The following is a 56,357-nucleotide window of genomic DNA, read 5'->3' on the forward strand; positions in this document are numbered from 1 at the left end:
TCGTGAGTGAGAAACAGTGTTCTAACCCTGTTTCTCACTCACGACAAGCCACGGCAGACTGCCTCAGCGGGCGTCGTCGACCATCCGGGTCAGGCGGTCGGCCAGCCAAGCTCCGTCGGCCGGCGTCACCATCACCCACGGCTCGCCGGCCACGTCCTCCGGCGTCACCGCGTACCGCCCGGCCGCCGTGTCGAACCAGGCCAGGACCGGGGTGCGGCCCGCCGGACCGGTCGCCGCCAGCTGGCCCGCCGCGTAGCGTTCCGCCGTCACCAGTGTCGCCAGCGGACGGACCGCGCGGCCGGTGATCCCGGCCGCGCCGAGTGCCCGCTCGAACGCGTCGTACCCGTTGCGCGCGTACGCGTCCATCGCCGCCGAGTACGTCGCGCGGGGGAGGCGGAGCTGGTCGCCCGGGCCCGCCTCGACGTCGCCGAGCATCCGGGCCACCGCGGGGACCAGATCGGCCGGGCGCAGCGGCTCCAGCACCAGGTCGCGCTCGTCCAGCACCGCGAGCACCCCGGCCGCGTCCCGCACCGCGGCGAGCAGTCGCCACGGTGCTTCGCCCAGCACCAGCGCGTCGACGCTCAGCGACGGCGCACCCAGCAGCACGACCAGGTCCGCCAGCGCCGGGTCGACGTCGTCGCCGTCGGTGAGACCGGCTTCCGCCAGACCGGCGAAGACGCGCACGCCCAGGTCGTCGCGCTCGGCGTGGGTCGCGCCGTGCGCCGGCACGTCGAACGGGTACGGCGGCGGCCCGCCCGGCCCCAGGTCCGCCCAGAGGAGATCGAATTCCAGATGCGACAGGATCACTCCGGCCGCCGTCGCGGTGCGCCGCGCCATGGTCCCCCTTCCCGTACCGTGCGGCCGCCATCAGGCACGATGGTGCCGATGGCCGAGCCGCCCCCGATGGACGTCCCCGCGAGCGGGTACCTCGTCGTCCGCGCTTCCGGTGCCGCGGCCGCGCGGGCCGCGATCCTCGGCGGCAGCAGCGATCCCGAGGGCATCCAGCTGCTGCTGCGCTGTCCCGTCCCACGCGCGGTGGCCGAGTCCGGCGCGAAGCTCACGTACGCCGACGCGACGCTGCACCTGCTGCCGTCCGGCGTCGTGCTGCTGACCGTCGCCGCGGCGAAGCTGTCGATCTCGTTCGCCGAGCTGCGGCCGCTGATGTTCCGGCCGGTCGAGGTCGACCCGCCGCTGCGGTCGCTGTTCGCCGGCGCGGTGGCCCACGTCCTGGCGGCCGGCCCCCGGCTCGACCCGCACGGGCTGGCCCACCACCTGCTCGGCCTGGCCGAACTGGTCCTGCGCAGCGCGTTGCGCGTCGAGCTCGACCGCGTCGACGCGTTGGCGGCGCGAAGGCGTGAAGCCCTCGAGTACATGCGTGCGCACCTCGGCGAGCAGTCGCTCAGCGCGGACAAGATCGCCGAAGCGCTGTACATCTCGCGCCGGCGGCTGTACCAGCTCTTCGACGACGGCCAGGGTGTTTCGGAACGGCTGAAGGGCCTGCGGGTCGAGCGCGCGAAGGCGTTGCTGGCGGACCCGGCGAAGGCGGCGCGGGGGATCGCGGAGATCGCGCGTGACTGCGGGTTCACCAGCGCCCCGCACTTCTCGCGGACGTTCCGCCGCGCGACGGGCCGGACCCCGCGCGAGTTCCGGGAGCAGGCGCTGCGGGGGTGAGGTCGACGCCGGCGACGAGCGTCCCGGCCAGGCCGGCGACCTCCAGCCAGCCGCGGCCGCCGGGGGAGTGCAGGGTGAACACGGCCGCGCGCGGGCGATCCGGATCGAGGACGACGGCCTGCAGCTGCGCGCCGGACAGGCCGATCCGCTCGACGATCACCACCGGGTAGCCGCGGCCGGTCCGCGCGTGGCTGACCTCGCGGATCCCGGGGGTGGTGTCGGCGACGAAGTGGCCGAGGTCGGCGGCGTCGTCGAGGGTGCCGTCGATCGGGACGACCCCGGCGATGAGCACCGCGGGGTCGGCGTCGCGGTGTTCGACGAGGGCGAGCAGGCCGGCGCGCTGGTCGTGCGCGATCTCCGCGCACTGGACGGCGGCGGCCTCGAGGCCGAGATCGCGGGCGGCGTCGGGGCCGCGCAGACGGGCCATCAGCGCGTGCAGCTCGGCGGTGGTGCGCTCGACCGAGTCCAGGTTCACCGGGGTGATCCCCGGAACGGCGGGCAGTTTCACCGGCCACCCAGTGCCGCGGCGAACGCGCCGACCGCGCCGGGCGGCGGCGTGACCGGGACGACGGGGGTCTTCGCGACGTTCACGCCCAGCTCGCGCCCGATGGCCGAGAACGTCTCCAGATGTGTGGTGACGGCGGGGAAATCGGGGGTGCTCGGCAGGGGAGCACCGTCGCCGAGGGCTCGGAGCCGATCGGCGACGCGGGCGGCTTCGGTGGCGTGGGCACGTTCCAGCTCGCGGGCTTCGGCGAGGACGCGGTCGAGGTCGTCTTGTCGCGTTGCGAGGCGGGCGCGGGCCGCGGTGAGGTCCGGCTGGGCGGCGGGGGAGAACTGCGCGTCGGTTTCGGCTTGGTCGACGTCGTCCTGGGCGGCGGTGAGGGCTCGGCGCGCGGCGGTGGCCCGGCGGTCGAGGTCTTCGGCACGGCGGTGATTCGCGACGAGGGTGCCGGCCCAGTCATCGAGGATCGCGGCGGCCGAGCGGAGGGCTTCGGGGACGGCGGCGAGGCCGGTGGCGGCTCGTGCGGCGCGATCGGCGAGTGCTTGCGCGGATCGGCCGGCCCACTCGGGGATTTCGCCGGGGGAAGGGGTTTCGCCGAGCTGTGCGGCCGCGGAGGTGTAGTGGCGGGCTGCTTCGGAGACGGCATCGGGACGGCCGGGGACCGGGTCGAAGCCGAGGCCGCGGAACTCAGCCATCGGCTCGGCCCGGTTCAGGGGCGGCGGTCGCGACGCGGTCGGCCGGTTCGCGGGTTGCGGCTGCGGTGGGACGGCGGACTTTCGCCGCGCAGGCCGGGGTATCGGCACCCGGGCGGCCGGGCTCGCGGGAGCCGGCTGCCGGCCGGCTCGGCACGGCGGCCGCGGCCCGGCTAGCCATCGGCTCGGCCCAGCTCCTCGGCCGCCGCCGCATCCGTTGTCCGGTAGGCCTTCGCAGCCGCTCGCACACTGCCTGCCGCCGTCGCGAAGTCCGTTTCCACCGCTCGTATCCTGCCCGACCACTCGCCCGCCAGCACGGCGAGCGCGCCCGATACCGCAGCCGGGCCGAGGTCGCCCGAACCCGCCGTCTCTACCTGGCTCGCCGCCGCCCCGTACTCCTCTGCCGTGTCCTCGAGCCGGAGCGCCAAGGCGTCCAGCGCCGCCGGGTCCGCGTGGAAGCCGCCCGTCATTCGCCGAACACCGGGGGGTACGCCGGGGGCAGGTCGTCGAGGAGGTCGTAGCCGTCCGCGTACTTGTCGCGGTGCTCGGTGTCCTCCTCACGCCGCGCGCCACCCTGGCCCGGCGGGTACATGCCGTACCCCGATCCCGCGCCGCGGCCGCCCGCCGACCCCGGACCGAAGCCTGAGGCCGCTGTCCCGAAGCGCCCCACGCCGGCCCGTCCGCCTTCGCCGAGTGCTCCCGAGCCGGCCGGGCCCGAGCCGACGAAGCCTGCGAAACCCGGCCCGCCGGAAGTCCCCGTACCGATCACCCCGTCGAGGCCGGCAGCAGGCAGCACCCCGGCGCCGGTGAACACAGGCGGCAACGCGGACGCGGTCGACGTCGAGTCGTCCGGCGCCCGATCCGGCGTCCAGTCCGGCTCGGGGGACGGAGGCGGCGCCTCGACAACAGGCGCGTGAGGCACCCGCGGAACCACCGCATCCGAACCCGTCGCGCTCACCTGCGGCGCCGCGTCGAACGCCGGCGGCAGGCGGTGCCGGACGTCGTGGCTCGCGCTCTCGTACTGCTCCATCACGCGGACCGCCTCGGCCTTGGCGTCGTCCGCCTGCTTCTTCGTCGGCAGCTTGTCGTCGAGCAGCTCGTCCAGCATGTAGGCGCCCTGGGGCCCGTCGAGCCGCTTGACCGCGTACCCCTCCTTGAACCACCGCTCGGCCCAGTAGTGCACCGGCTCCGGCATCTTCCGCCGGGCTTCGCCGATCGCCGACGTGTAGCTGTCGAGGCCGTCGCCGATGTGCCGGGCGTTCTCGCCCGCCGTGCTCGCCCAGCCGGTCAGGCGCTGGATCGAGTCCGCCGCCTGTGCCGCCGACGGCCCGCGCCACGACAGCAGCAGCTTCTGCACCAGCGTGTGGACGTCGCCGGTGGCCGTGTCGACGCCCCGGGCGAGCTCGGCCCACCGGTGCGCCTGCTCGCCGAGCCTCGGCGGGTCGGCCGACTGCACCATGTCCCACAGCTCGCGGTGGTCGTAGCTGTCCCAGTTGATCTTGCCGAAGCTGTCCTCGCGGTTGTTCACGGCTTTCTCGCGACGCACCCGCCGCGCCTTCGCCTTCTCTCGCGCGGTCGGCTCGTGGTGCGTGGAGTGGAACTCAGGCATCGCGCTCACCCGCCCGCAGCGCCGCGGCGGCCTCCTCGTCGTTGCTCCGATGCGCCGCCGCGACGGCGTCCAGCGCCTGCCGCAGCGAAGCCAGCTCACCGAGGTACGACTCGAGCGCGGCCTGCACGCCGCCGGCCTCGGCGCCGCCGCGCAGCCCGAACGAGCGGCGCATCCAGTGGGAGACCGGGCCCTTGCCGTCGGCCAGTGGCGTGCCCAGCTCACGGGCGCTTTCGAGGTAGCCGGACAGCTCCTGGTGACGCGCGTCGAGGGCGTTCTTGGCGGCGTCGATCTCGGCGTAGTCCAGCTCGAGGACGTCGGTGCCGTCGGCGACCAGCGCGGCCGCGCCGGTGCCCTGCGGCTTCGCGACGCCCGAGGCGCGCTCCCTCGGTCCGTCCTCGTCCCGCTGCTGCTCGGCACGCAGCTGCCGCCGCGCGTCGGCCTCGTCGCGCACAGTCGCCATGGAGGTCCTTCCCTTGCCACCCAGGCGTCCATCTTGGCCAATGCGCGCCGTGATGAGAAGGGAGCCCCACCCGGGTGCACGGGTGGACACGAAGACTGCACGGCCGGATAGGGCAGGATGTCCGGATGATCCCGCGTCGTGCGTTCGGAGCCGCTCTCACCGCCCTCATCGGGCTCGTCGTGCTCGCCGGGCCGGCCTCGGCCCACACCGAGCTGGAGTCCAGCTCACCCGCCGAAGGCGCCACGCTCACGGCCGCGCCGACGGAGGTCCGGCTGACCTTCGGCGAGCCCGTGACGCTGCCGCCGGACGCCGTGAAGGTCACCGGCCGCGACGGCACCGCCTGGACGGTCGGTACGCCGGCCGTGGCCGGCGCCGTCGTGACCGCGCCGGTGACCCCGGCCGGACCGGCCCAGGCCTACACCCTGACCTGGAAGGTCATCGCGGACGACGGCGACAACCTGACCGGCACCGTGCACTTCAGCCTCGCGGCCGCGGCCTCGAGCCCGGCGCCCACCTCCGCCGCCCCGGCGCCGACGTCGTCCGCGCAGGCCCAGGCACCCAGCGCCCCGACCGCCGTGGACACCAGCGGTATCCCCGGTTGGATCTGGGTCGTGGTCGGGGTCGTCGGGCTGCTCGCGGTGATCGTCGTCGGCCTGCGCCAGCTGAAGGGCCGCGGGAAGGACTGAGCTACTCCTCCCGCGGGACCGTCACGACCCAGCGCTCGGGGCGGCGGCGCAGGTAGCCCCACCAGTACAGCGCCGACACCACCAGCACGCCGGCGGTGATGCCGAGGTCCAGCGCGCTCTGCTCCACCAGGACGTAGGCCAGCACCGCGACGGCGAGCACCGGCACCACCGGCCAGGCCGGCATGCGCCACACGTGCGGCTTCCGGTGCGCTGCCCGGCGGGCGAACAGCGCGGCGGCCGCGACGCTCAGGTACAGCGCGACGACGGCGACCCCGGTGACGCCGCTGAGCGTGTCCACCGGGACGAAGCAGAGGACGGCTTCGGAGAGCCCGACCACGAGCGTCGCGACCCACGGCGCGCCGAACCTCTCGCTCACCACGCCCATCGCGCGGTTCACCGGCGCCGGCCACGCCTGATCGCGCGCCGAGGCGTAGAGCACGCGCGAGTTCTGGATGACCATGACGATCACCGCGTTCACGATCGCGGCCGCGATGCACAGGCTGATCGCGGCACCGACGGCCGAGTTGCTCCAGCCGGTGACGAGCGCGGTGAGGTCGACGCCGGCGAGCGCGGCGGCGTCCGGCACCGCGAGGGTGATCGCGACGACCGGCACGAGGATGACCAGTGCGCTGATCCCGAGCGTCCAGAACACGGTCCGGGCAACCGTTTTGCGCGGCTCGCGCATCTCCTCGGCGAGGTAGACGGCAGTGCTGAAGCCCTGCACGACGAACAACGCGACCGCGAGCCCGGCGACGACGGCGATCAGGCCGATCCCGCTCGTGCCGAGTGACGGCTTGACGAGCACGGCCGCGCTCTGTGTCGTGTGGGTGAACCCGAGCAGCGACACGACGAAGATCGCGACGATCTCGATGACCAGGAAGATCCCGGTGATCCAGGCGTTGGAGCGCAGGTTCAGCAGGCCCATCACGGTGGACGCGAGCATCACCAGCGCCCCGGCGACCGAGGGGTTGATGTCCGCGACCGCGGCGACGTAGTCGGCGACGCCGATCGCGATGATCGGCGGGACGACGAGGATGACGATGAACGACAGCATGAACGTCAGCCAGCCGGCGAACCGGTTGGCCACCGTCGTCACCATCGCGTACTCCCCGCCGGCGCTCGGCACCAGCGTGCCGAGTTCGGAGTAGCAGAAGGCGATCCCGACGCAGAGCAGCACCGCGAGCGCGATGGCGAGCGCGGTGCCGGTGCCGAGGTCGGCGAAGAGCGGGGGCACGAGGACGAACAGCGAGGACGCCGGCGTCACGCAGCTGAGCGTCAGCAGGGTGCCGCCGCCGACGCCGATGGACCGGGTCAGCGCGCGGGGTCCGGCGGTCGTGGTGGCGGCGTCGGTGGCGGGCGGGGCGGGAGTGCGGGGCATGGGCGTTCCCTCCGGCCGGGGCAAGGTGCGACGGATGGAACAGCACCGATTCGGGCTTGTCAACGCCAGGAAGACGACCGATTTCGTTGTCTGCTTCGACAGCTCGCTTCGGATTTAGTCACTCATCGTCACGAGGTCGTAGCGTTTGCCCTGCGTAGCCCGCGTCGGGGATGATCCGGGGCGTGAGCAGCCAGGACACCCCCCACCGGCCCGCGCCGCCGGTGCTCGACGACATCTCGCGGCAGATCATCGCGCAGCTCCAGGAAGACGGCCGGCGCGCGTACGCGACGATCGGCAAGGCGGTCGGCCTGTCGGAGGCCGCCGTCCGGCAGCGGGTGCAGCGGCTGTCCGACTCCGGCGTCATCCAGATCGTCGCCGTCTCGGATCCCTTGCAGGTCGGGCTGTTCCGGCAGGCGATGATCGCGATCACCGTCGAGGGGCCGCTGGAGCCGGTCGGGGACGCACTGGCCGAAATGGACGAAATCGCGTACGTGATCCTCTGCGCCGGGCGCTACGACCTGCTCTGCGAGGCCGTCTGCAAGGACGACGAGGCACTGCTCCAGCTGATCTCGACCCGGATCCGCGCGCTGCCGGGCGTCCGGCACGCGGAAGCGATGGTCTACCTCAAGCTGCGGAAACAGACCTACCAGTGGGGCTCTCGCTGACGGTGACGACTAAATCCGAAGGACGCCTGCGGTAAATGACCATGAATTAGTCGACCCGATTCGTCTGGACGACTGAATCGCTTGCGTCAGCAGGTGCGGGCATGCGATAACCGAGCCATGACCGACGCTTCGAGCCTCGCCCAGGCCGCCCGCAGCAACCTCTGGATGCACTTCACCCGCCACTCCGCCTATGACGAGACCGACGTCCCGGTGATCGTGCGCGGCGAGGGTGCCTACATCTGGGACGCCCGCGGGAAGCGCTACCTCGACGGGCTCGCCGGCCTGTTCGCGGTCCAGGTCGGCCACGGGCGCGAGGAGCTCGCCGAAGCCGCCGCGCGGCAGACGAAGCAGCTCGCGTACTTCCCGCTGTGGGGCCACGCGCACCCGACGGCGATCGAGCTGGCCTCGCGGCTGGCCGAGGTGTCACCCGGCGACCTGAACCGCGTGTTCTTCACCGTGAGCGGTGGCGAATCGGTCGAAACGGCGTGGAAGCTCGCCAAGCAGTACTTCAAGCTCGTCGGGAAACCCACCAAGCACAAGGTGATCAGCCGCGCGCTGGCCTACCACGGGACGTCGCAGGGCGCGTTGTCGATCACCGGTATCCCCGGCGCGAAGGCCGACTTCGAGCCGCTGGTGCCGAGCACCCTGCGCGTGCCGAACACGAACTTCTACCGCGCGCCCGAGCACGCCGACGACTACGAGGCCTACGGGCGCTGGGCCGCTGACCAGATCGAGCAGGCCATCGAGTTCGAGGGCGCGGACACGGTCGCCGCGGTGTTCCTCGAGCCCGTGCAGAACACCGGCGGCTGTTTCGTGCCGCCGCCCGGCTACTTCGCGCGCGTGCGGGAGATCTGCGACAAGCACGACGTCCTGCTGGTGTCGGACGAGGTGATCTGCGCGTTCGGCCGCGTCGGGTACGACTTCGCCGCCAAGCGCTACGGCTACCAGCCCGACATCATCACCACGGCGAAGGGCCTGACGTCCGGGTACGCGCCGCTGGGCGCGGTGCTGGCTTCCGAACGCTTGATGGAACCGTTCACCCGGGGCGCGACGACGTTCATGCACGGCTCGACCTACGGCGGGCACCCGGTTTCGTGCGCGGTGGCGCTGGCGAACCTCGACCTGATCGCGCGGGAGGGTCTTTACGACCACGTGCTTTCCCGGGAAGACGCGTTCCGGTCCACTTTGGACAAGCTGACCGATCTGCCGATCGTCGGGGACGTCCGGGGTGCCGGGTTCTTCTACGGGATCGAGCTGGTGAAGGACAAAGTGACGAAAGAGACGTTCAGCGCCGGGGAATCCGAGCGGGTGCTGCGCGGGTTCCTGTCGGACGCGTTGTTCGACGCCGGGTTGTACTGCCGGGCCGACGACCGGGCCGAGCCTGTCGTGCAGCTGTCGCCGCCGCTGATCTGCGACCAGGCGGAGTTCGACGAAATGGAGCAGATCCTGCGTGAGACCCTGACTCAGGCTTGGAAACTGCTGTAGGGCGGGCCTCCGGCCCCCGGTATCCAGGCTAGCGGCGGGGACCGACAGTTCCGGGTGAGCGGGCGGGCCTCGGCCCCTCGTTATCCACACCGGCCGGGGTGACGCGTTGGCCCGAAAGGGCGGGGAATCGCGCGTTCCCCGCCCTCGCGCGGGTTTCTGGGTACCGTGGACCGCGGGGGGCCGGGGGAGCGGCCGGTGACCGGCCCGCCCGCGTCCGCGCCGACCGGCCGCGCACCCGGGAGGAGACCCCGATGACCGCGACCACGGACACCCCGCGCCTGCCGTTCGAGCGGCCGAACGTCCTGGAGATCGCCCCGCTCTTCGAGGTGCTGCGCCGGCAGGGGCCGGTCGTGCCGGTGACCACCCCGACCGGCGACCCGGCGTGGCTGGTCACCGGGTTCGAGGAGGTTCGCGCGGTGTTCACCGACCCGCGCTTCGGCCGTTCGCACCCGGCGCCGGAAACCGCGTCGTCGCTTTCGGAGGCGGCGATCCTCAGCCGGCCGCAGGGTGACCACGAAACCGAGCACGTCGAGCACGCGCGGATGCGGAAGATGCTCGTGCCCGCGTTCTCCGCCAACCGGATCCGGCGCCTCGCCGGCCACGTCCAGGAGCTGGCCGACGGCTGCTTCGACGCCATGGAGCGCGCCCGGCAGGCGAACGAGCCGGTCGACCTGCACGAACACCTGTCGTTCCCGCTCCCGGTGCTGGTGATCTGCGAGCTGCTCGGCGTCCCGTACGAAGACCGCGACACGTTCCGCGTGCTGTCCGAGCGGATGGGCCGGATGGACATCGGCTCCGGCGCCGACGCTGCGCTCGACGAGTTCGCGACGTACATGGGCCGGCTGGCGGAGGCCAAGCGGCGCTCGCCCGGTCAGGACGTCGTCTCGGACATGGTGCGCGCGCAGGCCGAGGACCCCGCGTTCACCGACGGCGACCTCGCCCGGCTGGCCGCCGGCCTGCTGTTCGCCGGCCACGAGACGACGTCCAACCGGATCGACCTCGGCGTGTTGTACCTGCTCACCGACCTCGCGCGGCGCGACGCGCTGGCCGCCGACCCCGAGGGCCGGACGCACGGGGTCGTCGAGGAGATCCTGCGGCTGTCCGCGCCGGGCGGGCTCGGGGTGCTGCGGTACGCGCACGACGACGTCTCGCTGGGCGGGGTGACGGTAGCTCGGGGCGACGCGGTCGTCCTGTCGCTGGCGGCGGCGAACCGGGACTCGTCGGTGTTCCCCGCCGCCGCGGAATTCGACCCCGAGCGCAAGCCCAACTCGCACGTGGCGTTCGCTTACGGCGGCTGGTTCTGCATCGGCGCGAGTCTCGCCCGCACGGAGCTGCGCGTCGTGTTCGGCTCGCTGTTCCGCCGGTTCCCGGGACTGCGGCTCGCGGTGCCGGTCGGGGAGCTGGAGGTCCGGACGAACCGGGTCACCGGGGGAGTGGACCGCGTGCCGGTCCTCTGGTAGACCTGCGGCGGCCACGACAGGAGGAAAACGTGACCCTGTGGGACAAACTCGGGATGGACGACAAGCTCATCAAGGTGCTGGGCGAGATCCCGCCGGGCCCGGACGCGTCCGAGTTCGGTCCGGCCTACGTCACGATCCACCAGCTGGCCGTCGAGCTGGACCAGCGGTTTCCCGAGGTCCGCAGGCAGCTGGACGTTCCCCTCGGCGGCGGCGCGAGCCGGCACGCGGGCCTGGTGGAGCTGCTGGGCAAGGAACTGGTCGAGAAGATCAAGCGCTACGGCGACGTGTACCCGATCGAAGCGGCGCAGCTGTCTTCGGTGCGGTTCCGCGAGCTGCGGCTGCGCGGCCCGGGCGGGCGTGACCTGGTGGGCGCGTCGCGGACCGACCTGCCGCTGATCCGCCTGCGACCCAAGGACTGACGGTGCTGCCACCGCCGCCGGTCCGGGTCCTGGTGGCCGAACGCGACCCGGCGGTACGTTCCCGCCTGGGCGCGTTGCTGGCCGAGACCGACGGCATCGAGGTGATCGGCTCGGCATCCGACGCTCCGGCGGCTCGAGCGGCTCTGCGCCGCCACTTGCCGGACGTGGTGCTGCTGGACCTGCGGCTGGGGCCACTGGGGCCGGTGTTCCGCCGCCCGGCGGTGCTGGCCCTGGTGACGTTCGACTCCGACGCGGGAATCCTGCGCGCCCTGCGCGACGGGGCATCGGGGTACTTGCTGAGGTCCGCCCGGCGCAACGAGCTGATCAAGGTGGTCCGCCTGGCGGCGGACGGCCACGTGGTGCTGTCCCCGGACGCATCCCGCCGCCTGGTCTCGGCGGCGACGCGGTTGTCGGGACCACGCGACGAGCGCCTGGCCGGGGTGGACCGGTTGTCGGCCCGGGAGCGCGAGGTGCTGGTCGGCGTCGGGTCCGCGCTGACGAACGCCGAGATCGCCGGCCGGCTGGGTGTGGGGGAGCCGGAGGTGCGGGGGCTGGTGGCTCAGGTGGTGCGGAAGCTGGGGTGCGCGCACCGGACTGAGGCGGGGTTGCTGGCTTATGAGCGAGGGTTGTGCCGGCCGGGCTGAGCCGTGGCCGGCCATGAGGGGCACCCTCATGGCCGTAAAAGCCATGAGGGTGCCCCTCATGACTGTCGTCAGAAGCCGGTCAGACCGTTGGGTACCCCCACTCCCGTCGGGGCGTCGTAGCCCGCTGCCGCCACGCACAGGTAGTCGTTACCGCACTTCTTGCCGCCGCCCACCGGGTCGTTGGTGCCCGCCGTGATGTCCGTGAATGAACCTGCCTTCGCGTACAACGTCGATGGCTGGGTCACTCCCGCCTGCCCCGACCGGCCGATCAAGCCCGCGACGTACGGTGCCGACGCGCTGGTTCCGTTCGCCGGGAGCCAGCCGCCCGCGTCCGTGTAGTGGATGGCGATGTCCTCGGCCGCCGCGGCGACGTCCGCGACCGTTCGCTTTCCGCAGTTCGGGTCCTTCTGCCACGACGGCTTCGCGATGTACGCCGAGCAGCCGCTGCCGCCGTACTGCCACGCCGATTCCGTCCAGCCGCGGGCCGAGGACGGGTCGCGGGCCAGTGACGTCCCGCCGACCGCGACCGTCGTGGGCAGGACCGCCGGGTAGCTCGCCGCCGTGAAGCCTGCGTCGCCGGAGGATGCCACCACCGTCACCCCTGGGTGCCGGTAGTGGCTCGCGAAGGCCAGCGGTGCGCCGCTTTCCCGGGCACCGTAGCTGTTCGAGACCACCGCCGCGCCCAGGCGGACCGCGGTGTCCTCCGTCTCCGCCAGGTCGGCGAACCCGGGCGTGTTCCCCTCGACGACCAGGAGACGGCACGACGGGCACGCCGCCGACACCATCGAGACGTCCAAAGTGGACTCCATTGCCCAGCCGAAGCTCGCGGCCGGCAGGGGCGCCGCCGCACCTTGCTGGTTCACCTTGCGGAAGCAGCCGTTCGCCGTCGTGCACGGGGGCAGGCCGTACTGCGCCCGGTACGCCGCGAGGTCGGCCTCCAGGTTCGGTGCGTCGTAGGCGATCGAGATGCCGACGACGGTGTCCGGCCCCGCGCCGGACGGCAGCCCGTACGCCGAGGCCAGGTCGTCGGCACCCCAGCCGACCGGGCCGTCGTCCAGCGCGCGGACCGCGCCCGGCGTGTACGTGGTGAGGCAGCGCAGCACGCCGGGCCGGTCGGGACACGCGGCGCGCGTCATCGGAGCGGCGGACGCGGCGGGTGCGAACGCGCCCACGACGACCACCACGGCGCTCAGCACGCCGATGAGTCTTCTGTTCACAGTGGACCTTCCCCTCAGGACGCGTAGACGTGGTAGGCGGCGGTGATCGTCTCGGCGATGGTCGCCCCGGCCGCGTCGGAAGCCGTGACGCGCAAGGAGACGTCGATGCCGCGGAACGTGTCCGTGGTCGTGGGGAAGCCCGCGTGGAAGACGCCGTCGCCGCGAGGGGTCACCGTCGCGTCCTGCCAGGTCGTGCCGTCGGTCGAGTACTGCACCGTCGCGGCCGTCACCGGCGAACCCGCACTCTGCTGCAGGTGCCCGACCGTGAGGTCCAGGCCCTGCGGGCCGCTCGGGGTGGACCCGTCCGGCCGGAGACCGCCGACGGCGTAGCCGAGGGACAGCAGCGGCTCGACCGCGCAGGACCGGTCGGGCCCGTTGTCGCCGCGGGCGCAGTACAGCGCCGCCGGGAGCGTCGCGCCCTCGACGTGCTGCGACTTCCACGTCCACTCGGTGTGGCTCGCCGTGCTCTGGTGGTACATCGGCCCGGTGCGGCCCGCGTCGATCGTCAGCCCGAGGGTGGCCGGTCCGGGGGCCACCTCCTGCTCGAAGCCCGCTTCGAAACCACCCGACGGAGTGCCCTCGGCCAGGGTCGTGCCGTCCTGGGTGAGCCGGTAGTACCCGGTCATGGTGTCGCGCGACTCGCCGTAGAAGCCGAAGCCGCTGTGGCCGGGCTGGTTGTCGCTGAACGGCGTGATCGCGATGCGCACCAGGTCACCGGCGCGGGTCGCGCCCGGCTGCGTGAACATCGCGGCGTCGGTCAGCGGCAGCAGGGCCACCGCGCCCGTCGGGTGCAGCGGGAACCGGTTCCAGTCTTCGGTGACCGACGAGCCGCCCTGGTAGATGTGGAACGACTCGTACTGCCCGCCGGCCCAGCCGGGGAACGGCCCGGGCAGCACGTACTTCGAGAACCCGCCGAACCAGCTCAGACCGGGCGCGGCCGAGACGTACTCGGTCTGCTTCCGGGGCAGCTGGATCGGGTGCGACACGCGACCGCCGCTGTCCTCGAAGGAGAACATCCCGCTGCGCTGGCGCAGGCCGAGCGACGAGTACTCGCTGAAGTAGGTGGCGTCCACCGCGGCGACGTCCTTCGCCGTGATCATGTACCGCTGCTGCGGAATCGTGCCGGTGCTCGCCTTCTGGAGCACGTATTCGTACGGCGTGCCCGGTCCCGGCGGGGACACCAGCCTGCTGTACGGGTACGTCTGCAGCGCGCCGGTCCGGACCGGGACCGCCGTCGGCGACACCGAGATCGGCACGCCGGGCCCGGCGTCGAAGTCGACGAGCAGCGCCGGCCCGGTCGTCGCCGCCCGGCGGAAGAAGAACCCGGTGTCGTCGAGCAGTGCCGGCCGCGGCGTCGTCCAGGTCAGCTTGCTGGAGGCGCGGGAAGCGTCCACGCGGACGGTCTTGTCCGCCTTCACCGCGAACTCCGGCTGCGCGCTGAACCGCACCTCGGTCGCGTTGCCGTCGGCGTCGGCCGTCCAGAACACGCCGAGCGCGCTGTAGTTCCCGTCCGGCGCGCTGAACTTCGCCGTGCCGCCCGAGAAGTAGTTGACGCTCTCGTTGAAGTCGAGGAGGTTCCCGTCGTCGGTGTTGTACAGGAAGGCGACGCCGGTGTCGGCCGGCTTGCCCGCGATGTCGTTGGCGTCGAGTGACACCGTGCGCATCACCGAACGAGGCTGGACGGCCGGGCGCGCCCCGGGCAGCGCGAAACGAGCGCCGCCGGCGAAGAGCCCTTGCCCGCCGAAGTGCCCGCGTGCGTTGTCCTCTTTGAACTGCTTCGCCAGCGCCGGCCCGAACGTCGCCGGGTCGGCGGGCAGCGGTGCGCCGGCCAGCAGCGCACCGATGTCGAACAGGCTGAGATCCAGGCCGCGCCCGAGGTAGGGGAGCGCGGTGCCGGGGACCTCGTAGTCGCGGTCGCCGAGCCGCAGGTGCACCAGCGTCCGGGCCATGCCCTTCTCCGCCGCGGGCCGCACTTCGAACAGGGACCGGCCGTCGGCGGTGGTCCGGACGCTGACGCGTTCGCCGGTGATCAAGGTAGCGGACGTCGTGGGCACCGCCGCGCCGGCCTGCGGGGGAGCGATTCCCCCGAGCCCGGCGAGCACGACCCCCAGGACGGACAAAGTTCTTCGCACTGGCACCTCCGTGTGGTGGTTGATCACCACTACTACGAGCCAGGCGCCGGACCCGTTGTGCCCGGTTTCCCGATCTTCCGGAAGTTACCTCGAACGGGTCAACCACCGAGAGTCAGGAATGGGCCGCGGGCACCGGCCGCGCGACGCCGAAACCGCCGTACGGACCGGCTTTCGCACGCTTGCGGACCTCGTCGAAGTGCCGGTGCACGGCTTCGGCCGCGGCGTCGGCGTCGCGCAGCAGGAGCGCGTCGACGATGACCTGGTGCCGTTTCGCGGTGGCGGTCGGCGACGACGCCGGCCCGCCCAGCTCGCTTTCCGCGATCCGGTAGACGTCCCAGAACAGCCCGGTGAGCTCGCGTGCGAGGTCGAACCCGGCCTCGGCGCAGATGAGGTCGTGGAACTCGCGGTCGGCTTCCGCGGCGTCTGGGCCCTTGCGCTTCATCCGCGCGACGCAGGCCTGCAGCTCCTCGACCAGGTCGGGCCGGTGGTCGGTGGCGACGCGGCGGGTCAGCTCGGTCTCGAGCATCTCCCGCACTTCCAGCAGGTCGCGCAGCCGCCCGACGTCGGTGGCGCCGCGGGCGCGGGTCCGGAAGAGCAGCCAGGTCTGCAGCGACTCCGACCCGGCGGAGCCGACGAACGTGCCGTAGCCGTGGCGGATCTCGACGATGCCCAGGGCCTGCAGGGCCTTGATCGCCTCGCGGATGGAGTTGCGGCTGACGCCGATGTCCTCCATCAGGCTGAGCTCGGTGGGCATGGGTGCGCCCGGCGGGAGCTCCCGCTCGACGATCAGGTCGATGATGCGCTTGGTGATCTCTTCGCTGCGCTGCGGACGGGCCACTGCTGTCCTCCCCGGATGCGTCGTGAGAGGACATCCTACGTCATACGTCCAGAAGGGTTGACCGGCACGCGAACCCATCCTAGGCTCACGCCGGTCATAGGACGTCCCATGTCCTACCGTTCGAGGCCCGCAGGAGACAGCGATGTCCCAGAGCCCGTCGCTCAGCCGCCGCCAGTTGCTGCGCTACACCACCTTCGCCGGGGCGGCTTTGGCGTTCCCGACCATGCTAGCCGCGTGCGGTGGGCCGGCGTCCACCAACAAGACCGGCAGCTCGGCGGGCTCGCTGACCGCCGTCATCGGCTACGGCAACAACCAGACGTGGGACCCGCTGCAGACCGCGTCGGCCTTCTCGATGGCGGCGATCCTGCACTGCTACGAGTCCCTCGTGGAGGGTGACCCGATCACCCGCGCGCCCTTCCCGGGCCTGGCGAAGGCGCTGCCGGCCGACGTCGGCGGCACCAGCCTGAAGTTCGAGCTGCGCGACGGCGCGAAGTGGCACGACGGCCAGCCGGTGACGGCGGACGACGTCGTCTTCACCTACGCCCGCGCGCTCGACGAGAAGGAGAACGTGCTGATCCACAGCTTCTTCTCGCACTGGCTCCAGGAAGTCCGCAAGACCGGCGACCGCTCGGTCGAGTTCGTCCTCAAGTTCCCCTTCCCGTACGCGCTGCAGCGGATCCAGTGCTGCAAGATCGTGCCGAAGCACGTCTACGACGGCAAGTGGGACGACGCGAAGGGCGGCAAGGTCGTCGGCTCCGGCCCCTACAAGGTCGTCGAGCAGGCGGCGCTGAGCCACACCAGCTTCGAGAAGTTCGCCGACTACAACGGCCCGCGCCCGGCGGCCTACGACAAGATGCTGTGGAAGTCCATCGTGGACTCCGCCCCACGCGTCGCCGCGATCTCCGGCGCCAAGCCGGACGCGCAGATCGCCGAGAACATCCCGGCCGCCAATGCCGACCAGCTGCGCAAGGCCGGCCGCACGGTCGAGTTCGCCGACGGCGGCAACAACCTCTTCCTGCTCTTCAACACCGCGCACGCGCCGTTCGACAAGAACCTCGTCCGGCAGGCGCTGCACTACGCCATCGACAAGCAGAAGATGATCGACATCGGGCTGAAGGGCGCCGGCTCGCCCGGCACGTCGTTCATCAACCCGAAGCTCCCGTCCTCGCAGCCCGCGTCGCAGGACTTCGCCTACAACCCCGACAAGGCCAAGCAGCTGCTGCAGCAGGCCGGCGTCAGCGGCCTCAAGGTCACCCTGTCCACGACGAACACCTCGCTGGTCGCCGACTGCGTCAAGGTGATCAAGGAGGGCTGGGACGCGATCGGCGTCCAGACCACTTTGGACTCCCAGGACACCAAGGCGCTGTTCTCCAAGCTGGACGCGGGCACCGACTTCCAGGTCGTCGCCACGACCAACAACCCGCTGCAGTTCGGCAACGACCCCGACCTGATGATCCGCTACTACTACGACGCCAAGTCCATCCTCACCAGCAAGTACGCGCGGTTCACCGGCCCCGACGCCCAGTCCCTGCTCGCGCTGCAGGACCAGGCCGCCGCCGAAACGGACGAAGCCAAGCGGACGACGCTGAACAAGCAGCTGCTGGACCTGATCTCCGAGCAGGCCGTCATCTACCCGGTCGTGTTCACCCAGCTCGGCACGGCGTGGGACCCGAAGGCGATCTCCGGCGTGCGCGCCCAGGGTTACCCGGGCATCTACCTGAACCAGGCGAAGCCGGTCTAAGAGGAGAACACCCGTGGCCGTCGTCGTGCGGATGCTGCTCAGCCGCATCCTCGCCCTGATCCCGCTGCTGCTCGGCGTGATCCTGTTCGTGTTCATCGTGATGCGGTTCGCGCCGGTCGACCCGGCGCTGGCCGCGTTCGACGGCGCGAACGCCACCGCCGAGCAGCTGCAGCAGTTCCGGCTCGAGAACGGGCTGCTGGACCCGCTGCCGCTGCAGTACGTCCACTTCGTCTGGCACCTGGTGCAGGGGGACTTCGGCACCAGCGTGATCACCAAGCAGCCGGTCGGCGACACGATCGCGACCGCGCTGCCGCTGACCGTCCAGCTGACCCTGCTCGGCCTGGTCATCGCCCTGGTGACGGCGCTGGTGCTCGGCGTGACGTCGGCGCTGTTCCGCGACCGCTGGCCGGACAAGGTGATCCGGGTGGTCACCCTGGCCGGGGTCGCCGCGCCGGCGTTCTGGGTGGCGCTGCTGCTGGTCCAGTGGCTGGCCGTCGGCCAGGGCCTGTTCCCGACCAGCGGCTACGTCAGCCCGGCCGACTCCTTCGGCGGCTGGCTGAACTCGCTGACGCTGCCCGCGGTCTCCCTGGCGCTGCCGGTGGCCGCGCAGCTGACCCGGGTGATCCGGACGTCGATGGTCGAGGAACTGGACAAGGACTACGTCCGCACCGCGCGGGGCGGCGGCCTGCCGCCGGTGGTCGTGGTCGGGCGCAACGTGCTGCGCAACGCGCTGGTCACGCCGCTGACCGTGCTCGGCCTGCGGGTCGGCTACCTGCTGGGCGGCGCCGTCGTCATCGAGACGATGTTCGCGCTGCCGGGGATGGGGCAGAACATGATCCAGGCCGTCACCGACGGCGACACCGCCAAGGTGCAGGGCTTCGTCATCACCATCGCGATCGGGTTCGTGCTGGTCAACCTGATCGTCGACGTCCTGTACCTGATCGCGAACCCGCGCCTGCGGAGCCACGCGTGAAGGGCCTGCGCGCGGCCTGGCCCGCGCTCGCGATCCTCGGCGTCCTGCTGCTGGTCGCCGTGCTCGGCACGCTCGTCGCGACGCACAACCCGGACGCGCTGAGCACCGACACCGGCGGGCCTAGCGGTTCCCACTGGTTCGGGACGGACACGTCGGGCCGGGACATCTTCTCCCGGCTCGTCGCCGGCACGCGCTGGTCGCTCGCCATCGGCCTGGGGGCGGTGGCGCTCGCGCTCGTGTCGGGGGCGGTGATCGGGGCGTTCGCCGCCACGTCGCACCGCCGGGTGGACGCCGTGGTCATGCGCGTGCTGGACGTCATCATGGCGTTTCCCGGCATCGCGCTGGCCGCGGTGCTCGTCGCCGTGTTCGGCCACGGCATCGTCGTGCTGATCCTGGCCATCGGGTTCCTCAACACGCCGCCGGTGGCGCGGGTGATCCGGGCGAACGTCCTGGCCCAGTACGGCGAGGACTACGTCGCGGCCGAACGCGTCATCGGGGCGAAGCGGTTCTTCGTGCTGACCCGGCACGTCGCGATCAACTGCGCGGCCCCGGTGCTGGTGTACTGCACGGTCACGGTGGCCGACGCGATCGTGTTCGAGGCGTCGCTGTCGTTCATCGGCGCCGGCATCCAGCCGCCGGACCCGTCGTGGGGCTCGGTGCTCGCCGACGGCAAGGACCTCGTGCTGACCGGCGGCTGGTGGGCGACGCTGTTCCCCGGCCTGCTGATTCTCGTGACGGTGCTCGCGCTGAACATCCTGTCGGAGCGGATCTCGGACGCCTGGGCCGCGCCGTCGGCCCGCGCGGTCAAGGCGGCCGAAGTCGCGAAGGCCGTCGCCAAGCGGGAAGACGCCGACACCGCGCCCGTCCTGCCGATCGCCGGCCTGCGGGAAGCGGGGGAGCGGCTGGCCCGCACGGCCCGGTCGCTCGACCACCGGGACACGGTCCTGGAAGTCGACCGGCTGGCGATCGCGTTCCCGGGCCGCCACGAAGGCGTCGACGTCGTGGACGGGGTGTCCTTCAGCGTCCGCGCCGGGGAAGTCCTCGGCCTGATCGGCGAATCCGGCTGCGGCAAGACACTCACCGCGTTGTCGATCCTCGGCCTCCAGCCGGCCACGGCGCAGGTGTCCGGGCAGATCCGGTTCGCCCAGCGCGACCTGCTCGCCCTGCGCCCCGGCGAACGCCGCCGCCACCTCGGCCACGACATCGCGATGATCTACCAGGACGCGCTCAGCTCGCTCAACCCGGCGATGACGATCCGCGCCCAGCTCAAGCAGTTCACCCGCCGCGGCGGCACCCGCACCCCGGCCGAGCTGCTCGAACTGGTCAACCTCGACCCGGGCCGGACGCTGCGCGCCTACCCGCACGAGCTGTCCGGCGGCCAGCGCCAGCGCGTGCTGATCGCGATGGCGCTTTCGCGGGACCCGAAGCTGATCGTCGCCGACGAGCCGACGACGGCGCTGGACGTCACCGTCCAGGCCCAGATCATGGCGCTGCTGCTGCGGTTGCAGGAGGAGCTCGGCTTCGCGCTCATCCTCGTCTCGCACGACCTCGCGCTGGTGTCCGAGATCGCCGACCGCGTCGTCGTGATGTACGGAGGCCAGGTCGCCGAGCTGGGCAGCACCGCCGAAGTCGTCGGCTCGCCCCGGCACCACTACACGCGCGGCCTGCTGAGCGCGGTGCTGTCGCTGGAGGAGAACGAGGCCCGGCTCACCCAGATCAAGGGCGTCGTGCCGGCCCCGGCCGAGTTCCCGGCGGGCTGCCGCTTCGCCGACCGCTGCCCGGCCGCCCGCGCCAAGTGCCACGACGAGACCCCGGTCCGCTTCGGCGAGCCGGTCGACCACCTCGTCGCCTGCCACTTCCCGGCGGTCGACATCGCCCGCGAGAAGGAGGTGACGGCGTGAACCTCCTGGAGCTCGACGGCGTCCACGTCGTGCACAAGATCCGCGGCCGCGGCCTCTTCGGCCACGACAACGTGTACGCCCTCACCGACGCCCACCTGGTCGTGAACCCGGGCGAGACGATCGGTGTCGTCGGCGAGTCCGGCTGCGGGAAGTCCACCCTGGCCAAGGTGATCGTCGGCCTGCAGCCCTCGACCGCGGGCACGGTCCGCTTCCGCGGGAAGCCCCTGGACGAGGGGTCCGGGCGCGAGGTCGGCATGGTCTTCCAGGACCCGTCGACCGCGCTCAACCGCCGGCTCGCCGTCGCCAGGATCATCCGCGACCCCCTGGACGTGCACCACGCCGGGACGCCGGCCGAGCGCGACGACCGCGTCCGCGAGCTGATGTCCCTGGTCGGCCTGCCCGCCAGCGCCGCCGACGCGGTTCCGGGCCAGCTCTCCGGCGGCCAGCGCCAGCGCGTCGCCATCGCGCGGGCCCTGGCCCTGCGGCCCGCGCTGCTGGTCGCCGACGAGCCGACGTCCGCCCTCGACGTCTCGGTCCGCGCCCAGATCCTCAACCTGCTGCTCGACCTGCGCGAACAGCTGGACCTGGCGATGGTCTTCGTCTCCCACGACATCCAGACCGTCAAGAAGATGAGCGACCGCATCGTCACGATGTACCTCGGCCGGATCGTCGAAGAGGCCCCGGCGGGCGCGTTGCCGGACGACGCCCGGCACCCGTACACGCGGGCTCTCTTCTCGGCGACGCCCAGCCTGCTGAACCCGGTGGAGCCGATCGTGCTCACCGGGCCGGTGCCGTCGGCGACGCACCCGCCGAGCGGCTGCTCGTTCCGCACCCGCTGCCCGAAGGCCACCGACGAGTGCGCGGCCGAACTACCCCCGCCGGCCGCGGCGGGCGGAGGCCACACCTACCGCTGCATCCATCCCGAGATCCCTACCGGAGTGAGCGCCTGATGCCGAAGTTCGCCGGAATCGTCCCGCCGCTGTGCACGCCGTTCAACGACGACTTCAGCGTGGACACCGACTCGCTGCGCCGCCACGTCGAGGTTCAGCTCGACGCCGGGGTGCACGGCGTCTTCGTCCTCGGCTCCTCCAGCGAGGTCGCCTTCCTGCCCGACGCCCAGCGCCGCGTCGTCGTCGAAACCACGGTCGACCAGGTGGCCGGCCGGGTGCCGGTGCTCGCCGGTTGTATCGACATGACGACATTGCGGGTCGCCGAGCACATCAAGACGGCCGAAGCGGCCGGGGCCGACGCCGTCGTCGTCACCGCGCCGTACTACACGCGGACCCACGTCGCCGAGGTCGACCGGCACTTCCGCCTGCTGCACGAACGCACGGCGCTGCCGATCGTCGCCTACGACATCCCGGTCGCGGTGCACACGAAGCTCGACGGCGGGATGGTCCTCGACCTGGCCGCCGACGGCGTCCTCGCCGGGCTCAAGGACTCCAGCGGCGACGAAGCCGCGTTCCGGGCCGTGCTGCTGGGCAAGCGCGACCGCGGCCTCGACACCTTCGCCGTGTTCACCGGGTCCGAGCTGATCGTGGACGCGGCACTGGCGATGGGTGCCGACGGCGCCGTCCCGGGCCTCGGCAACGTCGACCCGGTCGGGTACGTGCTCATCCACGACCACTTCAAGTCCGGGAACCTCGCTGCGGCCCGGCGCGAGCAGGAACGGTTGCTGAAGCTGTTCTCCATCACGTCCGTGGCGCCGCCGAGCCGGATGGGCCGCGGCTCGGCCGGGCTCGGTGCCTTCAAGGCCGCGATGAAGATGCGCGGGTTCATCGACAACGCTGTCATGGCGCCGCCGCAGCTTCCCCTGGACGACGAGGAACTGCTGCGGATCAAGGAGAAGCTCGCCGAAGCCGGCCTGCTCTGATGATCCGCTACGGCGCCGACTACAACCCGGAGCACTGGTCCGAAGAGGTCCGCCGCGAAGACCTGAAGCTGATGGCCGAAGCCGGCGTCACGATGGTGACGGCGGGGATCTACTCCTGGGCGGCCGTCGAACCGCGGCCGGGGGAGTACGACTTCGGCTGGTTCGACGACGTGATGGACGGCCTCGCCGGTGCGGGAGTCCGGGTGTGCCTGGCGACGATGACCGCGTCGCCGCCGGCGTGGTTGTCCCACGCGCACCCGGAGATCCTGCCGGTGCGCGCCGACGGCGTCCGGCTGTCAACCGGTGCGCGGCAGCAGTTTTGCCCGTCCAGCCCGGTCTACCGTGCGCACGCCGAACGGCTGGTCTCGGAATTGGCGACGCGTTACGCGGGGCATCCGGCGCTGGCGATGTGGCACATCGGCAACGAGTACGGCTGCCACATCCGGGCCTGCTACTGCGACGAGTCGGCGTCGGATTTCCGCCGCTGGCTGCGGGAGCGCTACGGCTCCATCGACGCGCTGAACGCGGCCTGGACGACGACGTTCTGGTCCCAGCGCTACTCCGCGTGGGACGAAATCCTGCCGCCGCGCGTCGCGCCGACGTTCCCGAATCCCGCGCAGCAGCTGGACTTCCACCGGTTCTCCTCGGACGCCTCACTCGGCTGCTTCCTGACCGAACAGCGCGTGCTGCGGCGGATCACCCCGGACACGCCGATTACGACCAACTTCGTCGGCCTGGTGCAGAAGGCTCTCGACTGGCACACGTGGACGCCGTACGAAGACGTCGTCAGCCTCGATTCGTACCCGGACCCCTACGACCCGCGCGCCCATGTCGAAGCCGCGTTCGCCTACGACTTGGTCCGGTCGACGAAGGACCAGCCGTGGATGCTCCTCGAACAGGCGCCGAGCGCGGTGAACTGGCGGCCCCGCAACAGCCCCAAGCCGCCGGGTGCGATGCGGCTCGGCAGCTGGCAGGCCATCGCCCAGGGCGCCGACGCCGTGCTGTTCTTCCAGTGGCGCCAGACCAGCGGTGGTGCCGAGAAGTTCCACTCGGCGATGGTCCCGCACGGCGGGCGCGAGACCCGGACGTTCCGGGAGACGGCCGCGCTCGGGCAAGAGCTGGCGCGCGTGCCCGGGCTGGCCGGGACGCGGGTGCGGGCCGACGTCGCCCTGCTGCACGACTGGCCGAGCTGGTGGGGCCTCGAACTCGACTCGCACCCGGCTCAGCTGGACCAGCTCGAGACGCACCTCGCGCACTACGCGCCGTTGTTCGACGCCAACATCACCTGCGACGTCGTCCACCCCTTGCGGGATCTCACGGGCTACAAGCTGGTCGTCGTCCCGAACCTGTATCTGCTGGAGCAGGCTTCCGCGGACAACCTGCGCGCGTACGTCGCGGGCGGCGGGCATCTCGTGGTGTCGTACTTCTCGGGCATCGTGGACGGCTGCGACCGTGCCTACCTGGGCGGGCATCCCGCGCCGCTGCGGGACGTTCTCGGCCTGCGGGTCGACGAGTTCTGGCCCCTGGACGGATCGATCTCCCTCGATTTCGCCGACGGGACAACGGATTCCGGTTCGATCTGGTCCGAATGGGTCGAACTCGAAGGCGCCGAGGTCGTCGCGTCGTTCGCCTCGGGCGAGCTGGCCGGGCGGCCCGCGATCACCCGTCACGCGTTCGGCGACGGCGTCGCTTGGTACGTGGGGACGCGGCCTGACCTGGCTCCGCTGCTCGGCCGCGTCACCGCCGAAGCCGGGGTGACGCCGGTGCTCGCCACTGCGCCCGGGGTCCAGGCGGTCGTCCGGCACGGCGAGGAAAGCGCTTACCTGATCTTGCTCAACCACGGCACCGAGCCGGTCACCGTCGACCTGCCGCACGCCGCGCCGGACCTGCTGACCGACCCGTCGCGGCCGGTCCGGGAGGTCCGGCTCGCCCCGCGAGGTGTCGCCGTCCTGAAGGGATGAGAATGAGAACACTGGGGAGATGGGCCGCCTTGGTGGCCTTGGTGGCGAGTTCGCTGCTCGCCGTGAGCCCGGCGCAGGCCGCGCCGCAGTTCGACCAGCAGGTGCTGTTCAAGGCTTCGCAGGATCCCGGGTACAGCTGTTTCCGGATCCCGGCGATCGTGAAGTCCACCCACGGCACGTTGCTCGCGTTCGCCGAGGGCCGCATCGACAACTGCGGCGACACCGGCGACATCGACCTCGTCCTCAAACGGTCCACCGACGGCGGGAAGACGTGGTCGCCGCTGCAGGTCGTCAACCGCGGTGGCGGGGACACCCACGGCAATCCGGTGCCCATCGTGGACAGCCGCACCGGCCGGATCGTCCTGATCACGACGTACAACAAGGGCCGCGACGACGACAAGGCGTGCGACGTCCCGTGCCCGCGCACCCCGCATTCGCAATACAGCGACGACGACGGCTTGACCTGGTCCACGCCGGTCGACATCAGCGCGCAGGCGAAGCTGCCGAACTGGGACTCGTGGTACGCGTCCGGTCCGGTGCACGGGATCCAGCTGACTCGTGGCCGGTACGCGGGGCGGCTCGTGTTCGGCGTCAACGCGGAAACCAGCGACGGGTCTCATTCCGTCGAGAACCACGCGGGCCTCGTCTACAGCGACGACGGTGGCCGCAACTGGCGCGTCGGCGCGGTGAACAGCTACCCGCACCCGGTCGACGGGACGTACACGCAAAAACCGTCGGAAGTCACGGTGGTCGAGCTGGCCGACGGGTCGATCTACGCCGGCGGCCGCGAGCAGGGCGGTACCGACATCGGCAACCGCGACTACGCGATCAGCCGTGACGGCGGCGAGACGTTCACCAAGTCCTTCACCACCATCCCCGACCTGGTGACGCCGATGGTGCAGGGAGCAATCGTGCGTGTCGGGAACCGTCTCCTGTTCTCGTCGCCGTCGGACACCGACCGGCGCCGCTGGATGATGATCCGGTCGTCGTACGACAACGGCCGGACGTGGGAGAACGCCGAGCAGGGCACGCAGATCACCACCGACTGGTCCGGATATTCGGACCTGGTGCAGATCGGCGGCTCGGAGATCGGGCTGATGTACGAAGGCGGCGCCGTCGACGCGCGCGACGAGATCCGTTTCGCGCGCTTCAACGAGGACTACCTGGGGTGGCACAACTCGGCGGGACCGTCCACACCGGACGTTTCGGGACACGCCGACGCCCGGGTTCTCGGCGGTGCTTCGCTTGCTGCCGGACGCTTCGGCGGGGCGTTGACGCTGGACGGCGTCGACGACTACGTCCGGGTGCCTTATGACCCGGCGCAGCCCCCGGGGGAGGGTGACCTCACGTGGACGGGCTGGTTCCGGTACGGCGCCACGAAGGGCAACCAGGTGCTGTTCTGGCTGGGCGGGATGGGCACCACCGCGCCCCAGCTGTGGTTGCGCGGGGAGCCGGCGAACCACCGGCTGATCGCGATGATGACCACGGCGGCCGGGAGCGCGTCGGTCACTTCCGCGCAGGCGTACGACGACCAGGCCTGGCACCACGTGGCGCTCGAGCGCACCGGCGGGAAGCTGCTGCTGTGGGTGGACGGCGTCCAGGTCGCTTCGGGTGCCGCGGCGGCGGGTTCGGTGAGCCGGACGGTGTCGTTCCAGCTGCAGCTGGGGCAGCGGCTGGACAACCAGTACCGCTGGAACGGCTCGTTCGACGAGATCCGCTTCTACCGCCGGGCGCTCACGGCACCGGAGCTCGACGCGATCCGGCTGCGGAACGCGCCGGTTCCGGCGGGCCAGGTGCTGCGGCTGCCGTTCGACCGGCTCCACGGCTGAGGGAGATGAGGACGACGCCGGCGATGCTGAGCGCACCGCCGGCGGCGTCCACCCAGGTGGGAACCTCGCCGAGCCAGCCGAACGCGACCGCGAGGGCGACGGCCGGGACGAGGTAGAGCGTGCCGGTCGCGACGGCGATCGAGTGCCGCGCGACGGCGTATCCCCAGGCGACGAACCCGGCGGCCGAGGGGAGTACCCCGAGGAAGACGACGGCCAGGGTCGCACTCGCCGGGGCGGTCTCGGCCGCGTGCAGGGCCTGGGGTGCGAGCGGGGCCAGGAACAGCGTCCCGGCCCACATCGCGTAGCAGGCGACTTCGAGTCCGGTGTAGCGCTCGAGCAGGGGCTTGCTGCAGAAGTGGTAGATCCCTTGGACGGCCGCGGCGGCGAGGACGACCCAGGCGGCTTGTGAGTACGCGAGGCCGCTGCCGGTGGCGATGAGCGCGCTGCCGCCGAGGGCGACGGCGCTGCCGAGCACCTTGGCCATGGTGAGCCGTTCGCCGAGGAACGCCGTCGCGAGCAGGACGCTGAACACCGGGGCCACCGAGACGAGCAGGCTGGCGGTGCCGGCCGGGACGTGGACCTCGCCCCAGTTGAGCAGCACCTGGTACGCGCTCATCCCGGCGAGCCCGCAGAGTGCGATCAGGGGCAGGTCTTTCGCGCGGGGCAGGCGCACCTTGAGGATCGGTGCGGCGAGCAGGAGGACGGCCGAGGCGACCGCGAGCCGCGCGAACGACAGCCCGGCGACGCCGTAGCCGTCGAGGCCGACCTTGATGGCGGGGAACGCCGACGCCCAGAGCACGACGGTGAGGGCCAGAGCCAGGAGTTTCACGGCTCCATCGTCGGCAGTAGTCTGCTTAAGTACCAGTTAAGCTTTCTTCGCTATTCGGAAAGTATGACTTCATGATGGAGCTTCGACGGCTACGCGTGCTGCACGCACTCGCCCAGCACCGGACCGTCGCCGCCACGGCGGCGGCCCTGCACCTGACCGGGCCGGCGGTCTCGCAGCACCTGGCGGCGCTCGAACGCGAGGCGGGCGTCCCGTTGCTGGAGAAGCAGGGCCGCGTCCTCGCGTTCACCCCGGCCGGGCGGCTGCTGGTCTCGCACGCCGAAGTCATCCTCGACGACCTGGCCGCGGCGGAGTCCGCACTGGCGGCGGTGGCGGGGAACGGCTCGGGGACGGTCCGTGTGGCCGCCTTCGCCTCGGCGGCGCGCGGGCTGGTGCCGCGGGTGTGGGGCGGCCCGGTTTCCCTGCGGCTGGTGGTGCAGGAACCGGCCGCGGCCCTGGAGTCGCTGCGGCGCCAGGACGTCGACATCGCGATCGTGCACAGCTATTCGCTGCTGCCACGGGACATCCCGCCGCGGTGCGAGGAGCGGGTGCTGCTCGAGGAGCCGGTGCTGCTGGCGTCGAGCCGTGCGGAGCGGGGGCCGGTGCGCTTGGCCGACTACGCGGATCATCCGTGGCTCGTGCCGTCCTCGGACCTGTCGTGCTACGAAATGATCCAGCGTGCTTGCGGTGCGGCGGGGTTCGTGCCGTCGGTGGTCGCGGAGTCGGCGGATTTCGCGGTGCTGGTCGCGTTGGCGGCGGCGGGTGCGGGGGTGGCGCTGGTGCCGAGGATGGCGCTGCCGGACGGCCCGCTGGGGGTGCACCTGCACTCGTTGGAGGAACCGTTGACGCGCAAGGTGTTCGCGCTGACCAGATCGGGACTGGCGCGGCGGCCGGATGTCCGGACGGTGTTGGACGAGCTGGAACGGGCGGCCCGCGAGCGCTAGACCGTGACTTCTCTTCAGGGCCGTTGTGCTCTGGTGGTCGCCCACCGGCCGTGGTCGGCTCGCGGAGGAGGCGAATGGCCATGTCTTTCATTACGGTAAACGGAACAACGCTGTACTACGAACTGCGCGGTGCGGGACCGTCGCTGCTGTTCATCTCGGGCGCGGTCGGCGACGCCGGTCAATGGACCGAAGTCGCCGATGCCCTGGCGGACGAATACACGGTCCTCACCTACGACCGGCGAGCCAATTCACGGAGCCCCCGCCCGGCCGGCTGGTCCACCACGACCATCGACGAACAAGCCGACGACGCGGCCGCGCTGGTCACGGCGCTCGGTCTCGGTCCGGTCGCCGGCTGCGGGAACAGCATGGGTGCGATGATCCTGGCGAACCTCGTGATCCGGCATCCGGAAGTGGTGCGGGGCGCCGTCTTCCACGAACCGCCCTATCTCGCGGTCACGTCGGCTCCGGAGGCCGCGGCCAAGGCCCTCGAAGACGTCATCGCCACCGGGATGGCGGAGGGAGGCCCACGGGTGGCCGTCGAGAGGTTCCAGCGGTGGGTCGCCGGCGATGACGCCTACGAGGCGTTCGACCCCGCGTTCCGGGATCGGCTGCTCGGCGACGGCGAAGTGCTGTTCGGCGTTGAGCTGACGTCGGCCCTGAACTACCAGCCGACCGAGCAACAGCTCGCGGCGGTCCGGATTCCCTGCGCGGTCACCGCGGGAGCGGAAAGCCGGGACCCGGCCGCGGACGGGCACTGGCTCGCCGAGTGTTCGGCGTGGCTGGCCGGACAGCTCGGCGTGCCGCTGGTCGAAACGCCCGGTGGGCACGTTCCCCACCTCACCCACGCGCCGGCCTACGGGGAGCTGCTGCGGCCGATGCTCACACCGTCCGGCAAGTGAGCTCCGGCCGGGCGGAGGAATTGCCGTTGCCGGTGACCGCGTTGAAGCCGAACGTCGTCGAGCCGCCCGCGTCGAGCTTGGCGTTCCAGTCCGCGTTGTCCACCGTCACCGTCGTGCCCTCGACCGTGAACGTCCCGTTCCACAGGCCCGCGATGCGGTGCCCGGCCGGGAGCGACCAGCGGACGCTCCAGCCTCGCAGGCCGGTGCCGTGGTCGTTGCGGATCGTCACCTGGACCTGGTAGCCGCCCGGCCAGGAGGTCGTCACCGCGTAGCTGGCCGAACAGCCCAGGTCGGCGGGAGTGGTGGTCGTCGGGGGTGCCGTCGTCGGGGGCGTGGACGACGCCGGCGCCGCGATCGGCGTCGTGGCGTCCGGGACGAGCGCCGTCCCGATCACCACGCCCAGGGCCAGCAGCACGGCTCCGCCCGCGGACGCCAGCACCGCCCGGCGGCGTGGGCGGGGCAGGCGCAGCATGCGGGTTTCCGTGCGGGGCCGGGCACGCGGCGGGGGCAGCGGACGGCCGCCGGTGACCGCCTCGAACAGCTCCTGGACCTCCGCCATCGACGGGCGCTGGGCCGGGTCGCGCTGCAGGAGCCGGCCGAGCACCTCGGCCAGCGGGCCCGTGTGCTTCGGCGGGGTGACCTCGTCCCGGGCGACCCGCTTCAGCAGGACGATGGTGTTGTCGTCGGTGCCGAACGGCGGGATGCCCTCCAGCGCACGGTAGAGCGTCGCGCCGAGGGAGAAGACGTCCGCGGGGAACCCGGCTTCGGCGCCCCCGGCGACTTCGGGCGCCAGGTAGGCGGGCGTGCCGGCGATGAACCCGCCGCCCGTCACGGTTCCTTCGCCGGTGGCGCGGGAGATGCCGAAGTCGGCGATCTTCGTGACGCCGTCAGGCGTGGTGAGGACGTTGCCGGGCGTGACGTCCCGGTGGACGATGCCTTCGGCGTGCGCGGCGGCGAGCGCCGAAGCGACCTGTTCGCCGATGCGGGCGACCTGATCGGCGGGCAGGCTTTCCCGCTCCAGCAGGACGTCGGCCAGGCTCTGCGCCGGCAGGTACTCCATGACCAGGTACGGAGCGCCGTCGTGCTCGACGACGTCGTGCACGGTGATGGCGTGCGGGTGCCGCAGCCGCGCGGTGAGCCGCGCCTCCCGCAGTGCCCGCGGTCCGCCCTGACCGCCGCCGGAGGGGTCGTAGCCCAGCTGCTTCACCGCGACGACGCGGTCGAGCCGCTCGTCGCGGGCACGCCAGACGACGGCCATGGCGCCCTGGCCGATCCGGTCGACCAGCCGGTAGCGCCCGGCGATCAGCTGTCCTGCGTCGGTCACGACGACCTCCCGGCCTTCCCCCGGGACACACGGATGCGGGGGACGATCGGTTCGAGCTTAACGACCCACCCGCCCGGCCGCCGACGAGCAGCCCGCCAAATCCATGAAGGGCACCCTCATGGACATAAGAGCCATGAGGGTGCCCTTCATGGCGGTGAGGCGGGCCGCGGCCTCACGCCGTGAGCGCGTGCAGCTGGTCCCACGTCGGCACGTACGGCGTGAACCGCAGCGTCATCCCCGCCTCGGCCGGCAGCTTGTCCGCCTTCCGCGCGTTGCAGCTGCGGGACGCGCCCCCGCAGGCGGCGACCGTGTTCAGCCACGACGTCCGCGCGCCGCCGCGGCTGAGCGGCGTCACGTGGTCGATCGTCGTCGCGCGGCGGCCGCAGTACGCGCAGCGGTGGCCGTCGCGGGTCAGCACCCCGCGGCGGGACCAGCGCGGCGGCTGCGTATATCGCCACTTCATGACGACATACCTCAGCAACCGCACGATCTTCGGGCGCGGGAACAGCCCGTAGGCGAGACCGTCTTCGGCCTCGTGGATCTCGGCGACGTGCCGCACCAGCATCCGGATGGCGTGCGGGACGGACACGGTCTGCAGCGGCTCGTAGCCGGCGTTGAGCACCAGTACGCGCATGGCGAACCCCTTTCGATGACGCAAAAGCCGCCCGTCGGCTGCTCCGGCGGGCGGCTTCTGCCTGGTGCGCATCATCGTCGCCGAGGGGCGCGACCTGCGTCAATCGTGTTTCACCGCAGCGGATGCGTGCGGAAGAACCGCCAGATGACCGGCGTCGCGTCGATCACCGTCGGCGTGGCCGAGTCGTTGTTCGGCTGCGTGCTCGGCCACACGTGCCCGGCGCCTTCGACGCGATAGTGCTCCAGCGTGCTCCGCCGGTCGCAGCCGAGCCACTTCTGCGCGACCACGCCCTTGACCGGCGTCCACGACACGGGCTTCGGGAAGCAACCGTCCCTTGTGGACCATCCGGCCAGCCAGCCGGGGATCGACGGCAGGCCCTTGTCCGGGTTGCCGGTGTAGGGGATGGTCGTGTCGGCGGTGCCGTGGAAGTCGAGGATCGGCGCCGGCCGGCTCGGGTGGCAGGCGCCGCCCTGCGGGTAGAACGCGCCCGACACCGGGGCGAACGCCGCGATCCGGCCGGGCAGCCGGCACGCCAGCACGCCGACGAACCCGCCGCCGTTGGACTTGCCTGCCGCGAAGATCCGGTCGTTGTCGACGCACAGGTCGCGCTGCAGCGAGTTCAGCAGGTCGCTGGTGAACAGGACGTCGTCGGCGGCGGCCGAGTAGGGCGCGCCGGTCCACGCCGACTCGCCGTCGGTGCCGATCAGGCCCTGCGGGTAGACCGAGATCGCGTCGAGCGCCGAGAAGCCGGACAGCTCCTCCTGGTACTGCGACGTGCGCTTGTGCCCGTGGAACGACAGGACCAGCGGGTACGCCCGGCGCGGGTTGTAGTGCGCCGGCAGGTGCACGGTGTACTCGCGCTCGAGCCCGCCGGAGACGACGTGGCGGGTGGTCGTCACGCCGGACGGCACGGGGGCGGCGCGGCCGCAGCCGGTGGTGCGCACGGGGTGGTCGACGATGCCGCCCGAAGCGGCGGCGGGAGCGGCGAAGGCGGTGGTCAGGGCGCAGGCCGCGGCGAACGCGGCCGCCCACCGGGGCAGGGGTCCGGGCACTCGATCCTCCTTGATCGGCAGCGGGGCGTGGCCAGCATCACCCCGCGGGGCGGGACCCACCTACATTGCGTTCATAAAGTGCACGACCGGGTGAGCACCGGGAATGTCGGACCGCCTCGGTAGGATCGGCCCGCTCGGCACCCCGCACCGGAAAGGACCGGAAGTGACCACCCCGATCGAGACGCTCGAGTTCCAGTCGGAAGCGCGTCAGCTGCTCCAGCTGATGATCCATTCGATCTATTCGAACAAGGACACGTTCCTGCGGGAGCTCGTGTCCAACGCGTCCGACGCCCTCGACAAGCTGCGGCTGGAGTCGTACCGCGACAAGGACCTCGGCGCGGACACCACCGACCTGCACATCGCGCTCGAAACGGACGCCGCGGAGCGGACGCTGACGGTGCGGGACAACGGCATCGGCATGACGCGCGACGAGGTCGTCGCCCTCATCGGCACGATCGCCAAGTCCGGCACCGCGGACTTCCTGAGCAAGCTGAAGGAGGCCAAGGACGCCGCGGCGTCGCAGGACCTCATCGGCCAGTTCGGCGTCGGGTTCTACGCGAGCTTCATGGTCGCGGACAAGGTCACGCTGGTGACGCGCAAGGCGGGCACCACCGAGGGCGTCCGCTGGGAGTCCTCCGGCGAAGGCACGTACACGATCGAGCCGGTCGAAGACGCGCCCCAGGGCACCACGGTCACGCTGCACCTCAAGCCCGAGGACGCCGAGGACCACCTCTACGACTACACGTCCCCGGCGAAGATCCGGGAGATCGTGAAGAAGTACTCCGACTTCATCACCTGGCCGATCCGGATGGCCGGCGAGGCCGCCGAGGGCGAAGAGCCGAAGACCGAGACCGTCAACTCGATGAAGGCGCTGTGGGCGCGCTCGTCGAGCGAGGTCACCGAGGCCGAGTACCACGAGTTCTACAAGCACGTCAGCCACGACTGGCAGGACCCCCTGGAGACGATCCGGCTGCAGGCCGAGGGGACGTTCGAGTACCAGGCGCTGCTGTTCCTGCCGTCGCAGGCGCCGATGGACCTGTTCCTGCGGGAGCGCAAGCGCGGCGTCCAGCTGTACGTGAAGCGCGTCTTCATCATGGACGACTGCGAGTCGCTCGTCCCCGAGTACCTGCGGTTCGTCAAGGGCGTCGTCGACGCGCAGGACCTCTCGCTGAACGTCTCGCGGGAGATCCTCCAGCAGGACCGGCAGATCCAGCTGATCCGCCGCCGCCTGGTCAAGAAGGTCCTCTCGACGGTCAAGGCGATGATGACCGCCGACGCCGAGAAGTACGCGACGTTCTGGCGCGAGTTCGGCCGCGCGGTCAAGGAAGGCCTGCTCGACGACTTCGAGAACCGCGAGGCCATCCTCGAGATCTCGTCGTTCGCTTCGACGCACGACGCGGAGAAGCCGACTTCGCTGCGCGAGTACGTCGAGCGGATGAAGGACGGCCAGGAACACATCTACTTCATGACCGGCGAGTCGCGGTCCGCGATCGAGAACTCGCCGCACATGGAAGCGTTCCGGGCCAAGGGCTACGAGGTGCTGGTGCTTACCGACCCGATCGACGAGATGTGGGTCGACGCGGTGCCGGGCTTCGACGGCAAGCAGTTCCAGTCGATCGCGAAGGGCCAGGTCGACCTCGAGTCGGACGAGGACAAGAAGGCCACCGAGGTCGCGCGCGAGCAGCAGAACAAGGACTTCGAGGGCCTGCTGTCGTGGATGGGCACGGCGCTGGGCGAGGACGTCAAGGAGGTCCGGCTCTCGTCGCGGCTGACGACGTCGCCGGCGTGCATCGTCGGGGACACGCACGACCTGTCGCCGACGCTGGAGAAGATGTACCGCGCGATGGGGCAGGAGCTGCCGCCGATCAAGCGGATCCTCGAGCTGAACCCGGACCACGGCCTGGTCACCGGCCTGCGGGAAGCGCACACTGCGCGTCCGGACGACTCGGGGCTGGCCGAGACGGCGGAGCTGCTCTACGGAATGGCCCTGCTGGCCGAAGGCGGCGAGCTGGGCGACCCGGCCCGGTTCATCAAGCTCCTCGCGAGCCGCCTGGAGAAGACGCTCTGACACGTAACTCGCGTGCTTGAAGCCGTGACTCGCGGGATTGAGGCCGGAACTCGCGAGTTCCGGCCTCAATCACGCGAGATCCGGGTCCAAACACGCGAGATCCGGCTCGGATCACGCGGTCAGGGGGCTGCGTTCATGAGGTCCAGGGCGGTTTGCTGGCGCGCGGCGTCGGCCTGGTCGAACGGGCCCGCCCACATCAGTCCGTACGCGTCCGCGCTGTTCCGGTCGTTCGCGTACGCCGAGTTCGCCTGGCGCTGCAGGTAACTCGTGTACGGGTGGTCCGACAGCGCCGCGTTCACCACCGCCAGGTCCCGCGCGTACACACCCTTGAACGTCGGCCCGTCCCCGCCGCCGCCCCCGGCCGTCTCGCCCGGGTCGCGGAGGATGCCGCCCGGGTTGAGCGAGCCGTTCGTCGTCGACGCATTCGCCATCGCGCGGGCCTTCGTCAGCAGGCTCGCGTCCCCCGTCGCGCGGTTCAGCTCGGTCAGCGCCGCCAGCGGCACGCCCTGGTTGTACGTCCAGACCGCCTGGCCGTTGTTCGCGCACGACGTGGTCAGTCCGTCGTTGACCAGGTTCGAGCCGTTGATCATGCCGGAGCCCGAGAACCACGTCCAGCCCGCGCGGGCGCGTGCCAGGTACGCCGTGTCGCCCGGGATCCGATTGTGCAAAGCCGCGTTCAGCTGGATGTACAGCGAGTTCGGGATCGCGTTCTTGTAGGTGCGGCTCGTGCTCCACCAGACCCCGCCGCCGCAGACGCCGTCCCAGTAGGCGAACATGTGGTCCGCGTCGGCGCGGGCGGTGTTCAGGTAGCGGCTGTCGCCCGTCAGGTCGTACGCGTCCACCCACGCCAGGCCCCACCACCCGGTGTCGTCGATGTAGTCGTTCCGGAACTGGCCGCCCTGGGCCGCGAGGTTCTTCGTGTACGTGGTGTCGATCGCGTAGCGGTAGCTGTTCATGCCGCTGACGCGGGCGTTGTCGATGATCGCGGTCAGCGCGTTGGCCGAGTTCCACCAGCCGGTCGTGTCGAAGAGGCCGGTCCCGAGGTTGTAGCGCTCCATCAGCGCCGTCGCGGCCGCCGTGCGCCGGTCCCAGGCGTTCCACGTCGTGCGCGCCCAGCCGGTGCACGCGATGCTCCCCGAACCCGCGGGCTGCCCGCACGCCCGCAGCAGGCCGACACCGAGGTTGTTCCAGTCGTCGGCGTTGTACATCAGGGTCCGCCAGCCGGTCGAACCCGACGGCGTCGCGGTGTCGCCCAGCTTGCTGCCCGACGCCCACGTCCGCCCGGCGTCGAACGAGCGGTCCAGCCAGACGTGGTCGCCGGCCGCGCCGCCGGTGATCGCCGCCCAGCCCATGTCGTCGCCGTCGTCGAGGTGCAGGGAGAGCCGGCGCCCGCTGATGGACGCCGTCGCGCCTTCGCGGTCGCCGGGGGAGAGCGCGGGATCCCTTGCGTCGCAGTACTTGTCACAGATCACCGCGAGCGGAGCGGCCGCGGCCGGGCTCGGGGCGGGTGTCGGAGTGGCCGCCAGGACCACGGTCAGCAGGGGAACCAGGAAGCTCATCGTCCACCTTCCACGCTGAACGGCGATGCTTCCATTTTCGGGAGCTAATATTATTGGTCCAGTCCTCACCGAGACAGGTTTCGGACAGGAATTCACGCACGTCGCCCCCGGGGCGCGGGTTTACCCTGGCGGCCGATGCGGAGGGAGCCGGCATGGACGGCCAGCGGGTCTTCGCCGATCGCGAGGACGGCGGCCGGCGGCTGGCCGAAGAGCTGAGCCGGCGCCCCTGGTCCGGTCCGCTCGTGCTCGGCCTCGCCCGCGGTGGTGTGCCGGTGGCCGCCGTCGTCGCGCGGCGGCTCGGCGCCGAGCTGGACGTCGCGGTGGCGCGCAAGATCGGCGCGCCCGGCCGGCGCGAGTTCGGCGTCGGCGCGGTGACCCCGGACGGCCCGGCGATCTACGACGAAGCGATCCTGCGCGGGCTGAAGCTGACCGCGGCCCGGATGGTGCGGGCGGAGCGACGGGAACGCGCGGAGGCACGCCGCCGGCTCGAGCGCTACCGTCGCGGCCGGCCCGCCGCCGCCCTCGCCGGCCGCGACGTCATCCTCGTCGACGACGGGCTCGCGACCGGCGTCACCGCGACGGCGGCACTGCGCGACGTGCGGGCCGGGAACCCGCGGTCCGTCGTGTTCGCGGCGCCGGTCGGCGCCCCGGACGCCGCGGCGGGGTTGCGCGGCGAAGCCGACGACGTCGTCTGCGTGACCGAGCCGCCGGACTTTCGCGCCGTCGGCCAGTGGTACGCGGATTTCCGCCAGACGAGCGACGAAGATGTCCTTGACCTGCTGCTCCACCTGGGGGAGTACCGCGATTGACCAGGTGGGCGCCGGGGTACCACCCGGCGGGGGTATCGACCGGAAGGCAGGCGCGTGACGATCGAACGGGACGGGCTCGGCGCGGCGGCGCGCGGGCTGAGACAGTACTTGCTGGCCGTCGCGGCCGAGCTGGACGCGCCCGCGTGGTTCTGCGAGGTGGACGCGCCCGCCACGGCGTACATCGCGCTGGAGCAGCGGCTCGCGCGGTTCCCGGACCACGAGACGGCACTGCTGTGGGACGAGCGCGACGGCTGGGCGGCGGCGGTCGAGTCGGCGACGGGCGAGGACGTGGTGGTGCTCGCGTACCTGGGCGAAGACGTGTTACCGGCGCCGGACGCGGTCGTGGCGTTCGTCCGCGGTCTCTACGGCGACGGCTATCCCGGCCAGCCGGCCCCGCCGGACTTCCGGAGACCCGGGGCCCCGGACGACTTCGACGCCCGCCTCGCCACGTACGCGGGCGACGACGTCTACCTGCCCGAGGGCCAAGCCTGAGTGAGGCAGAACTCGGTGCCCGCCGGATCCGCGAGCACGATCCACGGGCAGCCGACCGCGACGGCCAGGATCCGAGTGGTGCTCACGCCCGCGTCACCACCCGGTTGATCGCTTCGGCGACGAGAGCCGGCTCGGCGACCGTGACCGTCAGGCCCGGGTGGCGGATCAGGCCCCACGGGTCGATGCCCGGCACCGGTTCGTGGAACCGCAGGCAGACGCCACCTTCGGTCGTCGTCCCGAAGGTCAGACCGCGGTCGGCGAGCGACAACCGCACGCCGAGACCGCGAAGTGCGTGGTACGGGCCGCTGACTTCGGCGCCGGCGAGGTTGCTCAGCGGAGTCGCGAGGAACCACGGCCCGAGCCGGACGCGCAGGCCGCCGGCGTCCAGGTCGAGCCCGCTGCGGGTGCCCAGCGCGCGGCGCAGCCACGGGAACCGGACGGCGAAGTCCGCGTGCAGCCGATGGCGCACGACGACCGCGGGTTCCGCCACCGCCGCTTCGCTGCCGCCCTTCGGTGCCATCGGATCCTCCTTCGGCCGTCACGACCGGATACCCGGCGTCGCGTGCGGGAAACGAGCGAGGGGAAGGAGCCGGACGGCGAGGCTGGGGGTCCGCCGTCCGGCCCGCGGCCGGGGCTCGCGCCCGGTCCCTGCAGCCAGGACGCGGGCCCCTGGTCTCCGGGGTGGCTCCTCCCGTGGCTACCACCGCTTCGAGGGGCTAAACCCGTTGTCCTCGAAGCTTCGCCGGCGGACGACCGGGCGCGGCTGGGCTGCCGACAGCTCCGCGAAGTGCACGTTCTGTCCTCCCGCGTCGGCTTCGCCCGGTTCCGCCGAGGGCCCGGCGTGCTCGGACAACCACCCTGACCTTGATCGGTGAGCGTTCCCCCGGGGTTCGGCTGAGCGCTTCGGCGTGCCTCCGTCGTGGCCCGTTGGGTTCCCGGATACCGTCCGTTAAGCCTTCCGCCATCCGGGGTACCTGGCCCACGGCGGTTGCGTAGACGAAGGGACGGACATCGATGCGGTTCACCCCACGGGGTACCCGGTTCTTCGACCTGCTCACGGACGCGGCGAGAAACCTGGTGACCGCCACCGCGGTGCTGCGCGACCTCGTCGCCGCCGAACCCGCCGACCGCGAGCCCCTCGCCAAGCGGCTGCACGAGGTCGAGCACCAGGGCGACGAGCTGATGCACACGATCATGGTGGAGCTGAACAGCTCGTTCGTGACCCCGTTCGACCGCGAGGACATCCAGGCGCTGGCCGGGAAGATCGACGACGCGCTCGACTTCATGGACACCGCGGCGGACCTCGCCGTGCTGTACCGGATCGAGGCGTTCCCGCCGGGTACCGACGTGCTGGTCCGGGTGCTGGGCCGCTGTGCCGAACTGACCGCGGCGTCGATGCCCGGCCTGGCCAAGGTGGGCGACCTCGAGCCGTACTGGATCGAGATCAACGAGCTGGAGAACGAGGCCGACCGCATCTACCGGCGGATCCTGGCCCACCTGTTCGAGCCCGGCGGCGACGCCCTCGAGGTGCTGAAGACCAAGGAGGTCGTCGAGCAGTTCGAGCTGGCGGCCGACGCGTTCGAGCACGTCGCCGACGTGGTGCAGACCATCGCCGTCAAGGAGTCCTGAGTGACGGGCACCGCCGCCCTGGTCGTCGTGATCGTCCTGACGCTCTTCTTCGACTACACCAACGGGTTCCACGACGCGGCGAACGCGATCGCGAGCGCCGTGTCGACGCGGGCACTGACCCTGCGCGCGGCGCTGCTGCTGGCGGCGGTGATGAACCTGGCGGGCGCGCTGCTGTCCACCGGCATCGCCGCGACGGTGGCCAAGGGCATCATCGACGTCCCGGCCGGGCCGGACGCGCTCACGGTCGTGTTCGCCGCGCTCGCCGGGGCGATCACCTGGAACCTGACCACCTGGTACTTCGGGCTCCCGTCGTCGTCCTCGCACTCGCTGATCGGCGGGATGGTCGGCGCGGCGCTGGCCGCCGCGAGCACCGTGCACTGGGCCGGGATCGGCGAGAAGGTGCTGATCCCGATGGTCGCGTCGCCGCTGCTCGGGCTGGGGCTCGGGTACTTCGCCATGGTCGCGGCGCTGTGGCTGCTGCGCCGCGCCAACCCGCACCGCAGCGGCCGGGTGTTCCGCCGGTTCCAGATCCTCTCGGCGTCGGCGCTCGCCCTCGGCCACGGTCTCCAGGACGCGCAGAAGGGCATGGGCGTGATCGTCCTGGCGCTGGTGGCGGCGGGGGAGCAGAAGACGTTTTCGGTGCCGCTGTGGGTGACCCTGCTGTGCGCGGCGGCCTTGTCGCTGGGCACCTACTCCGGCGGTCTCCGGATCATGCGGACCCTGGGGCGGCGGGTGTTCCCCTTGGACCCGCCGCACGGGTTCGTCGCGGAGTCGGTGGCGTCGTCGGTGCTGTACGTGACGGCGTTCGCGGTGAAGGCCCCGATCTCGACGACCCACGTGATCACGGCGGCGATCATGGGGGTCGGCGCGACGCGGCGGCTCTCGGCGGTGCGCTGGGGGATCGCGCGGGACATCGTCCTGGGCTGGGTCCTGACGTTCCCGGCCGCGGCGGCCGTCGCGGCGGCGGTGTACCTGGTGGCCGACGCGCTCACCTGAGCCGCGTTTCACGGAGCAGGCCCTGGCGGAGATCGCGCCGGGCTGGCAATCTCGGTACGACCTGATCTCCGGGAGGTCGCCAGTGAGCACCGAAGCCGCCGATGCCGTCGTCATCGGCGCCGGCCACAACGGCCTGGTGGCGGCGAACATCCTGGCGGACGCGGGCTGGTCGGTGCTCGTGCTGGAGGCCACGGAACACCCGGGTGGCGCGGTGCGGACCGCCGAGGTCACCGAACCGGGCTTCCGCAACGACTTGTTCAGCGCCTTCTACCCGCTGACGGCGGTGTCGCCGGTGATCCGGAGCCTGGGGCTGGCGGAGCACGGCCTGCGCTGGCGGCACGCACCCGACGTCCTGGCACACGTGCTGCCCGATGACCGGTGCGCGGTGCTGTCCCGCGACCTCGACCGCACCGCGGCCTCGGTCGACGAGTTCGAGCCCGGCGACGGCGACGCGTGGCGGCGGCTGTTCGAGCAGTGGCGGGAAATCCGCGAGCCACTGCTGAACGCGTTGTTCACGCCGTTCCCACCGGTCCGCCCGGCGCTGAAACTGCTGCGCCGCACCGGGACGGCCGACGCGCTGCGCCTCGCGCGCATGCTGACGCTGCCGGCCCGCCGGTTCGGCGACGAGCTGTTCGCCGGCGAAGGCGCCCGGCTGCTGGTGGCGGGGAACGCCGCGCACAGCGACCTGTCCGTGGACAACGCGGGCAGCGCGGTCTTCGGCTGGCTGCTCGCGATGGTCGGGCAGGACGAAGGGTTCCCGGTGCCCGAAGGCGGGGCCGGCGAACTGATCTCGGCGTTGGTGCGCCGGCTGGAGTCCCGCGGCGGGAAGGTCCACTGTGGACGCCCGGTGCGGGAGGTCCTCGTCGGCGGTGGCCGCGCGCTGGGCGTGCGCGACGCCCACGGCGACCCGGTCCGGGCGCGCAAGGCCGTGCTCGCCGACGTCCCCGCGCCGTTGCTGTACCGCGAGCTGGTGGGGGAGGAGTGGCTGCCGTCGCGGCTGGTCGAGGACCTCGGCAAGTTCGAATGGGACAGTGCGACCGTGAAGGTCGACTGGGCGCTGTCCGGCCCGATCCCGTGGACGGCGGAAGGCGCGCGCGGCGCCGGCACGGTCCACCTCGGCACGGATCTGGACGGGCTGTCGGCGTTCGGCGGCGAACTGTCCCGCGGCCGGACCCCGCGCCGCCCGTTCCTGCTGCTCGGCCAGATGACCACGACCGACCCGACGCGCTCGCCCGCCGGCACGGAGGCGGCGTGGGCGTACACGCACGTGCCGCGCGGCACGATGGAGAGCCGCGCGGCCTTGGAACGGCGCGCGAAACGCATCGAGGAGACGATCGAGGCGAACGCGCCGGGGTTCACCAGCCTGATCAAAGCCCGCTACGTGCAGGGCCCGGCCGAGCTGGCGAACCACAACCCCGGGCTGGTGGGCGGCGCGATCAACGCCGGGACGACGGCGCTCCACCAGCAGTTGTTCTTCCGCCCGGTACCGGGAACGGGCCGCGCGGACACCCCGGTGGACCGGCTGTTCCTGGCGGGCGCGTCGGCGCATCCCGGTGGCGCGGTGCACGGCGGCCCGGGGGCGAACGCGGCCCGGGCGGCACTGGCGCGGGCCGGCCGGCTGGGCGGCGGGTACGCGGCGGTGATCCGGGCCGCCCACCGCGCGATCTACGGCTGAGCCACGCGGATGTCTACGGGCGCCGGCTCTTCGTGCGAGTGTGCTTCCCCGTGGCCAGGTCCGCCAGCCGGGCCAGGGACTCGGTGTTGCGCGGCTTCAGCAGCAGCGACTGCAGCGCGGACGGCAGCACCTTGCCGGGCCCGCGGACGACGTGCTCGGTCATCCGGACCAGCGTCCCTTGCCCGTGCGGAACGAGCGTGAGCCCGACCGCCGCCGCGCCGACGGGCCAGGCCCGCGCTTCCAACGACAGCGACAGCCCGGGCTCGACCGCCGTCACCACCGTCTCGTCCTGGACGTGCAGGGGCCACGGGCCCACGCTGTGGTGGATCCGCGAGCCCGCTTCCGGCCAGCCGGGGTCGACGTCGCGGATGTGTGAGCTCCCGACCACCCAGCCGGCGTAGAGCCAGCCGTCGGCGAGGACCTCGAACACGGCCTCGGGTGGCACGTCGATCACGCGGCTGACCTCGGTCACGGCTTCCTCCTGCTCGTCGGGACGGGCCGGGAGTACCCCGTCGCGGCCGGGGTATGCCGCTTGTAGGGTGGTGGATCCCGGACGTCGCGGCGCTGCCGGGGAAAGCGAACGGAGCTGAGCGGATGGCCTGCCGGATCACCGAGCTCGTGCTGGACTGCCGGGACCCCGACCGGCTCGCGGAGTTCTGGTGCGCGGCCCTCGGCTACGAAGTGATCGGCCACGAGCCCGACGGTCTCGAGCTGGGCCCGCCCGGCGGCCGGTTCGGCGAGGGGCCGCCGACGCTGGTGCTGGCCAGGACGGAGCACCCCCGCCGCGGGAAGCTGCCGCTGCACCTGGACGTGAGCCCGGCGGGCAGCGACCAGGAGTCGGAGCTGGCGCGGCTGCTGGCGCTGGGCGCGCGCCCGGCCGACGTCGGGCAGGACGGCAGCGAGTCCTGGGAGGTGCTGCAGGACCCGGAAGGGAACGAGTTCTGCTTGCTGCGCAAGGACGTCGGTGCCTGACGAGCGGTCGTGACCGGCTCGTTCGGCGTGCCGGACATGGCCCGGGTGGCTGCGGCTGAACGACCCTTCCCGCCGGACCGGTCAGTCGTTCAGTGCTCGTCGTTCTCGGCCGCGCAGCGGCGCCACTGCACCCGATCCCCGGCCCGGTCCGCGTGCCACACCGGCGTCCCCTCGGACTCCCAGGTCGGCAGCAGTCGTCCGGTCACCACGCGCCCGCGGGCCACCCGGCCGAACAGTTCCACCCCGTCGGCGCGCCGGGCCGCCGGGATCCACGCCGGGAACCGCGTGCCCGGCAGCTTCCGTTCGATCCACTCTCGGGCCGAGCCTTCACTCCCGTGGTCGGATTCGACGATGCTCGACACCGGCCCGCCGCCGCCGACCGCGAGGCCGATCGACGCGCGCCAGCGCACGGGGGAAGCATCGGGATTCATCGGTCCCAGGTTCCCGGACGGGCGGGTTCGCGGGCCAGTACACGGACGGGTGGATCGACGCTCACTCACCGTGTCTCCTGCCTTTTGTGGGCCACGAATTGACCGCCGGTTTCCCCGCCCGGGTGACGTTTAATCACGCGCGGCAGGACTCGGCCCGCCGCGAGTCCACAGAGGACGATCGGCACGCCGGCGAGAGGGGCGCCGAGTGCCCGCGAGACCGGCGCCGCCGAGGGTGTGGTTCGGGGCGGCGCGCCGAGCACGAGGTGATCGAGAAGCACCGGGCGTGCGCTGTCCGGTACCACGAAGGGTGACAACCTCGTTTCGGTGAGCGCCCGGAGGTTACCCGGGAGGGTGATGCGACTACCGTGACCGGGTGAGGAGGTGGTCGCCGTGCCGGTCCGGCGCGACATGGTCGTGCTCGGCGCTTCCGCAGGCGGGGTCGAGGCGCTCCGCCAGCTGGTGCGGGTCCTCCCCGCCGACTTCCCGGCGGCGATCCTCGTGGTGATGCACCTGGCACCCGGGGCGACGAGCGCGCTGCCGCAGATCCTGGGCCGGGCCGGGGTGCTCCCGGCGGTCGCGGCGGCACACGGCCGCCCGCTGGCCCCGGGCGTGATCCACGTGGCCCCGCCCGACCGCCACCTGCTCATCGACGACGGGGTGCAGTTCCTCAGCCACGGCCCGACCGAGAGCGGCCACCGCCCGGCGGTCAACGCCACCTTCCGGTCGGCCGCCGTCGCGGCGGGACCCGCGGTGATCGGCGTCGTGCTTTCCGGTGCCTTGGACGACGGCGCGCTCGGGCTCGGCTCGATCGTCGAACGGGGCGGCGTCGCGATGGTGCAGGACCCGGAGGAGGCGCTCTACCCCGGCATGCCCGAGAGCGCGCTCGCGCGCACTTCGACCGAGCACGTCTACCCGGTCGAAGTGCTCGGGAAGGTCCTGGACAAGCTGGTCCGCACGCCGGTGCCGACGGCCGAGGTGCCGCCGCCGTCTCCCGCCCTCCTCCTGGAGGACCGGATCGCGCGGGACGGAGTCCGGCTCGACGCCGTCGTCCCGGACGACGTGACCCCGCCGTCGGGCCACAGCTGCCCGGATTGCGGTGGCACGCTCGTCGAGGTCGGCGGCCGCGATGGCCACTACCGGTGCCGCATCGGGCACGCGTGGTCGGCCGAGGCCCTGCTCCGGGCCCACGACCTCGAGTTCGAACGGGCGCTGTGGACGGCGCTGCGGTCCCTCGACGAAAAGGCGGCGCTGGCCCGGCGGATGCAGGAGAACGCCTACGGCCGGGCCGCGCCGGCCGGCGGCCGGTACGAAAACACCGCACGCGAATGCGTCGCGGCCGCCGAGACGCTCCGGCGGTTCCTGCTCGCGCAGGACCCCGAGCCCGGTCGTGACCATGACCGGTGAGGACGCGACCGTGCGCCTGGTCCCGGACGTCCGGGCCGGGGCGACGGTGGTGCACGTGACCGGGAGGCTCAGCCTCGCGAGCTATCCCGACCTGCGCGACGGACTGCTCAAGATCGCCACGGACGCCCCCGACAGCGTGATCGCCGACATCGGCGGGCTCACCATCGACGACGACAAACTGGCCGCCGTCTTCACGACGGTCGCCATGCGGATCGGCGACTGGCCGGGTGTCCCGTTCGCACTGGTCTCGTCCCGGCCGGAACACATCGCGGTGCTGAAGACGCAGGCGATCGACCGCTTCGTGCCGGTCCACGCCGACGTCGCCACGGCCGAGCGGGAACGGGACCACCCGCCGCGGCGCCGGGCGGTCCAGCTGCTGATGCCCTCGCCCGCGGCTTCGGCACTGGCGCGGCAGTTCGTCACCCGCGTCTGCGCCGAGTGGGGAGTGCCGGAACACACCGAGGACGCGCTGCTCGTCGCGACGGAGCTGGTCGAGAACACGATCCAGCACACCCTTTCGGCCCCCCGGCTGCGGCTCGAGCTGCGGCGGGGCGTCTTCACCGTGGCCGTCGCCGACAGCGATCCGCACCCGGCCGTGCGGCACGAGCGGGTCGACAGCTCCGACTCCGGTCTCGGGTTGCAGATGGTCGCGCAGATCGCGCGGGTCTGGGGGTGCAGCAGGTCATGGGCGGGCGGCAAGGTCGTGTGGGCGGTGCTGACCCGGCGCGGCCGGGCGCGCGCGGGCAGCAGGTAGCGTGTCCCCGGTGACGGATCTCCGGCCGGAAGCCGACGACGAGTTCGAAGCCGTGCTCGCCTACTTGAAGGAGTCCCGCGGGTTCGACTTCACCGGCTACAAGCGGACCAGCCTGATGCGGCGGGTGCAGCGGCGCATGACCCAGGTCGGCGCCGAGAGCTACGCGGACTACGTGGATCAGCTCCAGGTGAACGCCGACGAGTTCGCCGCCCTGTTCAACACCATCCTGATCAACGTCACCGGGTTCTTCCGCGACCCGGACGCCTGGGAGTACCTCCGCGAACAGGTGATCCCCGCGCTGCTCGCGGAACGCAGCCCCGACGAGCCGATCCGCGTGTGGAGCGCGGGGTGCGCGGCCGGCCAGGAGGCGTACAGCATCGCCATCGCGCTCGCCGACGCACTCGGGGTCGACGCCTTCCGCCAGCGGGTCAAGATCTACGCCACCGACGTCGACGAGGAAGCGCTCGCCCAGGCCCGGCACGCGGCCTACACCCCGGAGGAGCTCGAAGGCCTGCCCGAAGCCAAGCTCGCGGCGTACTTCGAGCAGCAGAGCAGCCGGTACGTCTTCCGCAAGGACCTCCGCCGCTCGGTCATCTTCGGGCGCAACGACCTCGTGCAGGACGCCCCGATCTCCCGGATCGACCTGCTGCTGTGCCGCAACACCCTGATGTACTTCAACGCGAACACCCAGACCAAGATCCTCGAGCGGCTCCACTTCGCGCTGGCGCCCCGGGGCGTGATGTTCCTGGGCAAGGCGGAGATGCTGCTCAGCCACACCCGCCTCTTCGAGCCGCTCGACCTCAAGCAGCGGGTCTTCCGCAAGAGCGGCAACACCCCGGGTGGCTACCAGCACTTCGGAGCCCACGGCCATCCGGCGCGGCGCCCGGCCGACGCCTCCAGCCTCGACCAGCTGCGCGAACACGCGTTCGGGACCAGCCCCGTCGCCCAGATCGTGGTGACCGGTGAAGAGACCGTCGCGCTGCTCAACCAGCAGGCCGAGATCTCGTTCGGACTGTCCGAACGGGACATCGGGCGGAAGCTGTGGGACCTCGACGTCTCCTACCGCCCGCTCACGCTCCGGCCGTATGTCGAGCAGGCCCGCCTGGAACGCCGGTCGCTGCGGATCAAGGACGTCGAGTGGCGGCGGGGCGGCGACGCCGTGTGGTACGAGGTGCACGTGAACCCGCTGCTGGGCAAGGAGAAGAGCCTGCTCGGCGTGTCGGTGGTGTTCCACGACGTGAGCTGGGCGCGCTCGCTGCTCAGCGAGCTCGAGTACACGAACGGCAGGCTCAAGTCGGCCTACGAAGAGCTGCAGTCGACCAACGAAGAGCTGGAGACCACGAACGAAGAGCTCCAGTCCACTGTGGAGGAACTGGAGACGACCAACGAGGAACTCCAGTCCACCAACGAAGAGCTCGAAACGACGAACGAAGAGCTGCACTCCACCAACGACGAGCTGCAGACGATCAACGACGCGCTCCGGGACCGCGGCCTCGAGCTCGACGAGCTGAACGACTTCCTGGAGTCGGTGCTGACCTCGGTCCAGGCCGGGATCGTGGTGATCGACACCGAGATGCGGATCAAGGCCTGGAACCGCGGCGCGGAGAACCTCTGGGGCGTCCGCCGCGAAGAGGCGACCGGAACCCACCTGCTCAACCTGGACATCGGCCTGCCGATCGCCGAGCTGCGCCCGGTGGTCCGCGACGCGCTGGCCGACGCCGGGTCCCGGGCGGAGCAGACCCTGGACGCCGTCAACCGCCGGGGACGCGCCGTCGTGGTGCGGTTGCAGTGCAGTGCACTGCAGGACCGGGACGGCAAGAGCGCGGGCGCGTTGCTGATGATGGAGGAGATCGGCCCGGTGGCCGAGGAAGCCGGGCCGGCCTCCTGAGCCGTTCGGCGCGCCCGTGTTCTAGTCACCGCCGGTCAGCAGGTCGACGACGGCTTCCGCCCGGTTCCGCTCGGCGAAGGCCCGGCGCTGCCGGTCGGCGCCCCCGCCCTCTGCCACGAGCCGCGCGGTCGCGTCCCGCGCGAAGTCCAGGTCTCCCGCGGCTTCCAGCGCGGGCGCGGTCAGCTCGATGAGGTCGTCGAGCACCGCCTTCGCCGGCTCCAGGTCGCCGGTCCGCGGGTGTGGGCAGCAGCCGGTCACGCCTTCTCTCGACGCCCGCCAGAGCCGGCCGCGCAGAACCTCGTTCGACAACTTCGGCGGCGGCGCGTCGTCGGCCAGCGCCGTCGTGACGAGCCCGCGCGCCAGCACTCCCAGCAGGACCGCTTCGCCGGGGGTGGCGGCGACGTCGGAGATGCGGAACTCGAGCGTCGGCTGTTTCTCCGACAGCCGGACGTCCCAATAGATCATCCCGCGGTCCAGGATCGCGCCCGAGCGCAGCCAGCCGTCGACGATGCTCTCGTACTCGTCGAGCGAACCGAACCGCGGCGGCGGCCCGGCCGAGGGCCAGCGGCTCCACTGGTGGTAGCGCCAGCTGGCGTAGCCGGTGTCGTAGCCGTCCGAAATGGCCGAGTTCGCGGTGATGGTGAGCAGCGCGGGCAGCCACGGCCGGACGCTGCCGAGGACCCGGATCCCGCTCTCCTTGTCGGGGATCGCGACGTGGACGTGACAGCCGCAGGTGAGCGAAGTCCACGCGGTGGCCCCGAAGTGTTCGGCCATCCGCTGGTAGCGCGGGTTCGGCGTGATGCGCGGCGGGTCCACTTGGGACACCGGGGGCGCGCCGGCCGGCAGCAGCCGGTAGCCGCGGGCACGCGCCGCCCGGCCCAGGTCCCGGCGCAGCCCGCTCAGCTGGCGCAGGGCTTCGGCGTGCGTGCGGCAGACGCCGGTGGCGGTCTCGGCCTGCGACCGGTTCAGCTCGTGCTGCAGTTCGCCTTGGCCGTCCCCGGCCGCTTCCGCGGCATCGACGACATCGTCGCCTGCCTGCGAGAGCTGACCATGTCGGTCGACGACGAAGAACTCTTCTTCGATGCCGAAAGTCAGCACGTCTGGGTTCACCGGTGCGCTCCTGGGGGTGGGGAGCCCCCGGATACCCCGAAGACGGGGGAGCGCAAACGGCGTCTCCCGGCGGCGAGCGGGCGGCTGCCCGGCCTCGCGTGAAAGACTTGCGGTGGTGTGACGGTGCGTGGTGGGGGTATTCCAGTGGGCATGGAATGGCACGAAGAGCTGCACGAGCGGGCCGACGAGCGGATCGGGCAGCTGGACGAACGGCTGTGGGCGGTCGCGACCGCGCTGCACGAGCGGCCGGAACTGTCCTATGAGGAGCACGCGGCCGCCGAGCGGCTGACCGCGGAGCTGTCCGCCGGCGGGTTCGAAGTGGAAACCGGGGTTGCCGGACTGTCCACGGCGTTCGTCGCGCGGGCCGGCACCGGCCGGCCGTGCGTCGCGCTCCTGCTGGAGTACGACGCGCTGCCCGGGCTGGGCCACGCGTGCGGCCACAACCTGATCGCCGCGGCCGGCCTCGGTGCCGCGCTGGCGGCGCGCGAGGTGCTGGCCGACAGCCCGGGATCGCTGCTCGCCGTGGGGTGTCCCGCCGAGGAACGCGGTGGCGGCAAGGTGGCACTGGCCGAGGCGGGCGTCTTCGACGACGTCGACGCGGCGCTGACGGTCCACCCGGGCGTCCACTCGTGGTCCTGGGCCCCGCTGACCGCGCAGGTCGAGCTGAAGGTGACTTTCCACGGCCGCGCCGCCCACCCGACCGGCGACCCGGAAGCCGGCATCGACGCGCTCGCCGCGTTGCTCCAGGCGTTCGGCGCGGTCTCGGTGCTGCGGCAGCGGCTGCCCGCCGGCTCGCACGTCCAGGGGATCATCACCCACGGCGGCGAGGCGACGAACATCGTCCCCGACCGCGCCGAAGGCCGCTTCGGGCTCCGCGCCCGGACGACCGCGGCCCTGGACCGGCTGGCCGAGGACGTCGCGACGTGCGCGCAGGGTGCGGCGCTGGCGACCGGCGCGAAGGTCGACGTCGAGCGCCTCGGGCGCGGTTTCGCGCATTTCCGCGACAATCCGGTGCTTTCCGAGCGGTTCACCGAGCACCTGGCGGCGTGCGGGATCCACGCGACGCCGCCGGCGCCGGGGGTGTACCCGGGCTCGTCCGACATCGGCGACGTCAGCGTCCGCGTCCCGGCGATCCACCCGTTCGTGGCGATCACGGCGGAGGAGTACGCGGTGCACACCGAAGAGTTCGCGGCCGCGTCGGCGAGCCCGCGCGGACGGTCGGTGATGCTGGCCTCGGCGGCGGCGCTGGCCCGCACGGCGATCGACGTGCGGACGCACCCCTCGCTGGTCAGCCGGGTGTGGGACTACTTCCGCGAGCAGGAGCGGACCGAGCGCTGAGCGGCCCTTGACGCATACCCATATGGGCATATGATGCTCCCGTGGCACGAGCAGCGACAACGGCCGACACGTTCAACGCCGTCGCCGAACCCCGGCGGCGGCAGATCCTCGACGTCCTGATGACCGGCGAGCGGTCCGTCGGCGACCTCGTCGACGTGCTCGGCCTCGCCCAGCCCCAGGTGTCGAAACACCTGCGCGTCTTGCGGGAAGTGGGCGCGGTCGACGTGCGCGACGAAGGCCGTCAGCGCGTCTACCGGCTCAACGGCGCCGCGCTGAAACCTATCCACGACTGGGTCAAACGCTACGAACGGACGTGGTCGGAACGCTTCGAGCTGCTGGACGGCGTCCTCGGAGAACTCAAGGAACAGGAGCACTGACGTGGAGATCACGACCCCGGCGGACGACCGGATCCTCATCACGCGCGAGTTCGACGCGCCCCGGCACCTCGTCTACCGCGCCTGGACCACACCGGAGCTGGTGAAGCGCTGGTGGGCCGGGCATCGCGGGACGACGACGAAGGTCGAGATGGACCTGCGGCCCGGCGGCCGCTGGCGCTTCGTGCTGGAGACGAACGACGGGGCCGAGGTCGGCTTCCACGGCGAGTACCGGGAAGTCGTGCCGGACGAGAAGATCGTCTACACCGAGGTCTTCGAGATGCCGGGCGTGGACCTCGACTCGGTGGACGGGCCGCTCAACACGGCCACCTTCACCGCCCTCGACGGCGACCGGACGCGCTTGGAGCTGCTGACCGAGACCGGCAGCAAGGACCTGCGCGACATGATTCTCGGGTCCGGCATGGAGGTCGGCGTCCAGGAGCAGATGGTGCTCATCGAGGAGCTCGCGAACTCCCTGCGCTAGCACGCAGGAAGCGGTCGCCCGTCTTGGCCAGTTCGGCGGCCAGCTCCGGCGCGTCGAGCACTTCGAAGTCCACTTCGAGGAGCCCGAGGTACAGCGCGAGCATGGCCGCGTTGTCCGAGCCGACCTCGGCGACGCAGCGGTCCGGCCTCTCGGGCGTCACCTCGACCGCGACCGGCAGCCGGGCCCGCACGTACTCGGCCGACGCGTGGAGACGCACTTTCGCGTGGTAGCGCCAGGTCGCCGCGCCGACACTGCGCTGGACGAACTGCGCGACGTCGCCTTCCGGCGGCTCGCGTGGCGTGAAGCGCGGCCCGTTCGGCACCTTCGGCGTCATCCGGTCGACGCGGAAGGTGCGCCAGTCGTCCCGCCCGGTGTCCCACGCGACGAGGTACCAGCGCCGGCTCAGGCCGACCAGCCGGTGCGGCTCGACGTCACGCCTGCTCGCCGTGCGTTCGTGGCTGGTGTAGTCGAACCGCAGCCGCTCGCCGGCCCGGATCGCCGTCGCGATCGCCGTCAGCACGTCGGCGTCCACGACCGGGCCGGTGCCCGGCACCGAAACCGTCGCGGCCTGCAGAGCCTGCACCCGGTGCCGCAGCCGCGACGGCAGCACCTGCTCCAGCTTCGCGAGTGCGCGCACGGACGTCTCGCCGATCCCGGCGACGCCGGTGGCCGTCCGCAGCCCCACCGCGACGGCCACCGCTTCGTCGTCGTCGAGCAGCAACGGCGGCAGCTGCGCGCCCGCGCCGAGCCGGTAGCCGCCCTGGACGCCGGGGGAGGCCTCGACCGGGTAGCCGAGGTCGCGCAGCTTCCCGACGTCGCTGCGGACGGTGCGCGCGGTGACGCCCAGCCGGCCGGCGAGGTCGGCGCCGGTCCAGTCTCGGCGCGTCTCGAGCAGCGACAGCAGCCGGAGGAGGCGGGCGGAGGTCTGCAACATTTTCCGAGGATCGCACGAATCGCGGAAGGAAGTCTTCCGCAATCGTTCCTAGCGTGCTGCTCATGACGAACCCCTTCCGGATCGAAATCCCGCAGACCGACCTCGACGACCTGCACCGCCGCCTCACCGAAGTGCGCTTCGCCGACCCCGTGCCCGGCGACGAGCCGGACTGGTCGCGCGGCATCCCCACCGCCGTCGTGCGCGAGCTGGCGGAGTACTGGCGCGACGGCTTCGACTGGCGGGCCCAGGAGGCCGCGCTCAACGCGTTCCCGCAGTTCACGACCGAGATCGACGGCCAGCGGATCCACTACCTGCACGTCCGGTCGGCCGACCCGGACGCGGTCCCGCTGCTGCTCACGCACGGCTATCCGAGCACTTTCGCCGAATTCCTCGACGTCATCGGGCCGCTGACCGAGCCCGGCCCGGACGCGTTCCACGTCGTCGTGCCGTCGCTGCCCGGCTTCGGGTTCTCGACGCCGCTGAGCGGCCCCGGCTGGGAGCTGGCCCGGACGACGGACGCGTTCGCCGAGCTGATGACGCGCCTCGGCTACGACCGCTTCGCGGCGCAGGGCGGCGACATCGGCGCGGGCGTCACCGGACGGCTCGCCGCGTTGTACCCGGACCGCGTGCTGGGTACCCACGTCAACAGCGACCGCGGCACCATCGCGCTTGCGGGCGAGCAGCTTCCGTTGCCGGAGAACCTGACCGCGGACGAACAGTCCGAACTGGACGCGGCCCGCGAGGCCTGGAAGGCCGGCCGCGGGTACCTCGACCTGCAGTCGCACAAGCCGGAGACGATCGCGGCGGCGCTCACCGACTCACCGGTCGGGCAGCTGGCCTGGATCGCCGAGAAGGTCCAGGCGTGGACGAACCCGGGCGGCGGCATCGCCCGCGACCGGCTCCTGACGACCGTCAGCCTGTACTGGTTCACGCGCAGCGGCGCGACGGCGGCCCGGTTCCTCTACGAGGCCGCGCACTCCGGCCACGGCTGGCTGGCGCCGTCCGATGTGCCGTCGGGCTGGGCGGTGTTCAACTCCTCGCCGGTGGTGCGCCGGATCATGGACCCGGAGGAGAAGATCGAGCACTGGTCGGAGTTCGCCGAGGGCGGCCACTTCGCGGCGATGGAGGAGCCGGAGCTGCTCGTGGCCGACATCCGCGCGTTCTTCCGGAAGCTGCGGCCGTGACCGGGGGCGGTGGGCCAGAATCGGCGGCGTGCAGTTCGCGATCCTCGGGCCGGTCGAAGCCCGCCGTCCCGACGGGACCCCGGTTCCCCTGGGTGGTCCCCAGCTTCGGGGGCTGCTGGCCCTGCTCGCCCTCGACGCCGGCCGCGTGATCAGTGCGGACCGGCTGATCGACGGCCTGCACGGCGACCACCCGCCCGACGGCGCCGCCGAAGCCCTCCAGTCGCAGGTCTCGCGGCTGCGCCGGCGCCTGCGGGACGGCGGCGCGCCGGACGGTCTGGTCGAGTTCACGCCCGCCGGCTACCGGCTGGCCGTCGACCCGCAGGACGTCGACGTCCACCGCTTCGAACGGCTCACCGCCGAGGCGCGGGCGACTCCCGACCCGGCCGCGAAACGGGAGCTGTTCGCCGAAGCACTGGCGCTGTGGCGAGGACCCGCGCTCGACGGCCTCGCGGATCCGCCCCGCGCGGCCCGGCTGGCCGAGCTGCGCCTCGCCGCTATCGAGGACCGCGTCGAGGCGGATCTCCTGCTCGGTCACCACGAGCGGCTCGTCGCCGAGCTCCGCGAACTCACCGGGGAACACCCGCTGCGCGAACGGCTCGCCGCTCAGCTCGTGCGCGCGCTGCACGGCGGCGGCCGGTCCGCCGAGGCCCTGACCGCCTTCGCCGAGATCCGCGAACGGCTCGCCGACGAGCTGGGCGCGGACCCGTCGCCGGAGCTGGCGGACGCGCACGTCGCCGTCCTGCGAGCCGCCGCCCCCGCGCCCGCCCGGCGGGTTCCGGTGCCGCTGACCGGGTTCGTCGGCCGGACCGAGCTCGGCGACCTCGGGAAGGCCCTGGAGGACGCCCGGCTCGTCACGCTCACCGGGCCGGGCGGCGCCGGCAAGACCCGGCTCGCCATCGAAGCCGCGGCCGGCGAAGCGTGCTTCGTCGAACTGGCGACGACAACCGATGTGGCCCGCGCGGTCCTCGCCGCGCTGGGGCTGCGCGAGCAAGGTGTGCTGGCGCCCGGCGCGGCGGAGGAGCCGGCCGGGCGCCTGGCCGCCGCGCTCGCCGACCGGCCCCTGCTGCTGGTGCTCGACAACTGCGAACACGTCGTCGCCGACACCGCGCGGCTGGTCCGGCGGCTGCTCGCCGGGTGCCCGGGCCTGCGCGTGCTCGCCACCAGCCGCGAGCCCCTGGGCCTGACCGGCGAGAAGCTGGTGCCGGTCGGCGCCCTGCCCGCTGGCGCCGCGGCGGAGCTGTTCACCGAGCGGGCCGCCGCGGTGGCGCCGGGCAGCGTGCCCGACCCGGGTGCGGTGGCCCGGATCTGCGCGGCCCTCGACGGTCTCCCGCTGGCGATCGAGCTCGCCGCCGCCCGCCTGCGGTCGCTGTCCGCGGACGACGTCGCGGCCCGGCTCGGCGACCGTTTCCGGCTGCTGTCGCGCGGCGACCGGACCGCCGAGCCGCGGCACCGGACGCTGCGCGGCGTCGTCGAGTGGAGCTGGGATCTCCTCGAACCGGACGAACAACGGCTCGCGGGCCGGTTCGCGGTGTTCGCCGGCGGCGCGCGGCTCGGCGCGGCCGAACGGGTCTGCGCCGAACCCGACGCCGACGGCGTGCTCACCGGCCTGGTCGAGAAGTCCTTCGTCGAGTTCGACGGCGGCCGGTACCGGATGCTGGAGACGATCCGCGCGTTCTGCGCCGAGCACGGCGACGACCGCCGGTCCGAGCACGCGAAGTACTTCCTCGGCCTCGCCCGTGCGGCCGAGCCGAAGCTGCGCGGTGCGGACCAGCTGACTGCCCTGGCGGAGCTGACCGCCGAGCACGCCGACCTGCACGCGGCACTGCGCTGGAGCGCTTCCGAAGAACCGGAAACCGCGGTGCGGCTCATCGCGGCCCTGACCTGGTACTGGTGGTTGCGCGGCCTGCGCAGCGAAGCGACCCCGTTCGCGGATGCCGTCGTCACCGCCTTCGGGGCCGAGCCGCCGCCGGGACTGGCCGAGGAGTACGTCCTCTGCCTGATCCACGCGTCAGGCACCGATGTCGAGATCGAGCCGATCGTGCAGGGGCTCGAGGGGCCGCTGCGCCACCCGTACCTCTTCCTGCTGTGGGCGTTTTCCCCGCACACCAAGGTGCGGGACGGCGAGCGGCTGGCCGCGCTGGTCGGCGACGACGCGTGGTCGCGGGCGTTCACGCGGATCGGCGACGGCCTCGGCGCGCAGTACCGCGGCCGGATCGCGGAAGCCGAGACGCACTTTTCGGCGTCGCTGGACGGGTTCCGGGCGCTCGGTGACCGCTGGGGCGAGGCCAGCGCGCTGGAGAAGCTCGCGGAGTTCGCGGACTGGCGCGGCGACCACGCGCGGTTCCGGGAGCTGATGGACGAGTCCGTGCGGCTGGCCGGCGAGCTCGGCGCCGTCGAGGACGCCGCCGAGCTGCTCTGCCGCCGCGCCGACGGCGTGCTGCGTGCCGGGGACGCCGAGACCGCCCGGGCCGACTACGAAACCGCCGCCGACCAGGCACGCGCGGCCGGCACGCCGCTCACGCTCGCGCGGGCCCGCGGCGGCCTGGGCGAGATCGCGCGGCGCGCGGGCGACCTGGCCGCGGCCCGGCGCTGGTACACCGCGGCCGTCGGCCTCGCCGTCGACCCGGTCACCGGCGGCGAGACGCGCATCCGGCTGCACACCGGCTTCGGCTGGACGGCCGCGGCCGAGGGCCACCTCGACGAGGCGACCGATCTGCACCAGGAGGCGCTGGCCACGGCCCTCGAACACGCGAACCTGCCGGGCGCGGCCCAGGCGGTCGAAGGCCTGGCGGGCGTCCTCGCCGCGCGGGCCGAAGACGAGCGGGCCGCGTTCCTGCTCGGCGTCGCCGTCGGGCTGCGCGGGGCGCCGGTCACCGGGGACGCGGATGTTGCGTCGGTGACCGACCGCGTTCGGGCGCGGATCGGCGCCGAGGCCTACGCGCAAGCCTTCGACCGCGGTCGCGAAATGCCCCCTGAGCAGGCGATGAGCGAGTTCGGTCAACGGCGGTTCGCGCTCGGTTCGTGAGCGGTCAGCGGCCGCGCCCAGAGTTCGGGGCATGACGAAGAGCATCTTGATCTCCGGCGCCAGCATCGCCGGCCCCGCCCTCGCCTTCTGGCTGCACCGCCACGGCTTCCACACCACCGTCGTCGAGCGCGCCCCGAGCCTGCGCGAAGGCGGCTACAAGGTCGACATCCGCGGGGTCGCGGTCGACGTCGTCCGCCGCATGGGCCTGCTGGCGGAGGTGCACGCGGCGAGCACCGACATGCGCGGCGCGGCATTCGTGAGCAAGCGCGGCAAGGAGCTCGCGACGCTCGACGCCGACACGTTCGGCTTCCGCCACGGCGACGACACCGAGATCCTGCGCGGCGACCTCGCGAAGATCCTCTACGACGCGACCCGCGACGACACCGAGTACGTGTTCGGCGACTGGATCACCGGCCTGGACGAGCGCCCGGACGGCGTGCACGTGACGTTCGCACACGGCGCCCCGCGCCGGTTCGACCTGGTGGTCGGCGCCGACGGCCTGCACTCCGGCGTCCGCGCGCTGGCGTTCGGCCCGGAGGAGGACTTCGTGCGCCGGTTCGACGCGTACATCTCGATCTCGACGGTGCCGAACACGTTCGAACTGGACCGCTGGGAGCTGCTGCACTCGGCGGCCGCGGGCAAGATGGTGAACGTCTACAGCACGGCCCGCGCGGACGACGCGAAGGCCGCGTTCTGGTTCAGCGCGCCGCCGCTGACGTACGACCGCCGGGACGTCGACGGCCAGAAGGACCTGGTGGCGGACCAGTTCGCCGGCCTGGGCTGGGAGATCCCGGAGCTCCTGGAGGCGATGCGCGCCGCGGACGACTTCTACTTCGACCCGGTGTGCCAGATCGTCATGGGCCACCTGTCGACGGGCCGGGTGACGTTGCTCGGCGACGCGGGTTACTGCGCGTCGCCGGCGTCGGGGCAGGGCACGAGCCTGGCCCTGGTGGGTGCGTACGTCCTGGCGGGGGAACTGGCCACTTCGGACGATCAGGCGGCGGCGCTTTCCCGGTACGAGAGTGAAATGCGGCCGTACATCGAGAAGAACCAGGCGCTGGCGAAGACGGCGCTGCGCGGGATCATCCCGTCGTCGCGGGCGTTCGCGTGGTTCAACACCCGGATGATCAAGCTGATGCCGTACCTCCCGGGCCGCAACCGGGTCCTGGAGCAGATGTCCCGCCCGATCCGAGAAGCCGCGAATGCCTTGGTGCTGAAGGACTACGCGCTGGTCGCGTGAAGGCCCGCCTAGCGCGCCGCGCGGACCTTCGCCGCCACCTCGGCCAGCTCTGCCCGGTCGCGAATCCGCCAGTCCGCGTCCAATACGAAGCCGTCGCCGGTGTGGCGGGGGATCACGTGCAGGTGGACGTGGGGGATCTCCTGGCCCGCCGCCGCGCTGTCGGCCAAGAACAGGTT

The 56,357-nt window shown here is 72.1% G+C and carries 53 protein-coding genes (1 of these 53 running past the window's edge); 32 read left to right on the forward strand and 21 right to left on the reverse strand.

Translation table 11 applies throughout. The annotated features are described in order from the left end of the window. Positions 1–63: 63 nt before the first annotated feature. A complete protein-coding gene (locus tag QQ657_RS44065; RefSeq protein WP_284748341.1) occupies positions 64–837 on the reverse strand; it encodes an ESX secretion-associated protein EspG in 774 nt (257 codons plus the stop codon). A gap of 48 nt (positions 838–885) precedes the next feature. On the opposite strand from QQ657_RS44065, the gene QQ657_RS44070 reads away from it, so the two are divergent. Beyond that, the gene (locus QQ657_RS44070; RefSeq protein ID WP_284748342.1) at positions 886–1,671 is read left to right on the forward strand and encodes a helix-turn-helix transcriptional regulator; all 786 of its coding nucleotides are present in this window, start codon (positions 886–888) and stop codon (positions 1,669–1,671) included. On the opposite strand, the gene QQ657_RS44075 is transcribed toward QQ657_RS44070, so the two are convergent. The 5 genes from QQ657_RS44075 to QQ657_RS44095 all read right to left on the reverse strand — a co-directional run bounded on the left by QQ657_RS44075 (position 1,583) and on the right by QQ657_RS44095 (position 4,934). After that, positions 1,583–2,179 (reverse strand): hypothetical protein, encoded by a 597-nt coding sequence (locus QQ657_RS44075; RefSeq protein WP_284748343.1) that lies wholly within the window; start codon positions 2,177–2,179, stop codon positions 1,583–1,585. The genes QQ657_RS44070 and QQ657_RS44075 overlap by 89 nt on opposite strands. After that, positions 2,176–2,868 carry a hypothetical protein gene (locus tag QQ657_RS44080; protein WP_284748344.1) on the reverse strand — a complete coding sequence of 231 codons (693 nt, stop codon included), beginning with the start codon at positions 2,866–2,868 and terminating at the stop codon, positions 2,176–2,178. Before QQ657_RS44080 ends, QQ657_RS44075 begins: the two co-directional genes overlap by 4 nt. Before the next feature lie 170 nt (positions 2,869–3,038). Further along, a complete protein-coding gene (locus tag QQ657_RS44085; RefSeq protein WP_284748345.1) occupies positions 3,039–3,335 on the reverse strand; it encodes a type VII secretion target in 297 nt (98 codons plus the stop codon). Then, positions 3,332–4,474, reverse strand: coding sequence for a WXG100 family type VII secretion target (locus QQ657_RS44090; protein WP_284748346.1), 1,143 nt, complete (start codon positions 4,472–4,474; stop codon positions 3,332–3,334). Before QQ657_RS44090 ends, QQ657_RS44085 begins: the two co-directional genes overlap by 4 nt. After that, positions 4,467–4,934, reverse strand: coding sequence for a hypothetical protein (locus QQ657_RS44095; protein WP_284748347.1), 468 nt, complete (start codon positions 4,932–4,934; stop codon positions 4,467–4,469). The genes QQ657_RS44090 and QQ657_RS44095 overlap by 8 nt, the downstream gene beginning before the upstream one ends. A gap of 125 nt (positions 4,935–5,059) precedes the next feature. Here QQ657_RS44095 and QQ657_RS44100 point away from each other — a divergent pair, with 125 nt between their 5' ends. Continuing rightward, positions 5,060–5,620: a copper resistance CopC family protein gene (locus QQ657_RS44100; RefSeq protein WP_284748348.1), complete on the forward strand. Its 561-nt coding sequence runs from the start codon at positions 5,060–5,062 to the stop codon at positions 5,618–5,620. Position 5,621: 1 nt separating this feature from the next. On the opposite strand, the gene QQ657_RS44105 is transcribed toward QQ657_RS44100, so the two are convergent. After that, positions 5,622–6,998 (reverse strand): APC family permease, encoded by a 1,377-nt coding sequence (locus QQ657_RS44105; RefSeq protein ID WP_284748349.1) that lies wholly within the window; start codon positions 6,996–6,998, stop codon positions 5,622–5,624. 170 nt (positions 6,999–7,168) lie between these two features. Between QQ657_RS44105 and QQ657_RS44110 the strand changes: the two genes are divergently transcribed. From QQ657_RS44110 to QQ657_RS44130, 5 genes are all read left to right on the forward strand, one after another. Next, the gene (locus tag QQ657_RS44110) at positions 7,169–7,663 is read left to right on the forward strand and encodes an Lrp/AsnC family transcriptional regulator (RefSeq protein WP_284748350.1); all 495 of its coding nucleotides are present in this window, start codon (positions 7,169–7,171) and stop codon (positions 7,661–7,663) included. Positions 7,664–7,780: 117 nt separating this feature from the next. Continuing rightward, positions 7,781–9,148, forward strand: coding sequence for an aspartate aminotransferase family protein (locus tag QQ657_RS44115; RefSeq protein ID WP_284748351.1), 1,368 nt, complete (start codon positions 7,781–7,783; stop codon positions 9,146–9,148). 251 nt (positions 9,149–9,399) lie between these two features. Then, on the forward strand, positions 9,400–10,608 hold the full coding sequence (locus QQ657_RS44120; RefSeq protein ID WP_284748352.1) for a cytochrome P450: 1,209 nt from the start codon (positions 9,400–9,402) through the stop codon (positions 10,606–10,608). Between the two features lie 29 nt (positions 10,609–10,637). Next, positions 10,638–11,027 carry a hypothetical protein gene (locus tag QQ657_RS44125; protein WP_284748353.1) on the forward strand — a complete coding sequence of 130 codons (390 nt, stop codon included), beginning with the start codon at positions 10,638–10,640 and terminating at the stop codon, positions 11,025–11,027. Positions 11,028–11,029: 2 nt separating this feature from the next. Beyond that, complete coding sequence (locus QQ657_RS44130) at positions 11,030–11,671, forward strand: LuxR C-terminal-related transcriptional regulator (RefSeq protein ID WP_284748354.1); 642 nt, start codon at positions 11,030–11,032, stop codon at positions 11,669–11,671. A gap of 68 nt (positions 11,672–11,739) precedes the next feature. Here the strand turns inward: QQ657_RS44130 and QQ657_RS44135 are convergent, their stop codons facing one another. From QQ657_RS44135 to QQ657_RS44145, 3 genes are all read right to left on the reverse strand, one after another. Continuing rightward, positions 11,740–12,888, reverse strand: a complete 1,149-nt coding sequence (locus QQ657_RS44135) for a S53 family peptidase (RefSeq protein ID WP_284748355.1) — start codon at positions 12,886–12,888, stop codon at positions 11,740–11,742. A 14-nt stretch (positions 12,889–12,902) separates the two neighbouring features. Next, positions 12,903–15,020, reverse strand: a complete 2,118-nt coding sequence (locus QQ657_RS44140) for a hypothetical protein (RefSeq protein WP_284748356.1) — start codon at positions 15,018–15,020, stop codon at positions 12,903–12,905. 112 nt (positions 15,021–15,132) lie between these two features. Then, entirely contained in the window at positions 15,133–15,858 is a 726-nt protein-coding gene (locus QQ657_RS44145; RefSeq protein WP_284748357.1) for a FadR/GntR family transcriptional regulator, read from the reverse strand. Positions 15,859–16,000: 142 nt separating this feature from the next. Here QQ657_RS44145 and QQ657_RS44150 point away from each other — a divergent pair, with 142 nt between their 5' ends. Genes QQ657_RS44150 through QQ657_RS44180 form a run of 7 tightly spaced genes read left to right on the forward strand, consistent with a single transcriptional unit; the run spans position 16,001 to position 26,136 of the window. Continuing rightward, positions 16,001–17,599 (forward strand): ABC transporter substrate-binding protein, encoded by a 1,599-nt coding sequence (locus QQ657_RS44150; protein ID WP_284748358.1) that lies wholly within the window; start codon positions 16,001–16,003, stop codon positions 17,597–17,599. 13 nt (positions 17,600–17,612) lie between these two features. Further along, entirely contained in the window at positions 17,613–18,572 is a 960-nt protein-coding gene (locus tag QQ657_RS44155; RefSeq protein WP_284748359.1) for an ABC transporter permease, read from the forward strand. Then, positions 18,569–20,473, forward strand: coding sequence for a dipeptide/oligopeptide/nickel ABC transporter permease/ATP-binding protein (locus QQ657_RS44160; protein ID WP_284748360.1), 1,905 nt, complete (start codon positions 18,569–18,571; stop codon positions 20,471–20,473). The genes QQ657_RS44155 and QQ657_RS44160 overlap by 4 nt, the downstream gene beginning before the upstream one ends. Next, on the forward strand, positions 20,470–21,423 hold the full coding sequence (locus tag QQ657_RS44165; protein WP_284748361.1) for an oligopeptide/dipeptide ABC transporter ATP-binding protein: 954 nt from the start codon (positions 20,470–20,472) through the stop codon (positions 21,421–21,423). Before QQ657_RS44160 ends, QQ657_RS44165 begins: the two co-directional genes overlap by 4 nt. Next, the gene (locus QQ657_RS44170; protein ID WP_284748362.1) at positions 21,423–22,346 is read left to right on the forward strand and encodes a dihydrodipicolinate synthase family protein; all 924 of its coding nucleotides are present in this window, start codon (positions 21,423–21,425) and stop codon (positions 22,344–22,346) included. The genes QQ657_RS44165 and QQ657_RS44170 overlap by 1 nt, the downstream gene beginning before the upstream one ends. Further along, positions 22,346–24,307, forward strand: coding sequence for a beta-galactosidase (locus tag QQ657_RS44175; RefSeq protein WP_284748363.1), 1,962 nt, complete (start codon positions 22,346–22,348; stop codon positions 24,305–24,307). The genes QQ657_RS44170 and QQ657_RS44175 overlap by 1 nt, the downstream gene beginning before the upstream one ends. Positions 24,308–24,309: 2 nt before the next feature. Then, positions 24,310–26,136 carry a sialidase family protein gene (locus QQ657_RS44180; protein WP_284748364.1) on the forward strand — a complete coding sequence of 609 codons (1,827 nt, stop codon included), beginning with the start codon at positions 24,310–24,312 and terminating at the stop codon, positions 26,134–26,136. Here the strand turns inward: QQ657_RS44180 and QQ657_RS44185 are convergent. Beyond that, positions 26,042–26,965: a DMT family transporter gene (locus QQ657_RS44185; protein WP_284748365.1), complete on the reverse strand. Its 924-nt coding sequence runs from the start codon at positions 26,963–26,965 to the stop codon at positions 26,042–26,044. The two genes, QQ657_RS44180 and QQ657_RS44185, sit on opposite strands and share 95 nt — an antisense overlap. 71 nt (positions 26,966–27,036) lie before the next feature. On the opposite strand from QQ657_RS44185, the gene QQ657_RS44190 reads away from it, so the two are divergent. Together QQ657_RS44190 and QQ657_RS44195 are read left to right on the forward strand one after the other, a co-directional pair. Next, a complete protein-coding gene (locus QQ657_RS44190; protein WP_284748366.1) occupies positions 27,037–27,906 on the forward strand; it encodes a LysR family transcriptional regulator in 870 nt (289 codons plus the stop codon). Between the two features lie 80 nt (positions 27,907–27,986). Next, positions 27,987–28,805 carry an alpha/beta fold hydrolase gene (locus QQ657_RS44195; RefSeq protein WP_284748367.1) on the forward strand — a complete coding sequence of 273 codons (819 nt, stop codon included), beginning with the start codon at positions 27,987–27,989 and terminating at the stop codon, positions 28,803–28,805. Here the strand turns inward: QQ657_RS44195 and QQ657_RS44200 are convergent. From QQ657_RS44200 to QQ657_RS44210, 3 genes are all read right to left on the reverse strand, one after another. Next, entirely contained in the window at positions 28,786–30,129 is a 1,344-nt protein-coding gene (locus QQ657_RS44200; RefSeq protein WP_284748368.1) for a protein kinase domain-containing protein, read from the reverse strand. The genes QQ657_RS44195 and QQ657_RS44200 overlap by 20 nt on opposite strands. 172 nt (positions 30,130–30,301) lie before the next feature. Then, positions 30,302–30,763 (reverse strand): HNH endonuclease, encoded by a 462-nt coding sequence (locus tag QQ657_RS44205; protein ID WP_284748369.1) that lies wholly within the window; start codon positions 30,761–30,763, stop codon positions 30,302–30,304. 110 nt (positions 30,764–30,873) lie between these two features. Further along, positions 30,874–31,815: a CE1 family esterase gene (locus QQ657_RS44210; RefSeq protein WP_284748370.1), complete on the reverse strand. Its 942-nt coding sequence runs from the start codon at positions 31,813–31,815 to the stop codon at positions 30,874–30,876. Between the two features lie 163 nt (positions 31,816–31,978). On the opposite strand from QQ657_RS44210, the gene htpG reads away from it, so the two are divergent. Beyond that, positions 31,979–33,883, forward strand: a complete 1,905-nt coding sequence (htpG, locus tag QQ657_RS44215; RefSeq protein ID WP_284748371.1) for a molecular chaperone HtpG — start codon at positions 31,979–31,981, stop codon at positions 33,881–33,883. Positions 33,884–34,002: 119 nt separating this feature from the next. On the opposite strand, the gene QQ657_RS44220 is transcribed toward htpG, so the two are convergent. Then, positions 34,003–35,442, reverse strand: coding sequence for a glycoside hydrolase family 76 protein (locus tag QQ657_RS44220; RefSeq protein WP_284748372.1), 1,440 nt, complete (start codon positions 35,440–35,442; stop codon positions 34,003–34,005). Positions 35,443–35,594: 152 nt separating this feature from the next. Between QQ657_RS44220 and QQ657_RS44225 the strand changes: the two genes are divergently transcribed. After that, positions 35,595–36,251, forward strand: a complete 657-nt coding sequence (locus QQ657_RS44225; protein WP_284748373.1) for a phosphoribosyltransferase — start codon at positions 35,595–35,597, stop codon at positions 36,249–36,251. A 54-nt stretch (positions 36,252–36,305) separates the two neighbouring features. Continuing rightward, complete coding sequence (locus QQ657_RS44230; RefSeq protein WP_284748374.1) at positions 36,306–36,743, forward strand: DUF6292 family protein; 438 nt, start codon at positions 36,306–36,308, stop codon at positions 36,741–36,743. A gap of 82 nt (positions 36,744–36,825) precedes the next feature. Here QQ657_RS44230 and QQ657_RS44235 read toward each other — a convergent pair whose 3' ends face one another. Next, positions 36,826–37,263: a hypothetical protein gene (locus QQ657_RS44235; RefSeq protein WP_284748375.1), complete on the reverse strand. Its 438-nt coding sequence runs from the start codon at positions 37,261–37,263 to the stop codon at positions 36,826–36,828. Between the two features lie 494 nt (positions 37,264–37,757). Here QQ657_RS44235 and QQ657_RS44240 point away from each other — a divergent pair, with 494 nt between their 5' ends. From QQ657_RS44240 to QQ657_RS44250, 3 genes are all read left to right on the forward strand, one after another. After that, the gene (locus QQ657_RS44240) at positions 37,758–38,372 is read left to right on the forward strand and encodes a DUF47 domain-containing protein (protein ID WP_284748376.1); all 615 of its coding nucleotides are present in this window, start codon (positions 37,758–37,760) and stop codon (positions 38,370–38,372) included. Next, complete coding sequence (locus QQ657_RS44245) at positions 38,373–39,368, forward strand: inorganic phosphate transporter (RefSeq protein ID WP_284748377.1); 996 nt, start codon at positions 38,373–38,375, stop codon at positions 39,366–39,368. Positions 39,369–39,450: 82 nt separating this feature from the next. Next, a complete protein-coding gene (locus QQ657_RS44250) occupies positions 39,451–41,043 on the forward strand; it encodes a phytoene desaturase family protein (RefSeq protein ID WP_284748378.1) in 1,593 nt (530 codons plus the stop codon). Between the two features lie 13 nt (positions 41,044–41,056). On the opposite strand, the gene QQ657_RS44255 is transcribed toward QQ657_RS44250, so the two are convergent. Beyond that, on the reverse strand, positions 41,057–41,515 hold the full coding sequence (locus QQ657_RS44255; protein WP_284748379.1) for an SRPBCC family protein: 459 nt from the start codon (positions 41,513–41,515) through the stop codon (positions 41,057–41,059). Positions 41,516–41,637: 122 nt separating this feature from the next. Here QQ657_RS44255 and QQ657_RS44260 point away from each other — a divergent pair, with 122 nt between their 5' ends. Next, positions 41,638–42,015, forward strand: a complete 378-nt coding sequence (locus QQ657_RS44260) for a VOC family protein (protein WP_284748422.1) — start codon at positions 41,638–41,640, stop codon at positions 42,013–42,015. A gap of 89 nt (positions 42,016–42,104) precedes the next feature. On the opposite strand, the gene QQ657_RS44265 is transcribed toward QQ657_RS44260, so the two are convergent. Next, positions 42,105–42,446: a hypothetical protein gene (locus QQ657_RS44265; RefSeq protein WP_284748380.1), complete on the reverse strand. Its 342-nt coding sequence runs from the start codon at positions 42,444–42,446 to the stop codon at positions 42,105–42,107. 408 nt (positions 42,447–42,854) lie between these two features. On the opposite strand from QQ657_RS44265, the gene QQ657_RS44270 reads away from it, so the two are divergent. The 3 genes from QQ657_RS44270 to QQ657_RS44280 are packed head-to-tail and all read left to right on the forward strand — an operon-like array spanning position 42,855 to position 46,492. After that, complete coding sequence (locus QQ657_RS44270) at positions 42,855–43,850, forward strand: chemotaxis protein CheB (RefSeq protein ID WP_434056843.1); 996 nt, start codon at positions 42,855–42,857, stop codon at positions 43,848–43,850. Then, entirely contained in the window at positions 43,840–44,604 is a 765-nt protein-coding gene (locus QQ657_RS44275) for an ATP-binding protein (protein WP_284748382.1), read from the forward strand. The genes QQ657_RS44270 and QQ657_RS44275 overlap by 11 nt, the downstream gene beginning before the upstream one ends. A 10-nt stretch (positions 44,605–44,614) precedes the next feature. After that, positions 44,615–46,492, forward strand: coding sequence for a CheR family methyltransferase (locus tag QQ657_RS44280; protein WP_284748383.1), 1,878 nt, complete (start codon positions 44,615–44,617; stop codon positions 46,490–46,492). Positions 46,493–46,513: 21 nt separating this feature from the next. Here QQ657_RS44280 and QQ657_RS44285 read toward each other — a convergent pair whose 3' ends face one another. Beyond that, positions 46,514–47,602, reverse strand: coding sequence for a carboxylate-amine ligase (locus tag QQ657_RS44285; protein ID WP_284748384.1), 1,089 nt, complete (start codon positions 47,600–47,602; stop codon positions 46,514–46,516). Between the two features lie 150 nt (positions 47,603–47,752). Between QQ657_RS44285 and QQ657_RS44290 the strand changes: the two genes are divergently transcribed. Genes QQ657_RS44290 through QQ657_RS44300 form a run of 3 tightly spaced genes read left to right on the forward strand, consistent with a single transcriptional unit; the run spans position 47,753 to position 49,798 of the window. Then, positions 47,753–48,940: an amidohydrolase gene (locus QQ657_RS44290; protein WP_284748385.1), complete on the forward strand. Its 1,188-nt coding sequence runs from the start codon at positions 47,753–47,755 to the stop codon at positions 48,938–48,940. Positions 48,941–48,981: 41 nt separating this feature from the next. Continuing rightward, a complete protein-coding gene (locus QQ657_RS44295; RefSeq protein WP_284748386.1) occupies positions 48,982–49,317 on the forward strand; it encodes an ArsR/SmtB family transcription factor in 336 nt (111 codons plus the stop codon). Position 49,318: 1 nt separating this feature from the next. Next, positions 49,319–49,798: an SRPBCC family protein gene (locus QQ657_RS44300; RefSeq protein WP_284748387.1), complete on the forward strand. Its 480-nt coding sequence runs from the start codon at positions 49,319–49,321 to the stop codon at positions 49,796–49,798. On the opposite strand, the gene QQ657_RS44305 is transcribed toward QQ657_RS44300, so the two are convergent. Next, positions 49,767–50,732 (reverse strand): helix-turn-helix transcriptional regulator, encoded by a 966-nt coding sequence (locus tag QQ657_RS44305; protein ID WP_284748388.1) that lies wholly within the window; start codon positions 50,730–50,732, stop codon positions 49,767–49,769. The two genes, QQ657_RS44300 and QQ657_RS44305, sit on opposite strands and share 32 nt — an antisense overlap. Before the next feature lie 53 nt (positions 50,733–50,785). Between QQ657_RS44305 and QQ657_RS44310 the strand changes: the two genes are divergently transcribed. The 3 genes from QQ657_RS44310 to QQ657_RS44320 are packed head-to-tail and all read left to right on the forward strand — an operon-like array spanning position 50,786 to position 56,181. Continuing rightward, positions 50,786–51,916, forward strand: a complete 1,131-nt coding sequence (locus tag QQ657_RS44310) for an epoxide hydrolase family protein (RefSeq protein WP_284748389.1) — start codon at positions 50,786–50,788, stop codon at positions 51,914–51,916. Positions 51,917–51,944: 28 nt separating this feature from the next. Next, on the forward strand, positions 51,945–54,941 hold the full coding sequence (locus QQ657_RS44315; RefSeq protein WP_284748390.1) for an ATP-binding protein: 2,997 nt from the start codon (positions 51,945–51,947) through the stop codon (positions 54,939–54,941). 31 nt (positions 54,942–54,972) lie between these two features. Further along, on the forward strand, positions 54,973–56,181 hold the full coding sequence (locus QQ657_RS44320) for an FAD-dependent monooxygenase (protein WP_284748391.1): 1,209 nt from the start codon (positions 54,973–54,975) through the stop codon (positions 56,179–56,181). Between the two features lie 8 nt (positions 56,182–56,189). On the opposite strand, the gene QQ657_RS44325 is transcribed toward QQ657_RS44320, so the two are convergent. Continuing rightward, positions 56,190–56,357: the end of an HIT family protein gene (locus QQ657_RS44325; protein WP_284748392.1), read on the reverse strand. Its footprint extends 276 nt past the window's final position; 168 of the gene's 444 nt are visible here — the last part of the coding sequence; its start codon lies beyond the right edge, outside the window; it ends in the stop codon at positions 56,190–56,192.

It is taken from the genome of Amycolatopsis ponsaeliensis (assembly GCF_030182635.1).
In the GTDB taxonomy this organism is placed as follows: domain Bacteria; phylum Actinomycetota; class Actinomycetes; order Mycobacteriales; family Pseudonocardiaceae; genus Amycolatopsis; species Amycolatopsis ponsaeliensis.

Bases quoted from the DNA above. Each gene is read 5' to 3' on its own strand.
- QQ657_RS44110 (WP_284748350.1), top strand. From the start codon at position 7,169: ATGATCCGGGGCGTGAGCAGCCAGGACACCCCCCACCGGCCCGCGCCG.
- QQ657_RS44170 (WP_284748362.1), top strand. From the start codon at position 21,423: ATGCCGAAGTTCGCCGGAATCGTCCCGCCGCTGTGCACGCCGTTCAAC.
- QQ657_RS44260 (WP_284748422.1), top strand. From the start codon at position 41,638: ATGGCCTGCCGGATCACCGAGCTCGTGCTGGACTGCCGGGACCCCGAC.
- QQ657_RS44240 (WP_284748376.1), top strand. From the start codon at position 37,758: ATGCGGTTCACCCCACGGGGTACCCGGTTCTTCGACCTGCTCACGGAC.
- QQ657_RS44175 (WP_284748363.1), top strand. From the start codon at position 22,346: ATGATCCGCTACGGCGCCGACTACAACCCGGAGCACTGGTCCGAAGAG.
- QQ657_RS44275 (WP_284748382.1), top strand. From the start codon at position 43,840: ATGACCGGTGAGGACGCGACCGTGCGCCTGGTCCCGGACGTCCGGGCC.
- QQ657_RS44225 (WP_284748373.1), top strand. From the start codon at position 35,595: ATGGACGGCCAGCGGGTCTTCGCCGATCGCGAGGACGGCGGCCGGCGG.
- QQ657_RS44115 (WP_284748351.1), top strand. From the start codon at position 7,781: ATGACCGACGCTTCGAGCCTCGCCCAGGCCGCCCGCAGCAACCTCTGG.
- QQ657_RS44085 (WP_284748345.1), bottom strand. From the start codon at position 3,335: ATGACGGGCGGCTTCCACGCGGACCCGGCGGCGCTGGACGCCTTGGCG.
- QQ657_RS44220 (WP_284748372.1), bottom strand. From the start codon at position 35,442: ATGAGCTTCCTGGTTCCCCTGCTGACCGTGGTCCTGGCGGCCACTCCG.
- QQ657_RS44065 (WP_284748341.1), bottom strand. From the start codon at position 837: ATGGCGCGGCGCACCGCGACGGCGGCCGGAGTGATCCTGTCGCATCTG.
- QQ657_RS44095 (WP_284748347.1), bottom strand. From the start codon at position 4,934: ATGGCGACTGTGCGCGACGAGGCCGACGCGCGGCGGCAGCTGCGTGCC.
- QQ657_RS44180 (WP_284748364.1), top strand. From the start codon at position 24,310: ATGAGAACACTGGGGAGATGGGCCGCCTTGGTGGCCTTGGTGGCGAGT.
- QQ657_RS44090 (WP_284748346.1), bottom strand. From the start codon at position 4,474: ATGCCTGAGTTCCACTCCACGCACCACGAGCCGACCGCGCGAGAGAAG.
- QQ657_RS44120 (WP_284748352.1), top strand. From the start codon at position 9,400: ATGACCGCGACCACGGACACCCCGCGCCTGCCGTTCGAGCGGCCGAAC.
- QQ657_RS44100 (WP_284748348.1), top strand. From the start codon at position 5,060: ATGATCCCGCGTCGTGCGTTCGGAGCCGCTCTCACCGCCCTCATCGGG.
- QQ657_RS44305 (WP_284748388.1), bottom strand. From the start codon at position 50,732: ATGTTGCAGACCTCCGCCCGCCTCCTCCGGCTGCTGTCGCTGCTCGAG.
- QQ657_RS44235 (WP_284748375.1), bottom strand. From the start codon at position 37,263: ATGGCACCGAAGGGCGGCAGCGAAGCGGCGGTGGCGGAACCCGCGGTC.
- QQ657_RS44150 (WP_284748358.1), top strand. From the start codon at position 16,001: ATGTCCCAGAGCCCGTCGCTCAGCCGCCGCCAGTTGCTGCGCTACACC.
- QQ657_RS44195 (WP_284748367.1), top strand. From the start codon at position 27,987: ATGTCTTTCATTACGGTAAACGGAACAACGCTGTACTACGAACTGCGC.
- QQ657_RS44270 (WP_434056843.1), top strand. From the start codon at position 42,855: ATGGTCGTGCTCGGCGCTTCCGCAGGCGGGGTCGAGGCGCTCCGCCAG.
- QQ657_RS44265 (WP_284748380.1), bottom strand. From the start codon at position 42,446: ATGAATCCCGATGCTTCCCCCGTGCGCTGGCGCGCGTCGATCGGCCTC.
- QQ657_RS44205 (WP_284748369.1), bottom strand. From the start codon at position 30,763: ATGCGCGTACTGGTGCTCAACGCCGGCTACGAGCCGCTGCAGACCGTG.
- QQ657_RS44080 (WP_284748344.1), bottom strand. From the start codon at position 2,868: ATGGCTGAGTTCCGCGGCCTCGGCTTCGACCCGGTCCCCGGCCGTCCC.
- QQ657_RS44105 (WP_284748349.1), bottom strand. From the start codon at position 6,998: ATGCCCCGCACTCCCGCCCCGCCCGCCACCGACGCCGCCACCACGACC.
- QQ657_RS44320 (WP_284748391.1), top strand. From the start codon at position 54,973: ATGACGAAGAGCATCTTGATCTCCGGCGCCAGCATCGCCGGCCCCGCC.
- QQ657_RS44070 (WP_284748342.1), top strand. From the start codon at position 886: ATGGCCGAGCCGCCCCCGATGGACGTCCCCGCGAGCGGGTACCTCGTC.
- QQ657_RS44290 (WP_284748385.1), top strand. From the start codon at position 47,753: ATGGAATGGCACGAAGAGCTGCACGAGCGGGCCGACGAGCGGATCGGG.
- QQ657_RS44190 (WP_284748366.1), top strand. From the start codon at position 27,037: ATGATGGAGCTTCGACGGCTACGCGTGCTGCACGCACTCGCCCAGCAC.